The organism is Salipiger mucosus DSM 16094, assembly GCF_000442255.1.
GTDB lineage: Bacteria > Pseudomonadota > Alphaproteobacteria > Rhodobacterales > Rhodobacteraceae > Salipiger > Salipiger mucosus.
This window is the reverse complement of record NZ_KE557281.1, coordinates 55,808-111,124: the sequence shown is the minus strand read 5'-3', so window position 1 is coordinate 111,124 and position 55,317 is coordinate 55,808. Positions and strand designations below refer to the sequence as shown.

At 60.3% G+C, this 55,317-nt stretch carries 59 protein-coding genes and 1 pseudogene (1 of these 60 running past the window's edge); 32 read left to right on the top strand and 28 right to left on the bottom strand.

Going from position 1 to position 55,317, the window contains the following annotated elements; all coding sequences use genetic code 11:
* Window positions 1-50 precede the first annotated feature (50 nt).
* The 7 genes from SALMUC_RS20500 (at window position 51) to SALMUC_RS20470 (ending at window position 8,480) form a co-directional block, all read left to right on the top strand.
* Window positions 51-2,186: a hypothetical protein gene (locus tag SALMUC_RS20500; RefSeq protein ID WP_156883584.1), complete on the top strand. Its 2,136-nt coding sequence runs from the start codon at window positions 51-53 to the stop codon at window positions 2,184-2,186.
* 91 nt (window positions 2,187-2,277) lie between these two features.
* On the top strand, window positions 2,278-3,150 hold the full coding sequence (motA, locus tag SALMUC_RS20495) for a flagellar motor stator protein MotA (RefSeq protein WP_020040019.1): 873 nt from the start codon (window positions 2,278-2,280) through the stop codon (window positions 3,148-3,150).
* Between the two features lie 3 nt (window positions 3,151-3,153).
* Window positions 3,154-4,086, top strand: a complete 933-nt coding sequence (locus SALMUC_RS20490) for a flagellar motor protein MotB (protein ID WP_020040020.1) — start codon at window positions 3,154-3,156, stop codon at window positions 4,084-4,086.
* Between the two features lie 116 nt (window positions 4,087-4,202).
* Window positions 4,203-5,498, top strand: coding sequence for a flagellar hook protein FlgE (locus SALMUC_RS20485; RefSeq protein WP_020040021.1), 1,296 nt, complete (start codon window positions 4,203-4,205; stop codon window positions 5,496-5,498).
* A gap of 53 nt (window positions 5,499-5,551) precedes the next feature.
* Window positions 5,552-6,976 (top strand): flagellar hook-associated protein FlgK, encoded by a 1,425-nt coding sequence (flgK, locus tag SALMUC_RS20480; RefSeq protein ID WP_021120735.1) that lies wholly within the window; start codon window positions 5,552-5,554, stop codon window positions 6,974-6,976.
* A 12-nt stretch (window positions 6,977-6,988) separates the two neighbouring features.
* Window positions 6,989-8,074: a flagellin N-terminal helical domain-containing protein gene (locus SALMUC_RS20475; RefSeq protein ID WP_020040023.1), complete on the top strand. Its 1,086-nt coding sequence runs from the start codon at window positions 6,989-6,991 to the stop codon at window positions 8,072-8,074.
* A 10-nt stretch (window positions 8,075-8,084) separates the two neighbouring features.
* Window positions 8,085-8,480, top strand: a complete 396-nt coding sequence (locus SALMUC_RS20470) for a YunG family protein (protein WP_425414320.1) — start codon at window positions 8,085-8,087, stop codon at window positions 8,478-8,480.
* On the opposite strand, the gene SALMUC_RS20465 is transcribed toward SALMUC_RS20470, so the two are convergent.
* Window positions 8,462-9,064, bottom strand: coding sequence for an AbrB/MazE/SpoVT family DNA-binding domain-containing protein (locus SALMUC_RS20465; RefSeq protein WP_020040025.1), 603 nt, complete (start codon window positions 9,062-9,064; stop codon window positions 8,462-8,464). The two genes, SALMUC_RS20470 and SALMUC_RS20465, sit on opposite strands and share 19 nt — an antisense overlap.
* A 100-nt stretch (window positions 9,065-9,164) precedes the next feature.
* Window positions 9,165-9,944: a response regulator transcription factor gene (locus SALMUC_RS20460; protein WP_020040026.1), complete on the bottom strand. Its 780-nt coding sequence runs from the start codon at window positions 9,942-9,944 to the stop codon at window positions 9,165-9,167.
* 195 nt (window positions 9,945-10,139) lie between these two features.
* On the opposite strand from SALMUC_RS20460, the gene SALMUC_RS20455 reads away from it, so the two are divergent.
* The 8 genes from SALMUC_RS20455 to SALMUC_RS20420 all read left to right on the top strand — a co-directional run bounded on the left by SALMUC_RS20455 (window position 10,140) and on the right by SALMUC_RS20420 (window position 15,478).
* Window positions 10,140-11,276, top strand: coding sequence for a flagellar basal body P-ring protein FlgI (locus SALMUC_RS20455; RefSeq protein ID WP_020040027.1), 1,137 nt, complete (start codon window positions 10,140-10,142; stop codon window positions 11,274-11,276).
* Window positions 11,277-11,307: 31 nt separating this feature from the next.
* Window positions 11,308-11,610 carry a rod-binding protein gene (locus SALMUC_RS20450; protein ID WP_156883583.1) on the top strand — a complete coding sequence of 101 codons (303 nt, stop codon included), beginning with the start codon at window positions 11,308-11,310 and terminating at the stop codon, window positions 11,608-11,610.
* Window positions 11,610-12,104 carry a hypothetical protein gene (locus tag SALMUC_RS20445; protein WP_156883582.1) on the top strand — a complete coding sequence of 165 codons (495 nt, stop codon included), beginning with the start codon at window positions 11,610-11,612 and terminating at the stop codon, window positions 12,102-12,104. The genes SALMUC_RS20450 and SALMUC_RS20445 overlap by 1 nt, the downstream gene beginning before the upstream one ends.
* Before the next feature lie 178 nt (window positions 12,105-12,282).
* Window positions 12,283-13,107 carry a flagellin N-terminal helical domain-containing protein gene (locus tag SALMUC_RS20440; protein WP_020040030.1) on the top strand — a complete coding sequence of 275 codons (825 nt, stop codon included), beginning with the start codon at window positions 12,283-12,285 and terminating at the stop codon, window positions 13,105-13,107.
* A 161-nt stretch (window positions 13,108-13,268) separates the two neighbouring features.
* On the top strand, window positions 13,269-13,640 hold the full coding sequence (gene flaF, locus SALMUC_RS20435) for a flagellar biosynthesis regulator FlaF (protein ID WP_020040031.1): 372 nt from the start codon (window positions 13,269-13,271) through the stop codon (window positions 13,638-13,640).
* 10 nt (window positions 13,641-13,650) lie between these two features.
* On the top strand, window positions 13,651-14,031 hold the full coding sequence (locus SALMUC_RS20430; protein WP_020040032.1) for a flagellar biosynthesis repressor FlbT: 381 nt from the start codon (window positions 13,651-13,653) through the stop codon (window positions 14,029-14,031).
* Between the two features lie 2 nt (window positions 14,032-14,033).
* Window positions 14,034-14,591, top strand: coding sequence for an NUDIX hydrolase (locus SALMUC_RS20425; RefSeq protein WP_021120733.1), 558 nt, complete (start codon window positions 14,034-14,036; stop codon window positions 14,589-14,591).
* A 53-nt stretch (window positions 14,592-14,644) separates the two neighbouring features.
* A complete protein-coding gene (locus tag SALMUC_RS20420) occupies window positions 14,645-15,478 on the top strand; it encodes a DUF1217 domain-containing protein (protein WP_020040034.1) in 834 nt (277 codons plus the stop codon).
* A 2-nt stretch (window positions 15,479-15,480) separates the two neighbouring features.
* Here the strand turns inward: SALMUC_RS20420 and SALMUC_RS20415 are convergent, their stop codons facing one another.
* The 8 genes from SALMUC_RS20415 to fliF are packed head-to-tail and all read right to left on the bottom strand — an operon-like array spanning window position 15,481 to window position 21,617.
* Window positions 15,481-16,512, bottom strand: coding sequence for a hypothetical protein (locus SALMUC_RS20415; RefSeq protein ID WP_020040035.1), 1,032 nt, complete (start codon window positions 16,510-16,512; stop codon window positions 15,481-15,483).
* A complete protein-coding gene (locus SALMUC_RS20410; RefSeq protein ID WP_021120731.1) occupies window positions 16,509-17,537 on the bottom strand; it encodes a flagellar motor switch protein FliG in 1,029 nt (342 codons plus the stop codon). Before SALMUC_RS20410 ends, SALMUC_RS20415 begins: the two co-directional genes overlap by 4 nt.
* A gap of 42 nt (window positions 17,538-17,579) precedes the next feature.
* Window positions 17,580-17,879, bottom strand: coding sequence for a hypothetical protein (locus SALMUC_RS20405; protein ID WP_020040038.1), 300 nt, complete (start codon window positions 17,877-17,879; stop codon window positions 17,580-17,582).
* A gap of 3 nt (window positions 17,880-17,882) precedes the next feature.
* On the bottom strand, window positions 17,883-18,674 hold the full coding sequence (gene fliP, locus SALMUC_RS20400) for a flagellar type III secretion system pore protein FliP (protein WP_020040039.1): 792 nt from the start codon (window positions 18,672-18,674) through the stop codon (window positions 17,883-17,885).
* 1 nt (window position 18,675) lies between these two features.
* Window positions 18,676-18,900 carry a helix-turn-helix domain-containing protein gene (locus tag SALMUC_RS20395; RefSeq protein ID WP_020040040.1) on the bottom strand — a complete coding sequence of 75 codons (225 nt, stop codon included), beginning with the start codon at window positions 18,898-18,900 and terminating at the stop codon, window positions 18,676-18,678.
* Between the two features lie 7 nt (window positions 18,901-18,907).
* The gene (locus SALMUC_RS20390; protein WP_021120729.1) at window positions 18,908-19,267 is read right to left on the bottom strand and encodes a FliM/FliN family flagellar motor switch protein; all 360 of its coding nucleotides are present in this window, start codon (window positions 19,265-19,267) and stop codon (window positions 18,908-18,910) included.
* 5 nt (window positions 19,268-19,272) lie between these two features.
* Window positions 19,273-19,947 carry a FliH/SctL family protein gene (locus SALMUC_RS20385; protein ID WP_020040042.1) on the bottom strand — a complete coding sequence of 225 codons (675 nt, stop codon included), beginning with the start codon at window positions 19,945-19,947 and terminating at the stop codon, window positions 19,273-19,275.
* Between the two features lie 2 nt (window positions 19,948-19,949).
* Window positions 19,950-21,617 (bottom strand): flagellar basal-body MS-ring/collar protein FliF, encoded by a 1,668-nt coding sequence (gene fliF / locus SALMUC_RS20380; protein WP_037372472.1) that lies wholly within the window; start codon window positions 21,615-21,617, stop codon window positions 19,950-19,952.
* A gap of 139 nt (window positions 21,618-21,756) precedes the next feature.
* Between fliF and SALMUC_RS20375 the strand changes: the two genes are divergently transcribed.
* From SALMUC_RS20375 to SALMUC_RS20360, 4 genes are read left to right on the top strand one after another with little or no spacing between them, the layout of a single operon-like run.
* Window positions 21,757-22,326, top strand: a complete 570-nt coding sequence (locus SALMUC_RS20375; RefSeq protein ID WP_020040044.1) for a flagellar basal body-associated FliL family protein — start codon at window positions 21,757-21,759, stop codon at window positions 22,324-22,326.
* A gap of 8 nt (window positions 22,327-22,334) precedes the next feature.
* A complete protein-coding gene (locus tag SALMUC_RS20370; protein ID WP_156883581.1) occupies window positions 22,335-23,402 on the top strand; it encodes a FliM/FliN family flagellar motor switch protein in 1,068 nt (355 codons plus the stop codon).
* A complete protein-coding gene (locus SALMUC_RS20365; protein ID WP_020040046.1) occupies window positions 23,383-23,748 on the top strand; it encodes a hypothetical protein in 366 nt (121 codons plus the stop codon). The genes SALMUC_RS20370 and SALMUC_RS20365 overlap by 20 nt, the downstream gene beginning before the upstream one ends.
* Entirely contained in the window at window positions 23,745-24,398 is a 654-nt protein-coding gene (locus SALMUC_RS20360; protein ID WP_020040047.1) for a MotE family protein, read from the top strand. The genes SALMUC_RS20365 and SALMUC_RS20360 overlap by 4 nt, the downstream gene beginning before the upstream one ends.
* Before the next feature lie 111 nt (window positions 24,399-24,509).
* Here the strand turns inward: SALMUC_RS20360 and SALMUC_RS20355 are convergent, their stop codons facing one another.
* The 9 genes from SALMUC_RS20355 to SALMUC_RS20315 form a co-directional block, all read right to left on the bottom strand.
* Window positions 24,510-24,689, bottom strand: a complete 180-nt coding sequence (locus SALMUC_RS20355) for a hypothetical protein (protein WP_020040048.1) — start codon at window positions 24,687-24,689, stop codon at window positions 24,510-24,512.
* Window positions 24,690-24,697: 8 nt separating this feature from the next.
* Window positions 24,698-25,816, bottom strand: coding sequence for an EscU/YscU/HrcU family type III secretion system export apparatus switch protein (locus SALMUC_RS20350; RefSeq protein WP_020040049.1), 1,119 nt, complete (start codon window positions 25,814-25,816; stop codon window positions 24,698-24,700).
* A gap of 1 nt (window position 25,817) precedes the next feature.
* On the bottom strand, window positions 25,818-26,582 hold the full coding sequence (locus SALMUC_RS20345; RefSeq protein WP_020040050.1) for a flagellar biosynthetic protein FliR: 765 nt from the start codon (window positions 26,580-26,582) through the stop codon (window positions 25,818-25,820).
* Between the two features lie 3 nt (window positions 26,583-26,585).
* Window positions 26,586-28,685, bottom strand: a complete 2,100-nt coding sequence (gene flhA / locus SALMUC_RS20340) for a flagellar biosynthesis protein FlhA (protein ID WP_020040051.1) — start codon at window positions 28,683-28,685, stop codon at window positions 26,586-26,588.
* 16 nt (window positions 28,686-28,701) lie between these two features.
* Window positions 28,702-29,508: a lytic transglycosylase domain-containing protein gene (locus SALMUC_RS28410; protein ID WP_021120725.1), complete on the bottom strand. Its 807-nt coding sequence runs from the start codon at window positions 29,506-29,508 to the stop codon at window positions 28,702-28,704.
* Between the two features lie 2 nt (window positions 29,509-29,510).
* Window positions 29,511-29,783 (bottom strand): flagellar biosynthetic protein FliQ, encoded by a 273-nt coding sequence (locus tag SALMUC_RS20330; protein ID WP_020040053.1) that lies wholly within the window; start codon window positions 29,781-29,783, stop codon window positions 29,511-29,513.
* Between the two features lie 63 nt (window positions 29,784-29,846).
* Window positions 29,847-30,170 carry a flagellar hook-basal body complex protein FliE gene (fliE, locus tag SALMUC_RS20325; protein ID WP_020040054.1) on the bottom strand — a complete coding sequence of 108 codons (324 nt, stop codon included), beginning with the start codon at window positions 30,168-30,170 and terminating at the stop codon, window positions 29,847-29,849.
* An 11-nt stretch (window positions 30,171-30,181) separates the two neighbouring features.
* The gene (gene flgC, locus SALMUC_RS20320) at window positions 30,182-30,592 is read right to left on the bottom strand and encodes a flagellar basal body rod protein FlgC (RefSeq protein ID WP_020040055.1); all 411 of its coding nucleotides are present in this window, start codon (window positions 30,590-30,592) and stop codon (window positions 30,182-30,184) included.
* Between the two features lie 4 nt (window positions 30,593-30,596).
* Window positions 30,597-30,986, bottom strand: a complete 390-nt coding sequence (locus SALMUC_RS20315) for a flagellar basal body rod protein FlgB (protein WP_020040056.1) — start codon at window positions 30,984-30,986, stop codon at window positions 30,597-30,599.
* A gap of 71 nt (window positions 30,987-31,057) precedes the next feature.
* Here SALMUC_RS20315 and fliI point away from each other — a divergent pair, with 71 nt between their 5' ends.
* Window positions 31,058-32,425, top strand: coding sequence for a flagellar protein export ATPase FliI (gene fliI / locus SALMUC_RS20310; protein ID WP_020040057.1), 1,368 nt, complete (start codon window positions 31,058-31,060; stop codon window positions 32,423-32,425).
* On the opposite strand, the gene ruvA is transcribed toward fliI, so the two are convergent.
* The 5 genes from ruvA to SALMUC_RS20285 form a co-directional block, all read right to left on the bottom strand.
* Window positions 32,407-33,027 carry a Holliday junction branch migration protein RuvA gene (gene ruvA / locus SALMUC_RS20305; protein WP_020040058.1) on the bottom strand — a complete coding sequence of 207 codons (621 nt, stop codon included), beginning with the start codon at window positions 33,025-33,027 and terminating at the stop codon, window positions 32,407-32,409. The two genes, fliI and ruvA, sit on opposite strands and share 19 nt — an antisense overlap.
* A gap of 54 nt (window positions 33,028-33,081) precedes the next feature.
* Window positions 33,082-33,522, bottom strand: coding sequence for a hypothetical protein (locus SALMUC_RS20300; RefSeq protein WP_020040059.1), 441 nt, complete (start codon window positions 33,520-33,522; stop codon window positions 33,082-33,084).
* A gap of 61 nt (window positions 33,523-33,583) precedes the next feature.
* Window positions 33,584-34,444 (bottom strand): hypothetical protein, encoded by an 861-nt coding sequence (locus SALMUC_RS20295; RefSeq protein ID WP_020040060.1) that lies wholly within the window; start codon window positions 34,442-34,444, stop codon window positions 33,584-33,586.
* Window positions 34,445-34,566: 122 nt separating this feature from the next.
* The gene (locus SALMUC_RS20290; RefSeq protein ID WP_020040061.1) at window positions 34,567-36,381 is read right to left on the bottom strand and encodes a hypothetical protein; all 1,815 of its coding nucleotides are present in this window, start codon (window positions 36,379-36,381) and stop codon (window positions 34,567-34,569) included.
* 63 nt (window positions 36,382-36,444) lie between these two features.
* Entirely contained in the window at window positions 36,445-36,849 is a 405-nt protein-coding gene (locus tag SALMUC_RS20285; protein WP_020040062.1) for a hypothetical protein, read from the bottom strand.
* A gap of 64 nt (window positions 36,850-36,913) precedes the next feature.
* On the opposite strand from SALMUC_RS20285, the gene SALMUC_RS20280 reads away from it, so the two are divergent.
* The 12 genes and pseudogenes from SALMUC_RS20280 to SALMUC_RS28405 all read left to right on the top strand — a co-directional run bounded on the left by SALMUC_RS20280 (window position 36,914) and on the right by SALMUC_RS28405 (window position 51,043).
* Entirely contained in the window at window positions 36,914-37,852 is a 939-nt protein-coding gene (locus tag SALMUC_RS20280) for a KpsF/GutQ family sugar-phosphate isomerase (RefSeq protein ID WP_020040063.1), read from the top strand.
* Between the two features lie 304 nt (window positions 37,853-38,156).
* Entirely contained in the window at window positions 38,157-39,788 is a 1,632-nt protein-coding gene (locus tag SALMUC_RS20275) for a polysaccharide biosynthesis/export family protein (protein ID WP_198014638.1), read from the top strand.
* Between the two features lie 8 nt (window positions 39,789-39,796).
* On the top strand, window positions 39,797-40,585 hold the full coding sequence (locus SALMUC_RS20270) for an ABC transporter permease (RefSeq protein WP_021120717.1): 789 nt from the start codon (window positions 39,797-39,799) through the stop codon (window positions 40,583-40,585).
* A 1-nt stretch (window position 40,586) separates the two neighbouring features.
* Window positions 40,587-41,243, top strand: a complete 657-nt coding sequence (locus SALMUC_RS20265; protein WP_020040066.1) for an ABC transporter ATP-binding protein — start codon at window positions 40,587-40,589, stop codon at window positions 41,241-41,243.
* Window position 41,244: 1 nt separating this feature from the next.
* On the top strand, window positions 41,245-42,333 hold the full coding sequence (locus SALMUC_RS20260) for a KpsE/RkpR family capsule polysaccharide export protein (protein ID WP_020040067.1): 1,089 nt from the start codon (window positions 41,245-41,247) through the stop codon (window positions 42,331-42,333).
* A gap of 79 nt (window positions 42,334-42,412) precedes the next feature.
* Complete coding sequence (gene kdsA, locus SALMUC_RS20255; RefSeq protein WP_020040068.1) at window positions 42,413-43,252, top strand: 3-deoxy-8-phosphooctulonate synthase; 840 nt, start codon at window positions 42,413-42,415, stop codon at window positions 43,250-43,252.
* A gap of 18 nt (window positions 43,253-43,270) precedes the next feature.
* A complete protein-coding gene (locus SALMUC_RS20250; RefSeq protein WP_020040069.1) occupies window positions 43,271-46,672 on the top strand; it encodes an HAD family hydrolase in 3,402 nt (1,133 codons plus the stop codon).
* Between the two features lie 413 nt (window positions 46,673-47,085).
* A pseudogene (locus tag SALMUC_RS31890) lies at window positions 47,086-47,289 on the top strand (DapH/DapD/GlmU-related protein); the annotation flags it as partial.
* A 175-nt stretch (window positions 47,290-47,464) separates the two neighbouring features.
* Window positions 47,465-48,568 carry a capsular polysaccharide export protein, LipB/KpsS family gene (locus tag SALMUC_RS20240; RefSeq protein ID WP_020040071.1) on the top strand — a complete coding sequence of 368 codons (1,104 nt, stop codon included), beginning with the start codon at window positions 47,465-47,467 and terminating at the stop codon, window positions 48,566-48,568.
* Window positions 48,569-48,576: 8 nt separating this feature from the next.
* Complete coding sequence (locus SALMUC_RS20235; RefSeq protein ID WP_020040072.1) at window positions 48,577-49,899, top strand: capsular biosynthesis protein; 1,323 nt, start codon at window positions 48,577-48,579, stop codon at window positions 49,897-49,899.
* Window positions 49,900-49,954: 55 nt separating this feature from the next.
* Window positions 49,955-50,431, top strand: a complete 477-nt coding sequence (locus SALMUC_RS20230; RefSeq protein ID WP_020040073.1) for a helix-turn-helix domain-containing protein — start codon at window positions 49,955-49,957, stop codon at window positions 50,429-50,431.
* Window positions 50,432-50,509: 78 nt separating this feature from the next.
* Window positions 50,510-51,043: an OmpA family protein gene (locus tag SALMUC_RS28405; RefSeq protein WP_021120713.1), complete on the top strand. Its 534-nt coding sequence runs from the start codon at window positions 50,510-50,512 to the stop codon at window positions 51,041-51,043.
* A 2-nt stretch (window positions 51,044-51,045) separates the two neighbouring features.
* On the opposite strand, the gene SALMUC_RS20220 is transcribed toward SALMUC_RS28405, so the two are convergent.
* The 4 genes in view from SALMUC_RS20220 to SALMUC_RS20205 are tightly spaced (at most 54 nt apart) and all read right to left on the bottom strand, a layout consistent with a single transcriptional unit that may run on beyond the window.
* Complete coding sequence (locus tag SALMUC_RS20220) at window positions 51,046-51,519, bottom strand: chemotaxis protein CheW (RefSeq protein ID WP_020040075.1); 474 nt, start codon at window positions 51,517-51,519, stop codon at window positions 51,046-51,048.
* Window positions 51,516-54,107: a hybrid sensor histidine kinase/response regulator gene (locus tag SALMUC_RS20215; protein ID WP_020040076.1), complete on the bottom strand. Its 2,592-nt coding sequence runs from the start codon at window positions 54,105-54,107 to the stop codon at window positions 51,516-51,518. Before SALMUC_RS20215 ends, SALMUC_RS20220 begins: the two co-directional genes overlap by 4 nt.
* Window positions 54,104-54,943, bottom strand: coding sequence for a hypothetical protein (locus tag SALMUC_RS30045; protein WP_156883580.1), 840 nt, complete (start codon window positions 54,941-54,943; stop codon window positions 54,104-54,106). Before SALMUC_RS30045 ends, SALMUC_RS20215 begins: the two co-directional genes overlap by 4 nt.
* 54 nt (window positions 54,944-54,997) lie before the next feature.
* On the bottom strand, window positions 54,998-55,317 hold the 3' portion of the coding sequence (locus SALMUC_RS20205; RefSeq protein WP_020040078.1) for a YbjN domain-containing protein. It continues 208 nt past the right edge of the window; the window shows 320 of its 528 coding nt (coding positions 209-528); its start codon lies beyond the right edge, outside the window; the stop codon is at window positions 54,998-55,000.

Below are 55,317 nucleotides of genomic sequence, written 5' to 3'. Positions count from 1 at the left end.
ACGCCATGCAATTAATCCATATTGTTCCCGAACCAGATAATCTTGCAGACATGTCCACAGCAAAGCCTTTCTACACTGCGGCGCTCATCGCGCTGATGAGCTCATCCGCGCTCGCGGAACCCCCGCTTACGAGTCTTCGGCCTGTTCCACGTCCGGATGGGTTGTTCACCGCTCTGACCCCCAAGCCGATCCCCAAGCCGGACGTCCTATCAGAACAGGATATCCGCGAAAGGAAAGCGGAAAGCCTTTCCAATCCATCAAAGCAGCCAAATTCGCCTGCATCTATTCAGCGCGACCACGAGAGCCAGTCCTCGACAAGAACTGCGACCGACGGATCAGGGAACAATGCCCCGGATACCGCGTCTGCCGATGACACGGAAAACGGCAGCCGGGCAGGGGGCGCGGACCTCAAGGTTTCCGACTACTCCCTGGATGCGGTCTCTCCGGCGCAGACCGAGGTGCCCGCTGAGCCTGAGCCTGCTCCCCCGGTCATGCCGGAGCGGCTCGACCTGGATCAACATGCGCGCGCCGATTTTTCCGACGACCGGAGCCGGCTGATGTCCGAACTTGCGCGGCAATCCGACAATGTCATCGAACGGATGCGCGTTCGACTGGATCTCGGGACCTTCCTGCTCTCGCACCTGATGGTGCCGGAGGGCCTTTCGGCAATGGAAGAAATCCCGCGCGCCGCACTGCCCGAGACGGATGCCCTTCAACTCGACGCCGTCTCGGACGCCCTGACGGCGGCATCGGGCAGTCTGTCGAGCGAGTTCAGGATCCTCGACGATGAGGCATACGCGGACTGGCCGGGGTTCGACTATTGGAATGCCGTCCGACACCTGTCCCGGGATGACTACGCAGCCGCCGAGCCATTCCTGGAGGGGGCATTCCGGCATCTTCAACAGCAGCCCGACGTACACAAGGAAGCCTATCTGAAGCGCATCCTGGAGGGGGCTATCGAGACCGGGAACTGGTCGCTCGCCCGTACGGTCGCGGAGCATTTCGACGAACATCCGGACATGAAGGACACGCCAGCTTACCATTTCCTGATCGGGCGCGCGGCGAAGCGGATCGGACGGACACTCGATGCGTTCGACGCCTTCCGCCAGGCGTCGCTGGGGGAAGATGCCTATGCCCAGCGCGCGCGGCTTGCCATCGTCGATATCGGACTGGAAACAGGTGCAATGCCTCTGGAGGATGCCGAGAGGTTCCTGAGAGAAAGCATCCCCCTGTGGCAGGGCGACAAGTTGGAAATCCAGGCCCTTGAGCGGTTCTTCGAAGTTTCGAAAGATCTCGACCGTCCCGTCCAGGCCCTTCTCGCGATCTCGAAGATGTTCCGCGGCTTCCCGCACTCCGAGGAGAGCAACGCGTATCGGTCCCCCGCACGGGACCTGTTGATGGACCTTTACGAGAAGGGGCAGTCCGGCGAGATTTCCCTGTCCGAATTCGCCGCTGCGCACCGTCAGCTTGTCGGGCCCTATCGCTACTTTCCGGGCTTCGATGTCGCTCACGGCATGTACGCCGAAACCCTGAGGGGAAAAGGCGCCACCAGTGCGGCCGCGAACGAGTATCGGGATATCGCCGATCATCTCGACGTGGCCCGGGATCTCGATATCATCCCGGTCGACAAGCTGACGGTGAGCCGTGCCTACCTGAACCAGGCGGAAGCCCTCGTCGCGGGCAGCCAGTTTGAGCGGGCTCTCGGTATTCTGGAAGAACCGGTGGCCTCTGAGGTTCCCGATATCCGGGACAGGGCTCTCGAACTCAAGGCCGAAGCACATGCCAACCTGGGAGACGAAGACGAGGTTCTGGCCGTTCAGCCGGAAACGCGGACGCCACGTCTTCTGCGAATGAAGGCGGATGCCTACGCGTTCAAGACACAGTGGAGAGAAGCCGTGGCCATGCTTGAAGAGCTCCGGAGCACACATCCCGACGAGATGACACGGGCGGACGCGGTGCGTCTTCTTCTCGCATCGCACCGAGCGGACCAACCATCGACCGCCCAGTCTGTTCTCGAGGCGTATCCCGATCTCTTCGAAAGCGATGCCTTCCGCGACATTGCGTCCGGAATGATCTACGCATCAGCGCCTCTGAGCCCCCTGAAACGGGACAACGCCGATGCAAGGATCGACCGCGCCACGCAGGCCATCGAGGCTATCAACGCCTCGATGGAGCCGGGCGAGTAAGAGGCGAGAAGGCGGATTGGCGCCTGCATGCGCTAATCAGCCTTTAATTGAACGAGAGCAGGTGCCTCCTTAGACAACGAGGCAACCTTCCATGTTCGCACTTCTGGGTTTCATTCTGGTTTTCGGCAGCGTCCTTGGCGGCTTCGCCGCCATGGGTGGCAATCTCTGGGTTCTCTGGCAGCCCTGGGAGCTTGTCATCATCATCGGCGCCGCGCTCGGTGCCTTCGTGATTGCCAACCCGAAGTCCGTCCTGAGGGATACCTTCAAGGCCTGCCGCAGTGTGCTGCGCGGCAAGCCGTACAACAAGGCCGAGTACCTCGAGATGTTCTCGCTGCTCTACATGCTGTTCAAGGTCAGCAAGGATGACCTCCGAAAAATCGAAAAGGACCTCGACAGCCCGAACAGGAGCTCGTTTTTCAAGAAGTTTCCTCTTGTCAGCCAGAACCCCAGGAACGTGCGCTTCATCGCCGACTACTTCCGCCTGTTCCTCCTGGGGTCCTCCAAGAGCCACGAAATGGAAGCTCTTCTGGACACGGAGCTCGATTCCATCGAACGGGAACTCAACCGTGTGCCGAATGCCCTGTATACGGTGGCCGACAGCCTGCCGGCGCTTGGTATCGTCGCCGCGGTCCTGGGCGTCATCAAGGCCATGGGATCGATCAATCAGCCACCCGAGGTTCTGGGCATGCTCATCGGGGGCGCGCTTGTGGGAACCTTCCTGGGCGTGCTCTTGAGCTACGGCGTGGTCGGCCCCCTGGCCAACGCCATTCGAGCCCGCGGGGAACAGGAACTGGCCTACTACATCGCGATCAAGACCTCGATCATCGCCTTCCTCAATGACTACCCGCCTCAGATCTGCGCGGAATACGGACGCAAGACTATCTCTGCCGATGTGCGCCCGGCGTTCGAGGAAGTGGAAAAAGCGACCTACGAGGCTGCCAAGAAGACCGGGATCAACGTCTGACCGATGGCACTGCGTGACCCCAAACAGCCGACCATCATTCGCAAGCCGCGGCGGCGTGGATCGCATGAGCGATCCCAGCATGGCAGCTGGAAGGTTGCCTACGCGGACTTCGTTACGGCCATGATGGCTTTCTTCCTGCTGATGTGGCTGGTCAACACCACGGAACAGGAAGATCGGAACCGGATCTCCGAATACTTCAACCCGTACCAGGACGAAGACGCTTCCCAGGCGGTCGAAGTCGACACCGGGATCATTTCCATTGCCGACGGCGGGAAGGCCGGCGGCGAAGATATCACGGCCCGCGAAGACGAGGAAAATCAGGATCCGCCGGTCGACGTGCCGGAAGACGACGACAGCTTTGCCCACTGGGACATGGTCGAGCTAACCAGGGAAGAATACGACGATCTCCTGGCCCGTGCCGAGCAATCCCAGGAGGCAGAGAACGTGACGGAGCAGGGCACCGCGGTCGACGCGGACTCTGATTTTCGCGCCCTCGCGGACCAGCTCGAGATCCTGAAAAACAACGCTCCGATTTTCAGGGAGTATGCCGAACAGATCATCGTGGACGAGGTGACCGAAGGGCTCAGGATCCAGTTCGTGGACCAGGAACAGTACTCCATGTTCCCACAGGGCTCGACCGATCTGACGCCCGAGGCGGTTTCGATGATCGATCTATTCGGTGACGTCGTGAAGAACATTCCCAATCGTATCGCCATCACCGGGCACACCGACAGCACCCGGTTCGGCGGAAACGACTACGGAAACTGGGAGCTCTCGGCGGATCGTGCCAACGCGGCCCGGCGTGCCCTCATCGAAGCAGGGCTGGAGCCAGATCAGATCGAAAGCGTCGAGGGGAAGGCCGCCACCGATTTGCTGCTTCCAGACCGTCCCGATGACGCCCGAAACCGTCGGATTACCTTCATTGTCACCCGATAGATTTGCAAGAACAGGTGCTCGCGACTACTTCGCAAAGCTCACGGCTTAACTAAAGAATAAATACCGTCATGTAGGTTTGACGGGAACACGTGAATTCGCAAGGAGTATGTGAGCACATGACAATCAACACGGCAATGCAGGTCGGTATCAGCGGCCTTTCGGCCAATGGCACGAAGGTCGGCGCCATTTCCAGCAACATCTCGAATGCCAACACGGTCGGCTACAAGCGCGGCTTCGCCGAGATGGTGACGACAACCGCTTCTGCAGGGGCACCGTCCGGCGTGCGCGCCGCCGAGGGCAACGACATCGCCTCGCAGGGCGGCTTCCGGTCGACCTCCAGCGGCACCGACCTGTACATCGCCGGCGAAGGCATGTTCGTCGTGGCGCCCAACCCGAACGAGACCAACGAAGCCAACTTCAAGCTGACCCGGGCCGGCTCCTTCACTCCCGACGAGAATGGCAACCTGGTGAACGCCGCCGGATACTATCTGCAAGGATACGAGTATGGCGACAACGGCGAGATCGGCCTTGTGGATCGGAATTCCTTCGCCGACATGGCACCGGTGAACGTCATGGACGTCGAAATGCAGGCCGCCGCGACCACGAGCGTGGAGATCTCCGGCAACATGCCGGCGCAAGCTACCGGCGTCGCATCCCCCGGATCACCGTTCCTGCACTCCACCGATATCTATTCGCCCCTCGGTGAAAAGGGGAAGATGACCTTCTCCTGGCAGCCGACGACCACCGACAACACCTGGACGCTCCAGATGGATGATGAAAACGGGAACCCGTACGGGTCTGTCGACGTCACCTTCGATGACAGCGGACCGAACTCAGGCGGCGTCGCGAGCTATTCCAACGTGACCGACATGTCGATGGCCTCGGAGACCTTCAACTTCGACACGACCACAGGCCAGGCATCGATCTCCATCAACAACGGTGCCACGAACTCGGTGGTGACCGTGGATGTCGGCGAGCCGGGAACGACCGACGGCATGACCCAGTTCGCGGGTGACTACACGCCGCCACAGACCACCGCTGACGGCTCGACCGCCGGCTCGCTCGTGCGGACCGAGATTTCCGAAGCCGGCCGAGTGACCGGGATCTTCGACAACGGGACCCGGAAGGACCTGTTCCAGATCCCACTGGCCGACGTGCCCAACGAGAACGGCCTGACGCCGGTGGATGGCAATGCCTTCGAGATCTCGCAGACCTCCGGGGACATGTCGCTGACGACGGCCAACTCCGGAACCTCGGGCTCCATCGTGTCGAATTCGCTCGAGCGGTCGAACGTGGACATCGCCGAGGAGCTGACTGACCTCATCCAGACGCAGCGCGCCTACTCGTCGAACGCCAAGATCATCACGACGGCCGACGAGATGCTGCAGGAAACCACCAACATCAAGCGGTAATGACCGCTCCCCGGAGGCGCTGAGGCGCCTCCGGCAACCGGGAGATTTCATAAATGAGCCTTACTGCAGCACTATTTTCAGGATCGAGCGGACTTCGTGCCAACCAGAAATGGTCGGAAACCACCGCCCGCAACATCTCGAATGCGAACACCGAAGGATACGTTCGGAAGGACATCCAGTTCTCGACGCGCTCCCCTTATGGCGGTGGCGTGCACGTCAGCGAGATCTCCCGCGAAGTGAACGAGTCCATCAACCGCATGTACCGTTTGGAATCCGCCAAGATGGAGCGGGAGAAGACAATCTACGAAGGGATCGACGAGTACACGGCCTTCCTCGGCCAGCCCAATGACGAGCAGAGCCCGGCGAGCCGGCTCGGCGATTTCGAGGAAGACCTGGTCACGCTGGCCAACAACCCCGGCGACACCAGCGTTCTCGGCGCGACCCTGAATTCGGCCAAGGACATGGCCTACAGCATCCGTTCGGCCTCCGAGACCCTGGGCCAGGTGCGCAACGGCATCGACCAGGAGATCAAGTACGAGGTCAGTGACCTCAACGAGACGCTGCACAAGATGACCGAGATGAACCAGCGGATCCTGCGCCAGGAGCCCGAGACGCTGGACTGGACCGAAACGCTGGACGAGATGGATCGCCTGATCGACAGCACCGCGGAGACGCTGGATATCCGAGCCCAGCGCGGGCCGGACGGGCGTGTCAGCATCTATACCGCAGGCGGCGCGCCCCTCGTCGAGAAGGACGAGGTCAGCCGGGTCACGTTCAACCAGGGCAACGGTGTGCTGATGGCCGGAAACCAGGAAATCACACCGGGTGCTCCGGGCATCCGCGGCTTCGAGAACGGTCGGCTTGGTGGCCTCATGACCCTGAAGCAGGACGTCATGCCGAAATTCCAGCGGCAGCTGGACGAGATGGCGGCCGGCATCATCCAGAGCTTCGAGGACAACGATCCCAGCCGAGCCGCCGGCGACGCGGGGCTGTTCACCGACGATGGATCCGCCGCGGCGTACAACTCCGCGAACATCGACGGCCTGGCGTCCCGCATCAGCGTGAATGCCGCCGTCGACCCAGACCAGGGCGGATCCCTCTACCGCCTGCGCGATGGCGTCGGGGCAACCTCTCCGGGGCCGTCCGGTGACTCCTCGACCATCGAAGGCTTCATCGATGGCCTGAACGATCCGCGCAGCTTCTCGTCCGCGACCGAGCTTCCGACGGACATCAGCATCAAGTCCTACGCGAACAATCTGGTTGCCGCGCAGCAGACCGAGCGGACCGGCGCGGAGAAGTCCTACTCGGTCGCGCGAACGGCGGCCGAGTCCATCGAGACATCGAGGCTGAGCAAGCAGGGCGTGAACGTCGATGACGAACTCCAGAAGCTCATCCTGATCGAGCAGAGCTATGCCGCGAACTCGAAAATCATGACGAGCGTGTCCGATATGATGGACAGGCTCATCAACATTGTCTGAAGGATAATCGCCATGACGAACATGATCCCAAACCTGTCCACGCTGCACTCAAACTTGACCGCCCGCCGTTTCGTCGAACGCAGCCGGGCCGAACTCGAGCAGGTCGGCCAGGAACTGTCCACCGGGTACAAGGCAGACATCGCCAAGGACCTTGGTATGCAGTCCTCGCAGGCCATCGCGTTCCGAAACGCGATGGACAAGACGGAAGGCTACATCACCGGCAACAAGGTTCTGGAGAGCAAGCTATCGCTGCTTTCCGGGACCATGGACAACTTCAGGAACGAGGCCCAGTCCATGATGGACCTGGCGGTGACCAACGCATCGAGCCCGGCGCCAACGGTGGACGCCCTGCAGGCTGAGGCGAAAGCCACGTTGGACGCCCTGACATCGCACCTGAACGTCAACTACAACGGCGAATATCTTTTCGCGGGGATCGATGCGAACAGCACGCCGGTGCAGTCCTACTCGGAAACCAACAACGAGACCGGCTACTCGCCGCAAGGGGTCGTCGAGGGGATCGTGGGGACCAACATTGCCTCCCCAGCAGATGCTGCGACCAAGATTGCCGAACTCGATGCGATCTTCGACAGCTCGAACACGGTGAACCCAGACCGCAACTTTGAGGGAACCTTCTTCAAGGGCATGCCCCTTGAGGATGCCGGCGGAAACCCGAACAAGCGCATCAATGCCATCGTCGCCGATGATCAGAAAATCGAATACGGAAAGCAGGCCAACGATCCGGCCTTCACCGAGATCCTGAAAGGGGTGTCGATGATCGCAGGGCTGGACCCGGCAGAGATCGACAATGCTGCCGGTTACGATGCCTGGATGAACGAGGCCATCAACTCGATGGCCAGCGGCATCAAGAAACTCGGCGTCGAGCAGGCCGATATCGGCAAGAAGCGGGAGTCCCTCGACGAGATCATCACCCAGCAAGAGGACAAGAAGGGGATCTACAACAACCGGATTGTCGCTCTCGAAGGTGTGGACCATTACGAGGCCGCTTCCCGCATGTCTGCGCTCGAGACCCAACTGGAGGCGACCTACAGCGTCACGGCGAAGATCTCCCAGCTCTCCTTCCTGAATTTCATGGGCTGAGGCTGACCGATTGACCGGGATCGAGAAACGCATCCGACGCTCCTGGAGCCGGGATACGGCTATGGACCCGGACACCTGGACTCCCGACATGCCGTGCACCGGACAATGTGCGGTCACGGCATGTCTTGTCCACGACGAGATCGGTCTCCCGATGGTCCGCGCCCTGGCCTTGCTCCCGGACGGGTCGGCCGCGAGTTACTATTTCAACGAGGGTCTCGATCTGTGCCTGGGTCAGTTTCCTGAAGGAACCGTGGTCGAACGTCGTCCGGGACCGCAAGGGGATGAGGCCTTTGCCTACGTCATGACAAATCCTGACGTGGTCGAAAGGCTTGCCATCCTGAGGAGCAACTTCGGGGCGACGGCCCCTGAAGCACCGGATCCGAGCCTCTATTCGTCTTCTGCCTGAAGCGGCTGCTCGAGATCGACCTCGACACCTTTCACCAGCTCTGCGGCCTTCCGGACAATCTCTCCGCCGAACGGCTTCGGTTCTGAAAGTCTGCGGGCCTTGTCTTCCAGAAGGTCTTCCGCGGCCGTCCTGGCATCTTCGAAAGACGCGCTGGGCAGGACCTCGAGCAGATCGTATGTCTCGGCGAACTCGATCCCCTGGATGCCGTAGATGTCGTTCTCACCGGCCATCACGAGAACGCCGCGCGCAATGCGCATCTCCTCACCCCAAGGCGCCTGAAACCGGACATGCTCATCGATCTTCAGGACCCGGACGGGAGATGCCCTGGGAGTGAAAACGCTCCCGCGTTGTTGGTAGCGTTTCGAGAAGGTCTCGGCATCGACGATGTACTCTTCGCCACGCGGGTTCGTGACGATCATCGCGCCATCGGGGGCAAGGCCCTGGGTCTCGATGTGCCCGTCCGTCATCCGCGTGATGACCGGCTCGCCTGCCTCTGCCGGTCTGGCGGTCACCATGGCGGTCTTCTGGGCCCAGACCGCCTTGTGCCAATCGTGATCCGCTGGATCGATACTCTTGAAGCCCACTTCTGATCCTTTCTGGAGGTCTACCATTCTGAAAAGAAAGGGCCCGCAGCGCAAGTCTGCGGGCCCTGATCGAGAGGAGGAGCGGCGCCCCTTTGGACGGTTACCGTCCGACGAAACTTGCGGCCTGCTGGCCCTGTTCGATGTTGGCGGCGACGTCGGAGACGCTGGGCGCTTCCTCGCCGGTATCGGGCGCCTGGAACATGTAGCCACGGCCGTAGACGGTCTCGATGTAGGTGTTCCCGGTCCGCTCGCGGATCTTCTTGCGCAGCTTGCAGATGTAGACGTCGATCACCTTGTCGTAGGGCGGGGTGTCTTTCATGCCGTAGACGGACTCGTAGAGCGCGTCCTTGGTGATCACGCGGCCGGCGTTCAGGGCCAGGTAGTTGAAGATCGAATGCTCCCGGCCGGTGAGTTCCATGCGTTCGCCATGCACCTCGGGGTCACGGCCGTCGAGGTAGGCGACGATGTCCCCCACGGTGACGCTGGGGCTGACGTGGCCATGCGTGCGACGGTTCACGCTGTTGATCCTGGCGGCGACCTCGACACCCTTGAACGGCCGGGAGAAGACGTCGTCTGCGCCGGCATTCAGGATATCCGCGGTGCTGTTCGAGGACTTGAAGTCGCGGACGATGAAGAGCGGGTTGGCGTTGCGCTTCTTGCCGGCACGGACCGACTTGATGAACCGGAATGTCCTCTCGCTGTTCTTGTCGTCGTGCGAAATCAGGACCGCCCTGGTTTCGTGACCGTCCTGGCCCAGCATGGCGAGGTCCATGTCGAAGAAGTCTTCCTCGACGCGAATGGCCTCGATGCCGACTTCCGCCATCTCGCGGCTGGTCGCAACATAGATGTCGTCATTGGGCTCGAAGTAGTAAACCTGCATGTGTTCTCCTGAAAAAGGTTATTTCAAAGCGTTATAAAAACGAGTGATGCCACATCTAAAAGAAAAGATAAGGTTAGTCAACGGGAAATATCCTTTAACTCCGAGCGAACAGCAAGAACAGACCCGATCCATCAACGTTCACGGAGGATTAATTAATCCTCTGTACGGTCACATGCAAGTACAGAAGAGGCATCCATGCACCTGCAAACTTTCTCCACGCCGGTGAGAACCGTGCTCGTCGCCCTTGTCGCGATGGCAGCACTTCTCATCACGACAATGTCAACCCAGGCAGAGGTCCGCATTAAGGATATCGCGTCGTTCGAGGGGGTTCGAGAGAACCAGCTCGTCGGCTACGGCCTCGTCGTGGGCCTCAACGGAACCGGTGACAGCGCCGGCAGCAGCCCGTTCACGCAACAGTCCGTCCAGGGCATGCTTCAGAAACTCGGCGCCGGAAACGTCTCCCAGGAAGACATCGAAACGGACAACGTCGCGGCCGTCATGGTGACCGCTTCCCTGCCGCCATTCGCGAGGCGAGGATCCACCATTGATACGGTCGTGTCCTCCCTGGGAGATGCCTCGTCGCTGCGAGGCGGGACCCTGATCGTCACCCCGCTGTCTGGTGCGGACGGGAACGTCTACGCCGTGGGGCAGGGGCCGGTCACTGTCGCCGGCTTCGCCGCACAGGGGGATGCGGCCAGCGTTGTAGAGGGGGTCCCCACCGTTGCCCGCATCGAGAACGGCGCAACGGTGGAACGGGAGATCGACTTCGACCTGAACTCCCTGAATGCCGTGCGCATTGCCCTGCAGAATCCTGATTTTACCACGGCCAGGCGAGTGGCCGACACGATTAATGCCCACATGGGCGACGACAAGGCCCGTATGCTGGATCCGACCACCGTGGAGGTGTCCCGGGCCGGCCGCGAAGACATCCCGCTGATGATTGCCGAGCTTGAGAACCTCCGGATTACGCCGGACTCCAAGGCGAAGGTGGTCATCGATGCAAAATCCGGGACCATCGTCATCGGTGCAGATGTGCGCATCGACAGGGTCGCCGTGAGCCAGGGTGGCCTGACCGTGACCATCGAGGAAACACCGCAGGTGGAACAGCCCGAACCGATCACAATCGGTGGCACCACGGTCGTGGTCCCCGAGACCAATATCGAGGTGGAAGAGACGGATGCTGATTTTGTCGTCCTGGAAGGCGGGGACGTCAGCCTGCAGGATCTCGTCGACGGCCTGAACGCCATCGGCGTCGGTGCGGAAGAGACCATTTCCATTCTCCAGGCCATCAAGGCCGCGGGCGCGCTGCACGCGGACCTGGAAATCATTTGAGCATACTCGAAACACACCGGAAGGACAGACGTTGACAGATTTCAGTATCAAACCCGCTGAAGTACCGCAGATCCCAATTCGCGGAACAGCCGGGGCAGGGAGCCCGGCCGAAAAGGCCCGGGAGTTCGAAGCCATGTTCCTCTCCCAGTCGTTCGATCAGATGTTCAAGACCGTGCAGTCCGGGCCCTTCGGCGGAGGACACGGCGAGAAGATGTGGCGCTCCGTGCTCAGCCAGGAATACGCGAAGGCCGTGGCAGAGTCCGGCGACACAGGGATCGCCCAGAGCATCTCGGGCATGATGCGCGCATACGACAACACTTCAGGGGCCGACTGATGGGAGCCAAGGAATCGCGCTTCAGGCAACGCCTGATGAAACAACTGCACCAGGAGAACAACATGGCAGCTGACCTAGACGAGCGGGACCAAAGTGCAATGACCAAGTTCGAGACCGCGGTCGACGAACTGACGGCGCTATTGGAAGAGGAAAACGCGGCCCTGGAGGCGGGCGAGATCGACAAGCTCGAACCTTTGTTCGACCGCAAGAGCGAAATATACAATCGTCTGGAGATTTATGAACCTGTCGTGGAACCGATCCTGGAAAGCCACATCGATGACTTCCCGCAGATGCGGACGAAACTCCCCGAGCTCAGGGAGCTGGTCGATGCCAACGGAATCCTGATCGAACGGATCACGGCAGCCACGTCGGCGGTTGCCCGTGAGGTAAAGCGCATTCGGAACCGGCATTCCCTGGACGGGATGTATGAGAAAACCGGGCGGAAGCTCGGGGATCCGACCTCCGGACGGCGGAGTTTCGACGAGAAGCTCTGAAAACACGTGTCGGCGGACCCGGGCTCCGCCGACACCCTGGTAGGCATCCCGACATTTCTTCCGGATCGACGGAATCCTTAAACCCCACGTTAACCGAGCTTCCAAATATGCAGCTCGTAGGCACAAGCCAAAGCGCCAGAACGGCGGCAGCCAAGAACGAAACGGAGAGAAAATCCCAATGGCATCACTTCTGACCAACACTTCCGCGATGAACGCCCTGTCGACCATGCGCGGCGTGAACAACTCCATGCAGGAGACCCAGGACCGCATCAGCACCGGCCTCAAGGTGCGTTCGGGCAAGGACAACGCAGCGTACTTCTCGATCTCGAAGACCATGGGCGGCGACAGCGGCATGTTCAAGTCCATCGACGAGGGCCTGACCCTGACCAAGAACTCGGTCGCCACCGCACGCGTCGGCGCCGAAAACGTCGAGGACCTGACGCGCCAGTTCTCCGAGCGCGTGGCCTTCGCCCAGTCCGACGCCGTCGACCGCGGTGAAGTCCAGAAGGAACTGGACGAGCTGTCCGCCCGTGTGCAGACGACCATCGACCAGTCGACCTTCAACGGCAACGACCTCGTGTCCGGCCCCGCCTCGACGCAGACCGTCGTGACCGGTGTCAGCCGCGCCGGCGGCTCCTTCGGCACCACGTCGATCACCTTCGACTCGGTGAACCTGTCGGCCATCCAGTCGACGCTGTCGAACATCAACGTGAACACCGCCGGTTCGCTCGATGCCGCTCTGACCAGCGCCGAGGGTGCCCTGGACAGCGCCATCGACGCGGCGACCTCGCTCGGCGTGGCCGAGAAGTCGGTCGACACCCAGAAGGACTTCCTGAAGTCCCTGACGGACACCCTCGACACCGGCATCGGCGCCATGGTCGACGCGGACATGGAAGAGGAAGCGGCCCGCTCGCAGTCCCTCCAGGTCCAGCAGCAGCTGGCAACCCAGTCGCTGTCCATGGCGAACCAGCAGCCGCAGTCGCTGATGAGCCTCTTCCGCTGATCCGATCAGCGGAACGCGACGAACTGGGCCCGCTTCGGCGGGCCTTTTTCTTTTCCGGACCGAAACTCAGGAACTTCGGAGCCTCCCTTCCGTCTGCATCCCATTTTAACCGGCCACCTGTATAGTTTTCAGGAACTTACTGAAGGGGCGAATGCCAAAAAATGAGTGTTTCTGCATACAAGAAGACCATCAAGAACACGGAGACACCGCGGGATATCGAGCGCAGGATCATCTCCCAGGTCACCACGAGACTGACGCAGGTCCAGGAAGACTTCGATGCTGCCGAGCAGCGCAGATTTGCGATCACGAACGAAATTCGGGAAGCCGTCTACGACAACCAGAGGCTATGGATCACGCTCAAGGCGGATCTCATGGCGGAGGAGAACAAACTGTCTCCGGAACTTCGTGCGGACCTGATCTCTCTCTCGATGTGGGTCGACAAGCAATGCACCTCGGTTCTCAACGGGGAGGGCACCATCGCGCCGCTCATCGAGGTCAACCAGAACATCATCAACGGACTCTCGGCAAAATAAGGATCGGTACATGCCCTTGAAGCTGACCCTGAACCAGGGAGAGCGCCTCGTCGTAAACGGGTGCGTGATGATGAACCACGGGAAACGGGCGTCCATCACCATCGAGAACCAGGCAGATGTTCTGCGTGGCAACGAGCTGATGGAGCCGGCCGATGCGACCACGCCCCTCCGGAAGATCTGCTACGACGTTCAGACCGCACTCATTGATGCCCGACAACGCGAAGCCCTCGTGCCCGACATCGTCAAACGCCTCGGGAAACAGGCGGCCATTCTCGGAGGATCTGCTCAAGCGGAGATTTTCGAGGCGGCCAACAACATCAGCATCGGAAACTTCTACCGAGCCCTGAAAGCCGTCGACAAGGCGCGCAGGATCGAAGAGGATCACCGCTGAACATGACCCTGTCGCCCACTCTTCACGTTCAGATTCCGCACGTCGGACCATATCGGGCCCAGCACAAACGCGATGCTTCGGCCGCGCTTCGAACGGCGCTCTTTCTGACGTCCGAGGGAGTGGGCGGCTTTTCCCGCACGATGCGGCGCGGCCATGTCACCGCATCCGGTTTCGTTGTCTCCCCGGATCGAAAACAGGTTCTCCTTCTGCATCACCGGAAACTCGGGCGCTGGCTGCAACCCGGCGGTCATTGCGACGGAAACACCGATGTCATCGCGGTCGCGCGCCGCGAAATCCGGGAAGAGACGGGGATGGGGGACATCAGGCTCGTTTCGAACAGCATCTTCGACATCGACGCACACGAGATCCCGGCCCGCCGGAACGAGCCCGCTCACATTCACTACGACATCCGCTTCCTGTTCGAAGCCATGCCTTCCGATGGTCTTGTCCGGAACAACGAGTCCACGGCCATTGAATGGGTCGAAACGAGCGAGATGGAACGGCTCACCGGGGATCCCGCCGTCCTGGTCGCGCGCCGCGCCCTTACCTGGGCGGATTGACAACGGGTCGGTCGCCGACAATCTATACTTCATTGAAGAAAGGAATATGAGCCATGATCAACATTGGCGGCCTGTCGACCCCGATGGCAATGAAAGTCATCGACGACACCAAGGACAAGCAGCTCGAGGGCATTCGCAACGAGGTCGTGCACAAGCGCGCCATCGAGGATTTCCGTAAAAACGCACCCGACATCGAGTCCATCGATGACTTCGTCGAGAACTACGAGACCTTCAGCTTCATGATGAAGGCCCACGGCCTGGAGGACAAGATCTACGCCAAGGGGATGATGAAGAAGATCTTCGAAAGTGACATCAACGACGAGAACTCCCTCGTTCGCAGGCTCAACGACCCGAAGATCACCGAGCTGTACAAGACGATGGACTTCCAGGCCGGCGGAGAAACAAACTACAACACCCTGTCCAGCCAGTGGCGCCAGGAACAGGTCGACAAGTATGTCGAGCGTGAATTCATCGATGACTCGGCGGATCAGAACTCGACGCTCGGCGTGGTGCTCGAGTTCGAAAAGAAGGCGCCCGAGATCGACAGCTGGTACAAGATCCTGGCCGACGAGGACTTTGGCGATTTCATGCGGACCGTCCTGAATATCCCCGACAACGTCGTCCGACTGGATGTCGACAAGCAGAAGGAGATGTTCGAGGACGCCTACGACATCGAGAAGCTTCAGGAGCCCGGGGAAATCGACCGCCTGACCGAGAAGTACGCGCTCATCAAGGACATCGAGAACCCGCCACAAAGCGCCGCGGGCAACAGCCCGATCCTGCAGCTCATGAACCCGAGTGTCGGCTTCGGCGGCGGCGGATTTACCGCGATGACCTACGACATCGGGGCGATTTCAGGATTTTCAGGAAGCAGCATCTATCGATGATCTCAGGGCGCAGGCGGCCGGACAAGGCCGTACGCGTCTTCTCCCCACCGGAACACCAGGGACATCCTGAAATCGAACGTCGCACCGAAGACGTTCACCATGCGCTCGAGGTCAGCCATAAGGGCATCGGACGCACGGTTCTCGGACGCGCATTCGACCGTGATCAGGTCCGCATCCATCAGGACATCCACGCAGACGTTCCCGAGCTGCTCGAACTGCCCCCGGAGAACGGTGCGGACCATCTCGTTGTCCGGCGCCTCGATTGATTTTTCGCGGCCCTGTGTCAACGCGATGTCCCGGGTCCCCCCTTCGTGGAAAAAGGGCATGTTCCAGCTCATGTAGCCGAAATCCTCATCCGGCGGCGTAACCGGCCGGGCCGAGATCTTTCGCGCGAGCGCCATCAGCCGCGTGTCCGCGTTGTAGGCACCGGTCCTGCGGTTCACGATGCCCGACAGGGTGCCACCGCGGACCACAATCGGGAACAAGGCTGCCGCGAGAGCAAAGGAATTCGCGTTGCTGTGGGGAAAGACCGCACTCAGCGTACGCATCGTGGCATCCGTGGACTGCGGCGCTCCGACAACCTTCTCCATCGTCCCGGTGGTCAGGAGGCTCTGGTTCAGGGACGTGGGCGTGAAGGAAGACAGAGCCGGCTTTGACGTCTGCTGGCCAGCCGCCTGTCCCTGCACTGTGCTCGCGGCCTGGGCGCCGGCCGCGGAAGCTGCAGGCATCGGTGTACGAAAATTCACGCGACCGGTCTCGGCATCATACGACAGCATGATGCGGGCCCCGACTTCGAGACCTAGGTTTCGCACCTGGAGGGCCATCATCCCCAGACGGGTCTGGACCTGGACCGTTCCCCTCTCCGAAAGGGCGCTCACGGTCCCCTCGGTCCAGCCCGCACGCGCGAGTGCACGAAGATCGGCCGGCGAGGTATTGGTGGCCGCCTCTCCGCTGACCGGCGGCTTGACCGCGATCTCGCCGCCGGCGGAGAAGGGCATCGACCCCGCAACATGCCTGATGCCGCCTGAACTCATTCGATGATCTCGTCCTCGTCGTCATTCATCGGGAGCTGGATGGCGCCGTCCTCGGCCAGTTCCTTGGCCACGTCGACCAGGGCCGCCTGGGCGGTTTGAACGTCTCGCATGCGAACCGGACCGAGGGAATCCATCTCTTCCTTGAGAAGGTTGCGCGACCGCTCCGGAAGGCACTGCAGGAAGTAATCCCGGACATCCGACTTCGCGCCTTTCAGCGCAGTCGGAACACGTGCACCATCGGTACCGGAGCGAATGACGCGACCCAGGTTCTGAGTGTCCATGCGAGCCAGGTCATCGAAGGTGAACATCTTCTGTTTGATGCGAGCCAGCTCATCGGGCATCGACCCGTCAAGCTTACCCGAGATCCCCTCGAAGGTTTCCGGGGGAAACTTGTTGAAGATGTTTGCCATGCGCTCGTGGGAGTCGACGCCGCTGACATTCGCGGCGGAATCCAGGAACTCGGTCTCCAGGGCCGTCTCGATGCCTTCCAGCATGTCCTGCGGAACGGCTTCCATCCGGATCATCCGTTCGATCACGTCCTGCATCATGTCTTCAGGCAGAAGCGGCAGAACCTTCGCGGAAATGTCTGCCTTCACCTGTGACAGGATCGCCGCAACGGTCTGGGGATTTTCCAGGCGGAGGTAGTTGGCGATCACGTTCTCGTTCAGCGAGCTGAAACGGGCCCACATGTTCTTGCCCTTCACAGGGCCACGGATTTCTCCCATCATCCGGTCCGCCTGATCTTCCGGCAAGAAGGACTTGAGCCATTCCTCGGCCTCGTTGAAGTTGCCATGGACGCCACCGCCGGCGGTCATGCCTTCGACGAATTCAGTGATCACGTCCTCGACGACATCAGTTGTGACCTGTCCGAGTCCAGCTATGGCCCGGCTGACCGGCATGACCTGGGTTTCACCGAGCTGCTTCATCAGTTCGGACCCCCTTTCCTGGCCAAGACACAGGAAGAGGATGGCGGCCTTCTCGGATCCTGAAATCTTCTTGATGTCGGTTCTGACTGTCGTGCTCATCTCGAATTCCTTGCTCAACAAATTGCTGCGAAATCCCGGCCGTCAATGGCCGGAGACATCTGTTTCCGTGTCTTCTTGCATGGAGGCGATTTCCTCGTGGTGAAGAATGCGCTCCACGAACATGCCCAGAAGAAAGACCAGGCGCGGGTCGGTTTCCTCTTCCGAGGACAGCCCGTCCAGGACCTGGCGGATCGCCCCGAGATCGTTGAGCTCGATCCCCTTTGCCCGGGCGATCTCGTGGATCCTTCCGGCAAGGGGATGGCTTGAAATCTCGTCGGCCAACCCTTCGAGCGGGAAATCGTCGACCTTGTCGCTCTGGCGGGAAGAGTCGTCCTTTTCCATAGCCTATCCTCCGGACATGGGGACGTACCCCTGGATGAGAGAACCCGCGAGCATGTACCAGCCATCCACGAGCACGAAGAACATCACCTTGAAGGGCAGGGAGATCATCACCGGTGGAAGCATCATCATGCCGGCGCTCATGAGCACCGAGGCCACGATCAGGTCGATCACGATGAAGGGCAGGTACATCAAGAACCCGATGCTGAAGGCCCGGCGAAGCTCCGAAATCACGAAGGCGGGGATCAGCTCGCGCCACCCCACGCTTTCAAGCGTGGTGTCCGTCTCAGGCGGCAGCTCGGCCATGTCCTCAAAGAGTTGGAGATCCTTCTCACGGGTATTGGCAAACATGAATGCCTTGAAGGGCTCGGACACCCGGGTGAGAGCTTGTTCCTCGGTGATGCTGTCTTCCAGGAGGGGTTGAAGGCCACCCTCCCAGGCATCGGTCATCACCGGCTGCATGACGAAGAGCGTCATGAAGAGGGCAAGAGAGCTCAGCACCATGTTGGGTGGGGTCTGGTTCAGGCCCAGCGCGGATCTCAGCATCGAGAAGACGATGACAAAACGGGTGAAGCTCGTCATCAGCACCAGAAGCCCCGGCGCGATGCTGAGCACCGTCATCAGGGCGATCATCTGCAGGATGCGACCACTGAGCTCCGTGGTCCCCTCGCCGCCGTCGGTGAGTTGCTCTGCGGCCGAGCGCAGCAGACCGGAAGCTTCCTGGGCCTGGGCGGCGCCGGTCAGCAACAGCATGCCGGCGCCGAAAATGACCGCCGGAAGGATCCTGAAAATACTCATGTCAGGTCAGTCTTTCTTCCTGAAATTTGCGAAGCTTGTTGCGGAGAGTCTTGGGGTGAATACCGAGACTCTCCGCGGCCTGTCGTTCCGTTCGTGCCGAGGCCACGGTCGCGATGATGACCGCGCGCTCGACCTCGGCCAGCGAGCGGCCGACAAGGCGCACCGCCAGGGCCTCGAGCGAGGCAGCCCGCCGAGAGGGCGCATCCTTTTTGCCGGTCGCTGCCATCGTAGGGTCAGCCCGCGGGCACGAAGTTTTTCACGATCTCGGTCAGGGTCACGCCGACATTGTTGTCGCCGACCTTCACGAGATCTCCGCGTGCCACGACGCGGTCATTGATCATGACGTCCACGGGGGAGCCGATCTTCTTCTCGAGCTCGATGACCGATCCGCGGCTGAGCTTCAGAAGCTCGGATACTTTCATCTGGGTTTCACCGAGCACGATCTGGACATCCATATCGACACCCATCATGGCCTCGACGTTGCGACCCTCGCCGCCGGCCGTCTCGGCGGTTGCTTGCTCTTCCTGGACACCGTCACCGGCATTTGCCTCGGCGGTCTCGTCGATTTCCTTGTAGTCCATTTGATCAGCCATGCTCTTTACTCCTCGGGCTTTTCTGGTTCGTGTTGGGGGGACGTCTCATCGGCATCATCGGTCGGAGGCCGCATCATCTCGGCGATATCCGAGACAAGGTCACTGACCCGATGCTCCATGAAACCGTTGCGCCACGCGATCCGGACATCTGCTGCTTCCAGATCGGGGTCCTCGATAATTTGGATGCGTCCGGTTTCCTCGCTCAGTTCGGTGATGCGGGGCTCGACAAGCGGCCGCACGTCCGGGGCGACCCGGATCTCGAGGGCTTCGTCCGTACAGACCCGCTGCATTTTTTCGGCCACCGTCCGGACAATCAGTTCGGGTCCAAGCGCATCCACGAAGACGGGCGCGATCTTCGTGACGATATTATAGGCCAGATCGGTCATCTGACGTTCCAGCTCGGCCTTGTGGGCGGGCAGATCGGACAGGATCCCTTCCAGGCTCGGGGCGATTTCCTTGAGCGCCTCCGCCGCGGTCTGGCCGATTTCCGACTGCTTCTTTGCCGTGCCGTCAGAGACCCCCTGATCGTAGGCTTCCTGGCGGGCGGCCGCGACAGCCGCCTCGAGCAGTTCATTGTGCTCGGCGAGGTCGAAGACGCGGTCCTCGCCGGTCTCCGCCCTCTGACGTGCGATTTCGGCTTCCTCGTCGAAATCCCTGGAGAACAGATCAATCGCTTCCATGGTCAGCCGTCCTGCGCGATCCAGCCACGGAGGATTTTCAGGGCCTCGTCGGGATCTTCGCTCACCATGTTCTGGAGGCTGGAGATCCGCTTTCGACGCACGCCGCCCTGAACGGATACGACGTCGATGACTTCGTCTCCCTGGTCGGCCTGGGCCTCACGGGTCGCCTGACGGTCGCTTCCTTCCGAAGAAGTCTGGCTTCCCGGTGCGGGCGCGCCACCAGTCTCCGATCCGTCTGCGTTGGGAGCTTCGATCCCGTCCTCATCCGAGGTCTGATCCGAAGTGGCAAAGATCCTGTTGATCAGCGGCTTTACGCCCAGTGCCAGAACCAGCCCGACCACGAGGAGAACAAACAGCCACTTCAGGATGGTCATGACGTTTTCCTTGAGGATGTCGAGGAGCGAGGTTCCCACCGGGTCGCCGATTTCCATGGAGCGATCCATGAACCGAAGGCTATCGACCGACACACTGTCCCCGCGACCTTCTTCGAACCCGATGGCGGTCCTGACCAGTTCTTCCAGTCGCGCGAGTTCTTCCGGCGGACGTTCCGTGTATTCGACCTCGCCATTGTCCTGACGGTCGTAAATGCCGTTGACGAGAACCGCGACGGAGACCTTCCGGATATCTCCGGGCTCGTAGACCGTCTCGGTCTTGGTGTTGCCGATCTCGTAGTTCACGATCTCCGAGCTTTCCTGTGCGGACGACTGTGATCCGGCGGCCTGTCCACCGCCACCACCCAGGTTCTCGGGAATATTGTTCTCGACGCTGACGTTGTTCCCCTCGTTCGAGGTGCTCTCTTCGGTGCTGCTTTGCGTTTCCGTGGATCGAACAACCTGCTGCTCGGGATCGAAGCTTTCCTCGACCACGACACGACGCTGAGTTGTCACGTCGACGGCGACGTTCACTCGCACGTTTCCGGCCCCGACGCGCGCGGACAGGATTTTTTCGATGTCACGCTCGAACCGATCTTCATGCATCGTCCGAGCGGACTGGATCGTCGCCTCCGCTGATGCTTCTTCACCGTTTTCCGCCAGGATGATTTCACCATCGGTGGACATGACCGTGACGCGCTCGGGCGCGAGATCCGGGACGCCGGAAGACACCAGAAAACGAATGGCATTCGCCTGTTCCTCGTCCATGGAGTAGGCGGCCGAAGTACGCACCACGACGGAGGCTTTCGGCGTCGCCCGGTCCCGGCTGAATGCCTCTCGCTCGGGCAGAACGAGGTGAACGCGCGCAGACTCGACGCCGGACACCGTCTGGATGCTGCGCGCGAGTTCGCCTTCCATCGCTCTGAGCCTGTTCACGCGCTGAAGGAAGGTATTCATCCCCATGTTGCCGCTCTGGTCGAAAATCTCCCAACCCGGGGCTCCCTCGGATGGCAGGCCGGCTTCCGCGAGCATCATCCGCGCGGTTGCAAAGTCGCTCTTTGGGATGGACACGACTGAACTGTCGGAGGAAACATCCACCTGAATGCCGGCCCCCTCCAGGGTTCCGACGATCTCGGATGCTTCCGACGGGCTCAGCCCGCTGTACAGGGTATTGTAGACGGGCTTGGTCACCTGCTGCACCCCGAAGAAGAGCGCAAGCATGAGGGCCAGCCCGACACCTCCCAGCACGGCGAGACGCGCCGGGCCCAGGGAGCGAAGATTGGAAAGAATAGAGTTCAAGGCAGCACCAAATTCAAAGGATTTATTTCAACGGCACATGAATAGACCGTTTTCATTTGCCTGTAAACCTTACTCGGGTATATTTTCGCCAAGGTTTATTGTTGGAAATATTTTCCGCCACGAAGGAGGCCCTGCAGACATGAGCGAAGACGACACGACAGATACCCCGGAAGTCGACGGTGAAGACGCGCCGGACGTGAACAAGGGGCGCATGAAAGGCAAGCTTTTGAAGTTCGCGCTCCTGATCCTGATCGGTGGGGCCTCTTTGACCGGTGGTCTCGTCGCGGCAGTGGGCATTGACGGTGTGAAGAACGCGGTGTCCGGAACCTCGGAGGAAGCTCACTCAGCGGAGCAGACACACGAGACCGAAACCGAGGACACGGTCGACTACGCGTATCTGAACTTCGACGAGATGATCGTGAACATCACGGGTTACACGGCCTCCGGCCGGAAGACGTCACGTTTCATGAAGATCAAGCTGACGATGGTCTACGAAGACCAGGGCCCGGACGAGGCGACGGAGTTGGAGAACAAGAAGATCTTCATGCGAGACTCCTTCCAGGATTACCTGCGCCAGCTCGACGAGCGCGATCTGCAGGGCAGCTACGGTCTCGTGCGCCTGCGCAGCGAGCTTTTAAAGCGAGCGAAAGCTGTCACCGGTAACCAGGCCCCACAAGAGATCCTCATCGGGGATCTCATCATCCAGTGAAGAAAACCATGGCAGAACAGCAGGACGCAGAAAACACACCCGAGCAGACCGACCCGAACCAGGATGCGGAAGACACCGTATCCGAAGATGGGGCAGAAGAACTGCAACAGTCGGACATCGACGACATGATGGGTACGAACCCGCAGGCGAAGGAACAGACGTTCTCGACCTTCGAAGAGCAGATCATCCACATGTCCATGCTCAACTTCGAGAAGTTGCCGATGCTCGACGTCATCTTCGAGCGCATGGTCGTAGAACTGAACAGCTCCCTGAAAGCCTACACGGCTGCGAATGTGGACGTGTCGATCAGCAGCATCCGCTACATGTCATGCGGAGAGGCAATCTCGAGTATTCCCGTGCCCGGGCTACTTCCGGTCGTGCGCGCCAACCCCTGGGACGGCAACCTTCTGATGGGAGTCGACGCACGGCTTCTCTATGCCGCGTTGGAGATCAAGCTGGGTGGTCGGCACTCCGATCCGGCTCCGACGGAAGGCCGCAACTTCACCTTCATCGAGCAAACGCTCGGGAAATCGCTGTCCCGTGTATTCCTCAATGACCTGAAGAACGCATTTTCCCAGCTGGTCTCGGTCGAGTTCGATATCGAACGGACGGAAACCAATCCTCAGTTCGCCAACATCGGCCAACCAAATGCGCCAGCCATCCATGTCCAGCTCGATGTCGAACTCGACAAGCGGAAAGGCAAGGTGGACTTCGTCATCCCCTACCTGACCATCGAGCCGGTTCGCAAACTGCTGACGACTGTGTTCTACGGCGAGAACATCGCCGGCGATCCGGCGTGGCGGGAGCATATCCGCGCGGAGATCGAACACTCGCATGTCGATGTCCGCGCGATCCTGCACCAGATGAAGATGCCGATGGAAGACGTCCTGGGAATGAAGACGGGATCGACCATCGAACTCAACGTCGAACCCGACCAGCCGGCAACGGTTCTCTGCGCGGGAAACCCGCTCGCGATGGGAGATCTCGGTCGGCGCCGCAACGGAATGATGGCCCTGCAGGTCACAGAAACACTCTATTCAAAGGAGAAACTCGCTGATGCTCTCGACCGTGATTGACATCGTACTCATCGTGGCGGTGTCCGCCTCAATCATTTTCAGTGTCGTGTGCTATCGTCGCATGCGGGACTTCAAGGAAACGGTCGAGGCGTTGGGCCCCACGCTGCAGGAATTGAACAAGGCCATTGATACATCGAAGACGGCCGTCAGCGAGATGCGGGAAGGCGCCGAGCGTGTCACGCAGGACGTGGAGCTCCGCGTCTGGCGGCAGGAGCACCGCGAACGGGCCATCGATGGTATTCCCCGCAGTCGAACCCGGGTGGCGGACCCATCCGCAGTGCGCCCGCCGACAGGGCGCAAGGAAGCGGTCATCCAGAACTTCTACAACGCGGGGGCAACAGAATGAAGTGGCCATCGATCACGCTTCCCCGACTTCTACTCACGGTCACCGCCGTCGGCATCAGTGCCAAGGCGGCGGTGACCCTGCCTGAAGTCACCTCGGAAAGCTTCGTCGCCGAAATCGGCGTGACCGGAAACGCCTACGCAATGGCAACGGAAGAGGACCCCTCACCTGACGGAGCCGCGGAAGACGGGGTAGACGAGAGTGAGCAGGAGACGCAGTGCGAGGTCCCGGAGGACTTGCTCCTCGCCATCGAGGAAGAGCGCGCCATCGTCGAAAATCAGCGCAAGGCCGCCGAGGAAAAGATGGCCGAGGCCGAGCTCGCCATGGACAAGGTCGAAATCGAGACGGCAAAGCTCGAAGAGCTCAAGTCCGAGATCACTGGGCTTCTCGACAAGATCGAAGCGGCCAAGACGCGCGACCTGGAGCGGCTGGTGTCGGTCTACACCGGCATGAAGCCCGGCGAAGCCGCGGCCATCATGAATGACCTCGACCTCGAGGTGACCGTGATGGTTCTCGGGCAGATGTCGGAGCGGTCGGCCGCCCCCATCATTGCCCGAATGACCCCGGTCCGGGCGCAGGCGATCTCCAAAATCATCTACGAGCGGTCGCAGCTTCCAGGCGACCAGGATCTGAACGGGATCCGGCTGGAGTGAACGAGCCTCCTATTGCGAGGGCAGGGACATCCTGAAAGTCAACACCGCCGCGGTTCTCATTTCGACCGCGGCGGTGTTCATTTCTCGGCCTTCCTCGAAAAGCAGCTCGTTTCAGAGGACGAAGTTTTCTAGCGTCAGTTCATGACTTCCGAGCAGTTGGATTTCGAAGTCGGTGACGCCATCGCCATCCCGGTCGGCCTGAACGAGTGTATCGCCGCCCACATCTTCGTGCCGCAGGTTACAGGCCTGGCCTGAGAAGGCCGACGTCCCGACGAAATTGAAGTCCTCCATGTTCCCGTTCACCCATCGCACAGTTCCGACCCCTCGGGCGGCCGGCGGCGAATATTCTTTTTCAGATCCATGACGTAGGCAACGATCTCGGCCACGGCTTGCCAATGGTCCGCTGGCACCTCGCCATCAATGTCGACCGAAGCATAGAGCGACCGTGCGAGCGGCCGGTTCTCCACGATGGGGATCTCGTGTTCCCTGGCGAGTTCACGGATCTTTCCTGCCATGATGTCAGTGCCCTTGAACACGCAGGTGGGGACCGGATCCGTCGCCATGTCGTATTTCAGAGCCACAGCGTAGTGTGTCGGGTTGGTCAGCACCACGGTGGCTGTCGGAACAGCTTCCTTCATCCGCTTCTTGGACATCTCCCGGCGTTTCTCGTCCCGCTTGCTCTTCATGTGCGGGTCGCCCTCCATGTCCTTGTGCTCGTCGCGGATCTCTTTCATCGACATCTTGTTCTTCTTGATCCACTGCTGGCGCTTCCAGATGATGTCGGCCACCGCCACCGGTGCGAGCAGCGCGGACACGATGACAAGCATCAAGGCGATGCGGTCGCCGGCAAAGGCCAGGACGACTTCCGGAACGAAACCACGTGTCTGAGCGATGCTCATGATCGCATCGGAGATGATGAGGTAGGCGATGGTCGCGATGGTTCCGACCTTGAGCAGGCTCTTCAGAAATTCCACGAAGTTGTCCGCACCGAAGATCTTCTTGAGACCGGATGCCGGAGAGATATTGGAGGCCTTGGGCTTGAGACGCTCGACGGCGACCACGGTTTCGCCCTGAACGATGGTGCCGAAGATTGCGGCGAAGGCCATCAGAACGAAGATTGGCCCGATGATCGCGATGACCTTGTCCATTAGCGACCCGAAGACCTTTCCAATGTCGGCCACGCCTTGTTGCCGTGTCCCGATCTCGGCGGTCCCGGCGATATCGAAGACCCCTGCCAGTGCATCCCGGAGAGGACCGATCCCCGCGGGGATCGAATAGACGACGATGATCATGAGGATGAAGATCGACATGGCATTGCCGGTCTCCTTGGAGGAAGGGACGTTACCCTTCTTCCTCTGGTCGTTGAGCTTCTTCGGTGTCGGCTCTTCTGTCTTCTGGGACTTGTCCTCGTCAGACATTTCACTCCCCCACGAATGACAAGGTGGTGGTCCAGGACACGAACTGCTCGAAGAACCCCTTCAGCATGAAGGGAGAAGCGATGCCGAACAGGAAAAGCCCCGTGGTGATCAGGATCGAAGAGGCCACGAAGAAGACGGGCAGGGTGGGCATCATCTTGTTGGCCAGGCCAAGAGCCACGTTGTTCATGAGCCCGAGAATGTAGAAAGGGGCTGCGAGCGAGAACCCGATGTACATGCTTCGCGTCGTGATATAGGCGGCCTGGTCCGCCATGTCGCCCAGCATGACCCCTCCGAGCGGAAAGACCTCGTACGAGAAGATCATCGACTGGATCATCAGGTGGTGCGTGTTCGTGATGAACAACAGGGCGACGCCGGCGACCGTCAGGAAGGTTGCGATCATCGTCGATCCGGCAAAGGGTCCGCTGTTCGTCGCAAAAGCATTGGCCAGTGCCGAGACCTGACCGACCTGGAAGCCCGCGAACTGCAGCGCCGACATGACCGTGCGGGACATCACGCCAATCCAGATGCCGATGGTGACCTCTGCAGCCAGGAGGGTGACAAGGAGGATATAGTCATCTGACTCGGTCGGCCCGACCGGGGTCGCAGGCATCAAGGCGAGGCTCAGCGCCGAAGCGAACATGATTTTCGCGCGCGACGGGATGTAACTCTCCCCGAAACCGGGCATGAACATGATGATGCACCCGATCCTGGCCAGGACCAGAAAGTACCCGGTGAGATAGCCGCTGATGTAGCCGGCAAGATCCATGCCTCACTCCGAGCTGATCGTCGCGACCGTCTTGATGGGCGTCTTCCGGTGGACCTCGTTGTGACTGATAACCGCCGTCTGCGGACTCACGCGCTCCAGCATGGAGCGCACGAACACGCGCACCTGTGGCGTGACCATCACCGCCGGCCATTCGTCGCGCTGGGCGAAGACCTCGAGAACCTTCTTGGCATCGAGCACGAATTCCTGAACCCGCGCGGGGGCCATGACGAAATCGGTATCGTCTCCGTTTTGACGCACGGACTGCACGAATTCGTTTTCCCAGGCGTCCGACATCACCACTACGGGCAGGAAGCCGCTGGAGTCCACGAGGCTCTGGCAGATCTGGTTGGAAAGCTTCTGCCGCACGTGCTCGGTGATCGAGGCCAGGTTCGAGCTCTGGGAAGCCGCCTCTGTCAGAGACTCCACGATCAGCGGCAGGTTCCGCACCGAGACCCGCTCGGCGAGAAGGTTCTGCAGAACCCGCTGCAGCATCACCGTCGGAGCCTGCTGGTTCATTTCCGAGAGCAACTTCTGGTACTCGCGGTCGAGGTTCTCCACGAGCTCTCTCGCCGCACCATAGGTCATCAGGGAAGGCATGTGCTCCTTGATCGTTTCCGTAAGGTGGGTGGTGATCACGCTCTCCGGATCGACCACAGTATACCCCTGCTGCTCGGCCTCTTCTGCAAGGTTCGGGTCGATCCACATCGCATTGAGGTTGAACGTTGGCTCGCGCGTCTTTTCCCCCTTCAGATTGATCTTTCCGTTGGCCGGGTCGATCACCATCATCGCGTTGGGGCGGATGTCCCCCTCGGCCACCTTCGAACCCTGAAGGCTGATCGTGTAGGAGTTCCCCTCCATTTCCGCGTTGTCGACGATCCGGATTGGCGGCAGGATGAAGCCGAACTCCTCCGCGAAGAGGTTCCTGAGCGAGCGGACGTTGCCGGGAAGCGCGGCGTCCATGCTCGAGATCATTGGAACCAGGCCGCCGCCAAGTTCCAGTCTCATGTCATCGAGGCGCAGGATTTGCTCCGGAGCTTCCTCCGAATAGGACACGTTCGGATCCTTTTCCTCGGCCTCCTGAGCGGCTTTTTCGCGTGCCTTTCGTTGGGTCTCTTTCTGAACGAAGACGCCGAGCGCAATGAGGGCCCCCGACAGCACCAGGAACAACACGAACGGGAACCCGGGCAAGAGACCAAGGAGCAGGATAAGTCCGGAGGCCATGAACATCGCGCGGGGATATTTCCCCAGCTGATCGAAAATGGCCTCGTTCGCCGCCCCCTCACGGCCCCCCTTCGTGACGATCAGACCTGCGGCGAGCGAGACGACCAGCGCCGGGATCTGGGAGACGAGACCATCACCGATGGTCAGCACGGTGTAGTTGTTCGCCGCCGAGGCAACCGTCATGTCGTGCTGCATTACCCCGATAATGATGCCGCCCACCACGTTGATCAGGGTGATGATGATGCCGGCAATGGCATCACCGCGAACGAACTTGGAGGCACCGTCCATAGCCCCCATGAAGCTGGATTCCTCGTTGAGTTCATCCCGCCGCCGGCGGGCTTCCGCGTCGTCGATGGCGCCGGACCCGAGGTCCGCGTCGATGGCCATCTGCTTGCCGGGAATGGCGTCCAGGGTGAAGCGAGCCGAAACCTCTGCGATACGCGTCGCGCCCTTGGTGATGACCATGAAGTTGATCACGACCAGGATCGTGAAAATCACGACACCGATGACGTAGTCGCCGCCCACGATGACCTGGCTGAACCCTTCGATGATATCGCCGGCCGCAGAAGTCCCCGTGTTGCCTTCCGACAGGATCAGGCGCGTGGAGGCGACATTCAGTGACAGCCGCAACATGGTGACCACCAGGAGCAGCGTCGGGAAGGCATCGAACTCGAGAGGCTTCCGGATCCACAGAGCCACCATCAACACGAGGATGCTGACCGTCAGGGAGATGGCGAGACCGAAATCGAGCAGCATTTTCGGCAACGGGATGAACAGGACGGCCAGCACGAGGACGATGCCAAGGGCAAAGCCAATGTCCTTGTTGGACGTCCCGAGGGCCGCCAGCTTACCTTTCTGTCCGATGTCTGGTCCAGTCGTCATGAAAATGTGGTCCTTCTCAATTCACGAAGAGCGGCGAAATCGCACCGCTCGAGTATAGTGACCCGTCTCCATCCTCCCGGGCTGAGCCGCCGTCACTCAGGGCGGCGTTCCAAAGAGGACCGGACGCGTTCTGTTGCACAGTGGCTTGGTCGACCTGTCTGCCGGGATCGGGCCGGGATGTCGCCTGCGCGATACGGTCGTAATGTGTGGCATTGCGCTCGATGTATCGAAACTTGTTCCGAAGGGATCCGAGGTAGCGTTGACGGTATTTTGGCGTGAAACTGTGGTAGGAGCCCGCGGCAAGCTCCCAGCTTCCCACCTGCTTCCTCAGGCGCACCAGCAACCGCGCGGCATAGTCGACGTTGCTTGCCGGATCGAAGGCATCTTCGAGACTGTTGAAGGCCTCCGGATGCCAGCGCAAATTGATCTGCATGCACCCGACATCGACGGAATCCGTGCCGCTGTCTAATTGATGCCGGACCCATTCGAGACTGTCATCCTTGTTGTCAAACCAGCGCCCCCTGCCGGCGGCATTCGCGGACCAGGGCCAGGGCGCGAGTTTCCCATGATCGGCCTTTTGTCCGGTTTCCTGCAGGCCTATTCCGAGCAGGATATCATTGGGGATCCCGTAGCGGTTCTGGGCACTCTTGATATGCGCGGCACAGACGTCTTCATCCGCCTGACCGACGGCCTTCGGGCGCATCTGGCCGTTCGTGGTCTCGTTACCTTCATTGCTCAGCCAGCTCCAACCGCCCGGGGCCGAAACCGCCGGGACAGCGAGCGCCGAAACACTCAAGGAGAGAGCGAGAAGGGCAGAACGCATGGTCAGGACACACCTGCCATGACGATCATGTCGAAGATGCGCTGGGCGAGGTCATCCACCCGCTGGAAGATCCAGGGCAGGCTGATCATGAGAACCACGAGGATCCCGACAATCTTGGGAATGAAGGTCAGCGTCATTTCCTGGATCTGGGTTAGAGCCTGGAAGAACGCGATGAACAGCCCGATTGAGAGCGCGGACGCCAGAATCGGACTTGCCGCCTTCAGAATGGTAAAGACGGACTCGGAAAGAATATCGAGTGCTTGGGCTTCAGTCATGTTATCCTTCGCTCCGGATCCCTTACTAGAAGGAAACCGGAGGAAAGGCAAGAACAGATGCGATCAGATCGGCATGCGTAGAACTTGCTGGTACGCTTCGACCAGCTTGTCACGCGTTGCCGTGATCGTGGTGATCGTGGCCTCCGCGGACATGGTGGCCTCGACGACTTTCTGGGTGCCGATCTCCCCGCGCAGGCCGGCCTGCATCGCTGTGTCGGCCTCACGTACGGTCTCGACGGCATCCGCTGCAGCATCCTTCACCATCGCGGGGAAGCTGCTCTTGGGAGTCTCGACCTGATTGTCCTCGGCCGACACGCGCGGGAGCCTGTTGGAAACGTTGTAGGCGCCGCGGATGGAGCCGTTGAGAAGCGGAGTTTCAAGTGCCATTATCAGGATCCTTATTTCATCATCTGAATCATCTGGCTGCGCATACGGCGGCCATTGGTGAGCATGTTCATGTTGGCCTCGTAGGCCCGCGACGCCTCACGCATGTCGGTCATCTCGATCAGCGTGCTGACGTTGGGCATCTTCACATATCCGGACTGGTCGGCAGCGGGGTGATTGGGGCGGTATTCCTTCGGGAAATCGGACATGTCACGACCGACATCCCTGACCTCCACCATGGGCGCCCCTGATGCCTTGTGTACCATGCCCCCGAAGGTCACGGTCTTCCTGCGATAGGGGTCGGCGCCAGGGGTGTCACCGGTGGACTGGGCGTTGGCCACGTTCTCCGAGGTCACCTCCAGGCGCTTGGTCTGGGCCCGCATCGCACTGCCAGCCGTTTTCATGATCGTCGAAATCGCGTCCATGTCGTTATCCTCTCATCGTCGTTGCGGCCTTCAGGAGCCCGTAGGCCTTGGTGTAGAGGCGCGTGGCAAACTGGTAGTTGTCGGCCGTGTCGGCCGCCTTGATGGTTTCCTCCTCCAGGATGACATTGTTGCCGTTCGGGCTCTCGCCCCATGAGGTCGGCTTGACCACTTGAACATCGCCACCCCGGATCGATCCGATATGTCGCGCATGCGTGCTCGAGAGACCGGTCGACCGGGCCCCGGAAACGTAGTCCGAGAAGGCTTCGACATCCTTCGTGCGGTACCCCGGCGTATCCGAGTTGGCGATATTCTCCGACAGGACTTGCTGGCGGGTGGACAGATGGTGCATCCGTTGGGATGCCGTCCGGAAGACGTCCAGGGATCCAAGATCCATTTGTTCTTCTCCTGTAAGCTTTTGTCTGGTATATTCTGACCTATCCAATTTAATCCTTGGTTTATTTGATTATGCAGACACACATCTCTTCCCTGAACTCCCGGCTGCGCGATGTCCCGGGGTCCACGAGCTACGGCAAGGTCGCGCACATCACCGGCATGAGCCTGGTTGCTTCCGGGCTCGAGACCTCGGTCGGCATTGGTGAACGATGCTTTGTCCGGGGCAAGCGAGGCGATGTTCTTTCCGAGGTTGTCGGAACCTCGGAACACGGCATTGTCCTGCTGCCATTCGGGGCATGGGACGGCATCGGCATCGGTGACCAAGTCCGGACCGCAACGGACGGAGACGTGATCTACCCCTGCGAGGGATGGATCGGACGCGTGGTGAATGCGCTCGGGGTCCCGGTCGACGGGGGCGGGTCCTTGCAGCAAGGCCGACATTCGCGGTTTTTCAAAGGGGAGCCGCTCAACGCATTCGCGAGAAAACGGGTCGGCCCGAAGATGGACACGGCGATCAAGTCTATGGACGTGTTCACACCCGTCTGCCGCGGTCAGCGCCTGGGTATCTTCGCCGGGTCGGGTGTCGGGAAATCATCGATGATGTCGATGCTGACCCGCAATGCGACCGCCGATGTCATCGTGATCGGACTCGTCGGCGAACGGGGCAGGGAGGTGCAAGACTTCATTCAGGATGACCTCGGCGAGGAAGGCATGGCGAAATCGGTTCTCGTCGTCTCGACCGGGGATGAGCCGCCCCTGATGCGGCGGCAAGCCGCCTGGACCGCCACCACAGTCGCGGAGTACTTCAGGGACCAGGGGAAGCATGTCCTGCTCCTGCTCGATAGCGTCACGCGCTTCGCCATGGCGCAGCGGGAGATCGGACTGTCCGCTGGCGAGCCGCCCACGACGAAGGGTTATCCGCCCACGGTCTTTTCGGAACTCCCCAAGCTACTCGAGCGCGCCGGTCCCGGTCCGGCGGACGATGGAGACATCACCGGCATCTTCACGGTCCTCGTTGATGGTGACGATCACAACGAACCGATTTCGGACACCGTTCGCGGGATCACCGACGGGCACATCGTCCTGGACCGGCGCATTGCCGAAGGAGGGCGCTACCCCGCGATCAATCTCCTGAAAAGCGTGTCCAGGATGCTGCCTGACTGCCACAACGACATCGAGTTGCGGATCATGAACGAAGCCCGGGCGCTCATCTCGCGCTACGAGGACATGGAAGAGATCATCCGTGTCGGCGCCTACAAACAGGGAACCGACCCCGTGGTCGATGCGGCCATCCTGTTCAGCGACAAGATCAAGGCGTTCCTGTCGCAACGCAAGCACGAGGCCATGGCCTCCGATGAGGCCTTCGCTCACATCTACCAGATGCTGGGAGAGGTCGGTGTCGAAATCCCGGTCGAAGCCTATCAGGACGCGGAGGGCTGACCACCGAGTTCACGCAGGCAGCTCTTGACCATCGATCCTGCCACGAGGTCATCCTGGGCCATGTGGTTCTCGACGACGGCACCGAAAGCCGTTTCCGAATCCTTCTTGTTGAATCCCATCTGCGTGAGCGCGGCCACCACGGCCTTTTCCACGCCGCGCACCCGGGCCGCATCGACGCCATTCGGCAGGGCCGGCTGGGCGTGCTCTTCGGCAAAGGACTTGAGGTCCGCAATGATCCGGGCCGCGGTTTTCTTGCCCACGCCCTCGGCCTGGCAGACGAGACCTTCGTCGTTGTCCACGACCGCGTTGCAGAAGCCCACGAAACCGAGCGCGCTCAGAACCGAGAGCGCCGACTTGCCACCGACGGCCTGCACCTTGTTCAGCTGGACAAAAAGTTCCTGATCCTGCTCGGTTTCGAAGCCATAGAGGATCGAGGAATTCTCCGTGGTCTTCATCTCGACATGGAAGGCAGCGTCGTCCCCGACCTCGAACCGGCGCGCCAGATCAGCCGGGCAATTGAGGACATACCCGACACCGTTCACGTTCAGAACGATTACTCCGGGCTTCTTTTTCTGCACCTTTCCTTCAGCGTACCCAATCATGGTTTTCTCCTGCTCTTTTGGCCATCATATAGAATAGATCGGGCGTGTCAACATTTATCCAATAACATTGATCGGCTTGCCAGAATGCACGCGACTGTTCTTGATTGCGCGGAAGATGACGCCGGCATGACGCTCCGCTTCAAGCACGTCCAGTTGCGACATCTTGCGCCTCAATGCGCAAAGATCGCCTGCCGCCGTCAGATCGGGATGCCCTAGGCAGGTCCGGCGCTGCATCCAGGCCAGCGTCGCGTCGAAATCGGTCGGATTGACGGAACAGGAGACGCCTCCGCCATGGTCCAGGAACAGCATCCTGAGAATTGCGAACTGGCGCTCGGGATCGAGAAGAACGTTGATGCGGACATCACCGTGCCCGCCGGCAGTCCGGCTTTTCCCGATCAAATGAGACCTCAGTGCCTCGCCGTAGGTGACCGCCGCCATGCTGCACAGCGTGAGGTCTGATGGTACGCTATCGTCATCTGGATTCTGATCGCTCATCGTCAATTCCCTGTTCTTGTAGGGAACTGAGATGCGACGCGTTACAGGAGGTTAAGGATTTTCAGTGGACCCGGTGGACGGCCGGCTGCTGGAAAAGATCGTCGGGGTAGTCGCCATCGAATGTGATATACCATTCCTGCGCGACATCACATTCGTACGTCGACTCGAAGCTAAACTTGAGAACCCGCGCCGTGTTCTTGGTGATCAGTTGGATCGCAATCGAACAGGGGTCCATCGGACCATATTCTTCATGGGCGAGCCGATAATGATGGACGACCTGCTCGTAGCTGATCTTTTCGTCGATGCCCTTGACCTCAATCAGGGCCACGACCGGCTTGCGCCCCCGCGGGGTTTCTTCCGCCATGACGCCATCGATCTCGATGGATCCCAATGACGCGTTGCGTTTCCGATGGTTGTCAACCTTGAGAAGCGGAACGCCAACGAGATCATCCAGAACACCGCTCTGCTCTACCCTGGACAGGAATGTCTGCTCGGTGGAATGATTGAACAGGCACGGATGTATCTTCCGAAGAGGATCGACGTAAGGGACAGGCGCGGGCAGGTCTTCGATCCGAAAATCATTGAAATCACGATATCGAACCTCTTTGAAGAGATACACGCCCTTCTCCTGGGTGAAGATGTACCAGTTGTTGCCCGGTGTCGCTGTTTCGATGATGTGGGCAGGAAGGTTGATGCGGTTGAGGAATGCCCAGATCATATCAGCATTGTTGACCTTCTTCACGGACTTGTTCAAACGGTCGACCGTTTCACTGATGTCGTCAGTCGTGGACGTAAACTCGCCGGGGCCGCCTTTGGACGCCAAGACGTCTTCACCTTGCTTTTTGAAAATATCCGAAATGCCCCTGTTGTAGAGCTTGCGCTCCTTGACAGAGAGACCGCGACCGTTTCTCTTTGCTGGCATCGAAAGACCTATTCTTCAATGCCGCCACACTATCCCTGCTTATCTTTCGGAATGTTTAACGCGACCAAGCCCGGGAGGATCGCCCCCGAGCCCGCTCGCCTTCAGTTTCGGTAGAGGCCTGATCAGGTCGGCCGCGGTGCGGCGAGCCGAACGGAATCCAAGATGGCCGTCTCGATGTCCTCGGGTGACATGCCTTCGCTGATCCGGCCGCATTCCTCACTGGGTTCGGTGAGAGCGGTTCGGTGCTCAACCTGGAACTCCCTGGCCAGTGGCAGAGGTGCATCTTCGGAGGGCAGAACCACGAGATAGCCGCCTTCATCCAGTGACTTCACGGCCGCCTTGGTCGACTGGCCACCGACGCCCTTCGCCACGTCCGCAATCTGGAAACCCAGGGTGTTTCTCAAGACGGCCAGGGCCTTCACCGGCTTGGTCGCGGGTTTCGCCTGGCGAGGTCGGGCCCGTGTGACGCTTCGTCTGGTCTCACCCTCTGGGCTGTCGGCCTGCGACGGCTCCTCGGTTTCCTGGGGCACGTTTTCAGGTGCAGTGTCCTGGGCTTCGGGTGGGTGTTCCGGTTGCGCCTCGATCTGCGCTGTAGCCGTCGACGTCGTCTCGCGTTCGGGTGGCAGGGCAGCGCGCGTCATTCCCGCCTTCCGCGGGAGACCAGCGGCATCCATCGTGAATTCGATGCTCTCTCGGGCCATCATCATTTCGACGAGCTCGGCCAGCTTTTCAGGATGCTGTTCATAGTAGCGACGACCACCGGGCCAGGCGTAGATGTACTTGCCGTCTACTGGCGCGCGACCACCCTTGCCGGCATCCATCACGCCGACGGCGCTCAGGCGGTCGCTGATCGTCTCCTTCAGGGCCTGGTCGAAGGCATCGTTCGGAGCTTGCAGAACACCGGTCAATCGATCCCCGCCGGAAAGGGGCCGTTCCCCGGTGTACATGACCGAGAGTTCCGCATCCCCGGTACTCACCACCGAAAGGTCGCTGTCCTCGTCGAAGGTCACAAAGCCATGGGACTGCCGGATGACCTCTTCCAGACCGGTCATGTCGAGGACGGTGAGCGTATCCCCGTTGTTGACGGTCTTGCGATCCTTGACCGTCACGTCGATCCGGCCGGACGTTCTGTTGAAGGCATAGTCCGCGACACCGACGTTCTCCTCGACAAGAAGGAATGTTTCGTCCTCGCTGACCGCGAACATGATCTTGGGCGCGTAGTCGGGCAGGACATCCCGAAAGCGAATGGAACTCGAACTCAGGACAAGCGCGTTCTCGCGGATCCAGCGCCCGACCCGCTCGAGCTCATCATCGGCATTGAAGCGCATCTGGTGCTGAATGACCGGCAGCGCGCCCCGGGCCCGGCTCATGTTCGGGTCTCCCACCTGCGGCTGGATGCGCAGGACCGTCTTGAGATGGTTCGCGGCCTGATTACCTTCTCGCTGCGCGATCTCCCCGAAGCAGGGGAAGGCTCCGAAAAGACCCGATGCCGCGTTCTGCATGTAATTCCGATGCGTGCGGGACATGGCGAGGTTTGTGAACCGGTGCCACGTCCGGTCGGTGCGCGGCTCCGCGACGGCGCCACCGGTCTCCTCCCTTCGAACGATGGCCGAGGCGGCGACCGCCAGGGACATGTCTTCGGCGTTCGGCTCGTACTCATCGTCGGCCGCGGTGTCGATATCGTCTGCCGCCTCCGCATCTTCATCGAACTCCTGCCGAGCATCCTGGTTCGCGAAGTACCGCTCACGAATCCGCTCCGCGGCGCCCATGACTTCCGGGCCAACCTGGCTGGCGACTGCCTCGATGAAATCGCGGCTGTTTCCTGCCGGTTGAACACCACCAATGTCCTCACTCGACGAGGCGATGCGGCCTCCGGACAGGATGCGTTGAGCCACGGTCGCGGCGCGTTGCGCACTCGTGAGCGGATTCTTCGGCATGGTCATTCTCCCTGAATTGCGTGCGAAATGGACCTGTGGACGCAAACTTCCTGAAAATGGATCTCAGATCGGAAAGCCCAGCGCCCGGAGAAGCTCGAGAGTCCGTTCACCGACATCGGAGATGTAGGGCATCACCTCGTCTTTGGTCAGCATTCCCGTCGCCCACATACCGACCACACCAAAGACGCTCAGCAGGATGCCGCAGAGCGCCAACTCCATAACGAATTTCAGGGCGGTCACCGGGAAGAGCAAAAACCGTCCCCAGAAGTAGAGCATCCGCGGAAGCTTCATCCAGAACGGCTCGGCCGTCGAAGCATATCCGCGCGCGACGGCCGAAATGTCGTCGGGGTTGGTAAGCCGGACATCGACAACGGCAGGCGGGGATTGGGGAGCTTTCCGTTTCGTCTTCGGCGGGCTCGGTTGCTTGCGGTCCTGCGGCTTCGGGCGCGTATTTTCCTTCGTCGACATGATGAATTAATCCTCATTTTAACCTTCGACACTAGAAGACAGCATCGATTTCTTGAGGGATAGCATGGAAAAGGTTCAGAAAAGTTGTAAGGATCAGGCGATCTCCGGCCTGCTACATGCAGAAACGGACATTCTACGCAGGATCACCGAACAGTTCGACGGCGGATGGCCGGAGTTCGACAAGGCTCTGGAGGTCCTTTCCCGTGCCAAGTGCAGGATCATCCTGAGCGGCATGGGCAAGTCCGGCCATGTGGCCAGAAAGATCGCGGCGACCATGGCCTCGCTCGGCAAACCCGCCCATTTCGTCCACCCTGCCGAGGCATCCCACGGCGACATGGGAATGCTCACGAAGGACGACGTCCTGCTTGCGCTTTCCAACTCCGGCAACACGAGCGAACTGCTTCCAATCGTGCGGTACGCGGTCAGCAACGATATTCCGGTCGTCGGCATGACCATGGGCGCCGAAAGCCAGCTGGCCCGCGCATCCACTGCCCCCCTGGTGCTGCCCAAGGCGGGAGAAGGATGCAGCCTTGGTCTCGCACCCACCAGTTCGACAACCGCGCAGATCGCGCTGGGCGATGCCCTGGCAGTCGGCCTGTGCGTACAGAATGATTTCACCCGCGACGCGTTCAATGAACTCCATCCAGGCGGCTCACTCGGGGCCAGCACGAAACGTGTCGAGGACGCCATGCTGACGGGCGACAACATTCCACTCGTCTCTATCGACCAACGCTCCACGCTGATCATGTGGACCATGGCCCGCAAGGATTTCGACATCGCCGGCGTCGTCGATGACGATGGCAACCTGATCGGCCTGATCCAGGCAGACGACGTGAAGCCGGAATACACGACCACGGCCAAGAGCGTGATCCGGCAAGCAGAACCTGTGGTTTCCCCGCAGGAGACCGTGGCAACCGCGGTGGCGCGCATGCAGAACAAGGCAACAAAGGCGTGCCTCGTGGTCGACGGCCGGAAACCGGTCGGGATCGTGAGGGTCCAATGATGCGGTCATTCGCCCTGTTGATCGCGGTCGCTGGCGCGCTGTCGGCCTGCTCATCCGCAGCGCCCACCACGTACCCCGAAGCGCAAGAACCAGTGGTTCGGGATTTCCGGGTTCCGGAGGACCGCGAAACTATCCGTCCGACGACCCCGAAGCTCGCACCGGGAGAGTTCATTTCCGGAAACGGTGAGCGCTGCCGCATGCAGACAGGTGGATCTCCGGCTGCACGGTGCCAGACCGCCGGCCGGGAGGTCGTCGTCAGCGACATCATCTCGGGCTCGCATTGAGAAAAGGACCCCCAATGACAATGCCATCAATGCTCTTGGCTGCACTTGCCGGCCTGGCCGTGACCCTCATGGCCAGCACTTCTGTCGCTCAACAGGATGCGGCAGGGCGGGGCGGGGAGCAACCGGCGTCCGCACCCAGCGAAGAAACCGGGCCCGAGCAGAATACGCGCATCGAGCCCTTCGGCGCTTCCCTGTTTCGGGCGACGCCGCCGGGGCCTGGATCGGCGATCACCGACCCGAACCGCCTGGTAAGCTTCGGCGACCGCATCCTCTTGCGGATCTGGGGAGCACAGCAGTTCGAGAACCTGATCATGGTCGATGCCGAAGGCAATGTCTTCATTCCCGAGGTCGGCCCTGTCGATGTCGCCGGCAAGCGCATGTCCGAGGCCCAGGCCTCGATCAAGGCGGCCGTCCGGGACGTCTACCGGGACAACGTTTCGGTCTATGCGACACTTGCGGACGTGAATCCGATCTCGGTCTACGTGACCGGCAACGTTGCCCATCCCGGCCGCTTCGAGGGGACCCAAAGCGACACGGTTCTCGATTACATCATCAAGGCCGGTGGCATTCACCCGGCCTCGGGAAGCTATCGCGACGTCAAGATCAAGCGCGACACCTTCGTGAAGGCCAGCTACGACTTCTACGAATTCATGAAGAACGGCGAAATGGCCGAGTTCGATTTCAGAACCGGTGACACGATCATTGTGGATGATCGTATGCCCTCGGTCACGGTCGCCAGGGGTGCCCGGAACACCAATATCTTCGAGTTTCCGGGAAAACGCCTGTCTGGCAGTGCTCTCATCGAAACCGCGGACCCACAGCCCGGGACCACCCACGCACTGGTTCGCCGGCCAGGCCAGGATGGCAGCGAGGACATCTACCTTCGGAAGGCGGATTTCGCATCATTTGACCTCCAGGACGGAGACGAGGTGTTCTTCACCCGTGACGCACGTTCGGACACCGTCTCCGTGGCCCTGAAAGGCGCCGTGGAGGGGCAGAAGAACTATGCCCTCAAGAAAGGAGCCTCCCTGAAGCAGTTGCTCTCCTTCGTTTCCATCGACCCTTCCGTGGCGTTGCCCAAGGCAGTTCACATCGAGAGAGCCTCTGTTGCCGCAAAGCAGAAGAGGGCCCTCGATCAGAGCCTCCGGCAGCTCCAGAAATCCGCGACCACGCGATCCAGGACCGGGGCGACCGCAACAATCCGTGCCAACGAAGCCCGGATGGTCCAGGGCTTCGTGGAAACAGCTTCCCAGGTGACGTTCCCGGGAAAGATCGTTCTCTCCCGTGGAGGCGAGGTATCCGACATCATCCTGAAAGACGGTGATCGGATCGTCATCCCGGAGAAGTCGGATGTCGTGACGGTGTCGGGTGAAGTCATGATCTCGAATGCCTTCGTCTTCGAGCCCGGCCTGCGCGTGAAGGATTACGTCGCGATGGCAGGTGGCCTCACGGCCAACGGTGACGACGAGCGTTTCATCGTGAACCATCCGAACGGAAGTTCCGAGATCCTCTCCCCGGATGACCGTATCCGCAACGGCGACGAGATCATCTCGCTGCCCGGGATGGACGGGAAGGGCTTCGCCTTGGCCAAGGAAATGCTCGGGATCGCCTACCAGGTCGCCATGACCGCAAACACCATCGTTTCCCCGTAGGAGGCATGATGTCGCTCCAAGAGACCTACCAGACACGCCTGCGAGTGATCGACGCTCTGCTCCTGCGGGAGGCCAAAAAACGGTTCGGCGGCAACCTCGTCGGTCTCGCCAGCGCGTTCTTCGAGCCCATGGTCCAGGTCGCTTTCTTCGCGGTGATTTTCATGGCCACGGACAGGGGAGCCCCTCACGGCGCCGAGGTTCTAGTGTTCATGATCGCCGGCGTCGTACCGTTCCACCTGTTTTCCAAGGCCATGACACGCGGGATGTCGGCTATCGATGCCAACAGCACACTGCTGTCCTATCCAATTCTGAAACCCATCGACACGCTTGTCGCCCGATGCCTGCTGGAAATCATGATCTACGTGATGACCTTCGTCATCTGCATGATCCTGGCGTTCTACTTCGAGCTCGTCGACGAGATCGCACGCCTGCCGTTCGTCTTCTTCGGTCTGGTCTTCGCGGCAGCGCTGGGCTTCGCGGCCGGAGTCCTTGCCGCGGCGATCCTGTCGCTGACACCGGTGGTCAAACGCGTGATCCCGATCCTCAATCGCGCGATGTTTCTGACGTCCGGCGTGTTCTTCTCGGCGTCGATGATCCCCCAGTTCGCGCGCGACATCTTCCTGTGGAACCCCATGCTCAACATCACCGAATTGGTCCGCCACGGAATCTTTCAGAACTATCCGTCCACCTTCTTTAACGTCGGATATATTCTGGTGGTGATACTGGTCGTCCTCGCGGCGGGCTTTGCAGCACTCATCTTCGCAGAGCGTAGCCCGAAGGCCGCGATCAGGGGATAGGATGCTCGAGTTTCAGAATGTCACCAAGTTCTTCCGGACGCCCGAGGGCCGGAAATACATCCTGGACGATGTCTCGCTCGACATCGAAGCCGACAAGGGACTTTGCATCCTCGGGATGAACGGTGCCGGCAAGTCGACCCTGGTGAAGATGATCTCGGGCACGGAGCTTCCGAATGCTGGCCGGATCATCCCGGAAGGGAAGGTCTCCTGGCCGATGGGCCTGAGTGGATCCTTTCAGCCCAGCATGACCGGGCGTGAGAACGTCGAGTTCGTCGCCCGGATCTACGGACAGGACGTCGGCAAGATCATGGGAGAGGTAGAAGAGTTTTCCGAACTCGGCGGATACATGGACATGCCCGTGCAGACCTATTCCAGTGGCATGAAATCACGCTTGGCCTTCGGCCTCAGCCTCGCGGTGTCATTTGACATATACCTGATCGACGAGATCATTTCGGTTGGCGACCGACTGTTCAAAGAGAAGAGCAGGAAAGCCTTGCTGGAAAAGGTCCAGTCGTCCCGGGTTGTCCTGATCTCGCACCACGAAAGCACGGTCCGCGAGTTCTGTGACCGCTGTGCGCTCCTGCGACACGGCCGCCTCGAGCTTTTCGACACCGTCGACAGCGCCTTCAAAGAATTCAACAGCATCGAAGATCGATAACATGGACCTTTCCAGAACGCTCTCCAAAATCAGGATGCAACACGCCATCCTGCTCGTGCCGGCCCTTATCGCCGCAGTCTACCTGTTCATCCTGGCGGGAGATCGGTTCGTGTCGGAAAGCCGGTTCACCATCAAGTCTCAGGGCGAGGCCTCCGCTGCCACGAACCTCGACCTCGGGATCCTCGGCGGCACCAGTGCGGCCAAGCAGGATCAGCTGATCGTGCGAGACTACATGATGTCCCGTGACATGATGGAGAAGACGTTCAATGAGTTCGGGACTGACGCGCTGAGCGGCCCGTTCCAGGACATTCTGTGGTACATCACGGACGACAGCCCCGTGAAGGCCAAGCTCTCACACTACCGCTCAATGGTCGAATTCACATTCGACGAAGAGGCCGCGGTCTCCACCGTGGAGACCAACGCCTTCTCCCCGGAGACTGCCCGCAAGCTCAACCGTTTCCTGCTGACCGAGGCGGAGAACTACATCAACGCCTTCACGGAACGCTCATCCGAGACAATGATCGACTACTCGAGACGTGATCTGGAAGCTGCCCAGGATCGCGTGATGCGGATCACGGACGAGATCCGGAACGCGCAGAGGACCGCGAAGACGGTTGACCCGGAAACGGACCTGGGAGTGGTGGCCACTACGCTAACCGAGCTCGAGACCAAGTTGGCAGCAGCCAAGTCGGAGCTCGACAGCCTGCAGAGCTACCTGCAGGACGACACCCACCAGGTGATCGCCCAGCGCCGGAAAATCAGCAATCTCGAGAGCCAGATCTCGAACCTACGGGATCGCATGGCGGGTGCGGACGACGACAGCCTGGCAGATACCAGCGTGCAGTTCAGTACATTGAAGAGCCGCCTCCAGTTTGCGAACGAGAACTATGTCTCCGCCCGGAAGACGCTGGAGATGGCAAAGGTGCAGGCCATGCAGTCCCGCAAGCACCTCGTGATCATCGACCACCCGGACCTCGCGGATTTCTCGACATACCCCAGGCGCCTCATCAGTTTCCTCTTCGCACTCTGCGTGATCGGTGCCGTCGGCGCGCTCACAAGGATGACCCTTGTCTTGATAAAAGATTACTAAGGTTAGGCTGGAAGAATATCCTTGAAATAATGCCGACTGTCTTTTACCAAGCAGGCGACATTTCTAATTCGAGGATTGAATGCAGGACATTGCCCTTTCACCGAAGCGCGTCGTTGTCGGTGACCACACCATTTCCAACGACACCCCTTTCACCCTGATCGCCGGACCGTGCCAGATCCAGTCTCTGGACCATGCCCTCGAGACTGCGGAGCGGATCTCCGGTATCTGTGAAGGGCTCGGACTCGAGCTGATCTACAAGTCCTCCTTCGACAAGGCGAACAGGAGTTCCATCGACACGCCGCGGGGCGTCGGCATGGACGAAGGCCTCGCGATCCTCGACGAAGTCAGGAAACGGTACAATACCCCGGTCCTGACTGACGTCCACGAAGCGGGACAGTGCGCTCATGTGGCGGAAGTCTGCGAGGTCCTGCAGATTCCGGCATTCCTGTCCCGGCAGACGGACCTTCTGTTGGCTGCCGCCGAGACGGGCGCAGCGATCAACGTAAAGAAGGGCCAGTTCATGGCGCCCTGGGACATGAAAAACGTGGCGGACAAGATCGCCTCCACGGGAAACGAGCGCATCATGCTCTGCGACCGCGGCACCTCCTTCGGCTACAACACTCTGGTCACCGATTTCCGCGGACTGCCGATCATGGGCGAAACCGGCTACCCGGTGATCTTCGACGCCACGCACTCGGTACAACAGCCTGGCGGGAACGGCACGACCTCGGGTGGACAACGACAGTTCGTGAAGACCCTGGCTTCAGCGGCGACGGCCATCGGCGTCGCCGGCCTCTTCATCGAGACCCACGAAGATCCGGATACCGCGCCTTCGGACGGACCGAACATGATCCCGTTGGACCAACTCGAGGCCCTTCTCGAAGGTCTTGTCGCCTTCGACGGACTTGCCAAGATTTAAACGCGGAGCGCGAACAGGATGTCATCCCTTAACCGCATCATTGTCTCGAGCGATTTCCTGGTATCATCAGCTTTCGAGCAGGCATCCAACCTGCGCTGGCTCAACGATATTCTCAACCGACCTCTCCGGGAAGCAGCCTCCAGGGTGTCTTCCTCGCCGGTGCAAGTCTGCTGCTGGACCGACTCGGATTTCGAGAGCTTCGACCGGGAGAAGTTCTTCCGCGAAAGCGGGATCGAACTCGATCCTGAAGTTGCCCAGTTCAGTTTCTCCGGGACAGACATCAGTTCCGCGTCCCGCGAGACCCTGAGTCGCGTCATCGGACCGGGCGATCTTGTTATCGGGTACGAGCTCTCGCCGCAGACCCGGGCGCTCATCGAAGCCGTCGGCGCGGATTTCATCGACATCTGGCTGCATCCGGTCCGGTTCATGGATGACATCCTGTTCGCGCTCCGGGCCAGCCGTGCCGGCATGCAGACCTTGATCGAGGACTGGGCTGTCCCTCGCTCCAAAATGGAAATGTACGCGGATCGTCTGCGCGTGCAGGCGTTCAAGGGATGGGAGCGCAAGGAGCTTCCGATCAAGGAGAATTCGGCCGCGTTCATCGGGCAGATGAACAACGACAAGAGCGTCTTCAGGGACGGGCGCTTTCTCGATGCACTCGACTTCCGCCAGGAAATCGAAACCCTCGCGCGTGACCACGACGAAGTCCTTTACCTTCGTCATCCATACCTCAAGCAAGGCGACGAAGCCGTTCTCGCCTATCTGGACACGATCCCGAACGTCACGGTCTCGGACCTGCCGACGTACAAGGTGATCGCACATCCGAACGTGCGCACCGTCATGTCGATCTCGTCATCCGTACTCGAAGAAGCGAAGCTTTTCGGTAAGTCGACGCGATGCCTCTTCCAACCGGTGATCCCGCTCTTCGACGGTCCTGCAGAGACCCATTACGCGTCGATCATGCATGCCTTCCTCAGCCCGCGTTTCTGGACCGAAATCCTGCTGGCCGAATACGGAGACCGCCACACACCTCTCGGCGCCGTTCCCCATACGGAATTCGACAGCCCGAAAGACAAGATGCGGGACATGCTCGGCTTCTACTGGAGCTACGCACAAATCGACAAGTTGGAACAGTTGCGGAAGTTCGGGGCGACTGCATCCAAGCCGCAGGTCCAGAAGATCACATCACGGCCGGACACCTCACAGACAGTTTCCGAGGCGGTTTCCAAGTCATTGCCCACCGCGCCCGCAAAATCCGCTCAGTCTGAGATTAAGCTGAACACCATCAAGGACCAAATCCAGACGGCGGACATCATCTCCTTCGATATCTTCGACACCATCTTAGAAAGCGAAGTGGGAGAACCATCCGATCTGTTCACTCTGATCGCTCCCGACATCAAAGAGAGGATCGCTGCAGCTGGTCATGACCCCGTCGATTTCGTGGCGCTCCGGAAATCGTCCCGCCATCTCGCACGGCATCTCGCAAACGGCGAGGAAGTCTGCCTCGCGGAACGGTACGAGGCGATGGCCGGCCATCAGGGATGGCCCGGGGTCCTCAAGGACGAACTTCTGCAGGTCGAACGGGATGCCGAGGCAGCCGTTCTGCGCCCGCGGTGGGCCGGACGTGAACTTTACGATTTCGCGCGCGCCATCGGGAAGCGGGTGATCTTCACATCCGACACCTACTTCTCGGCCGAGACGATTGACCGGTTCCTGTCAAACGCCGGATACCAACCGGACGCGATCTACCTGTCCTCGGACCACGGACGGCTCAAGGCAACCGGCAATCTGTTCAAGGTGGTCCTCGACGCCGAGAACACGCCCGCGGGGTCGATCCTTCACATCGGCGACAACGACAAGGCGGACATCGAAAAGGGCAGGGCGGCTGGCCTCAGTGTCGCTCACCTGCCGTCCAAGACGGCTGTTCACAGAGATGCGCCGTATTATCGAGAAGCCCATGCCCGGATCTCCGACGCCTGCGTTCGTTCGGCGGTCGAAGGCATGACAAGCACGATGCTGACGGCGCAGCCCTACACGCCGGGAAAGGGGATGACCAATGGGCACCTCAACGTCCTTGGGTACTCGATCCTCGGGCCCGTGTTCCTCGGTTTCGCAAACTGGATCTTGAAGGCGGCCCGAGACGCAGGGATCAAGGATATCTATTTCCTGGCCAGGGATGGCGACATCCCGATGCGGTGCTGCGAACATCTGCGAATGGGAAGCGACCCGGAACTGCACTACATTCCGGCTTCTCGGCGCTCGACGCGCATGGCCGGACTGCATACCGAAGCCGACGTCGCGGACGTCCTGAAGACGCCGTTCGACAACTGCACCCTGAGAGAGCTCCTCTCGTCCCGGTTCGGCGTGAAGGTTTTCACTCCCGAGATTGTGCAGGAGATCGAAGATTCCGAACTGGGGCACCTCGACCGGGTCGTCAGCTATACGCAAGACCGGGATCTTGTCGCCAAGCTCCTGTTCGACGGGCACCACGTTCGCAACCGTATCCTCGAGGAAGCGTCTCGTGAGCGTCAGGATCTCACGCGGGTTTACGAAGACTTCGGCCTGCATTCCGAGCGGGACGGGGCTGAAATCGCGTTCGTCGATATCGGGCATGGTGGAACTATCCAGCGCGGGATTACCGATATTCTCGGCCTGGAAAACACGCTCGGCCTGTACTTCAGCACTTACGACAACGTGGAAAAAACCCTTCGTAAGGGCGGCCATGTCGCGCTGTCGTATTTCGGGGACAGACTCGCAACCCGGAACTCGATACACCCCTACAAGCGGTATCTTTCCATGTTCGAAGCCATTTTCCTGAATTCGGATGACAGCTTCCTGTACTACGACGGGGCCAGGAAGGTCACTGAAGCCGGCAACACCGCCGGGGAAGTGCGCCGCAAGACCCTGGCCGAGGAGCTTCACCACTGGATCGAGGAATTCACGAGAACGTGGACCTCTATCTTCGGCCTGCCCGACTTCGACCTGCCAGGTCATGAAGCGGTTCAGCCGTTCCTCGCCTTCCTCAAGAGCCCAAGCCGCGAAGACGCCCGGATCTTCGAAGGGATCCCCTTCGACGACAGCTACAACGCACGCGGCCCACTCTGGCTCATTCCGCCTCAGGGACAGACGGTCGAGGAGGCCCGCACAATCTGGAAGGAAGGCGCCCGCGCCCTCGCGGACAAGCCATTGACCGAGAAGTCCGCCTCCAAAAAGAAACAGGCTGCCAAGCTCGCAACCCCGGAGTGGCGGCGTGGAGCCAAGGCGATCCTGCGGCGGCTCATCGCCGCGAACATCGCGCTTTTCTCGGATGAGCGCCGGGAATCGAAGTTCCGCCGCAAGCCGTACGTGTTCTTCCGGGACAGCCGGAACCCCTTCGTCCGGGCCCTCGGTGCCGCCGTCTACGGTGGCAAGGGCAAATGATCCAGGCCCAGAGATCCTTCCTGGAGGAGCGGCGGGTGACCTTCGCCGCCCGCAACGACGAGATCCATTTCGGCGTGGGCAGGAATACCCGCGTCGAAATGGAGACCCCCTGCGAACTTCGACCGGGGCGCTTCGATATCGGGCGGATCGGCGCCTTCACCTACCTCGGAGGGGGCCGGTCGGTCATCCGGGAGGTCGAAGCGGTGGGCCGGTTCACGGCCATCGCCCCCGATCTGCAGTGTGGTTCCCCCGAGCATCGGGTGGGATCGATATGCTCGCACCCGATCTTCGAAGGGACCTGGGGCCAAAAATGGGATGAGGTCGCAGACTTCTACGCCGAGAACCCGGAACATATCCTCGAGGCCCAAAAAGAGTACCGAAGGGATGAAGGGAGCCCCGACAAGAAGATCCTGATCGGAAATTCCGTCTGGATCGGCGGCCGGGTTACGATCCGGCGCGGTATCTCCATCGGAAACGGTGCCATCATTGCGGCGGGATCCGTCGTCACCAAGGATGTCCCCGCCTACACCGTGGTCGGCGGTGTCCCGGCACGCTCGATCAGACCCCTGTTCACCCCCGAGATCATCCAGGAGCTCGAAAGGCTTCGGTGGTGGGACTACGGCCTCGCTGCGCTGCGCGGCGTCCAGTTGACGAAGCTCGATGTAAATTCCGCCGAAACTGCCCTGCGCGATATTCGCAAAAATATCCGGGAGCAGCGTCTTCGGCCAATTCGACCCAAGGTCATCGCGGTTCTTCCGGACAACACCTGTGAAGAGCTCGACTGACCTATCCATGACACTTGTTTGCGCCCATGAACTGAAATCGAAATTCAACATCTGCCTCGGCATCACGCCCTGGAAACGGGAGAACTTCCTGAATTTCGTGGGAGGCCGGCAGAACGCGAAATTCATGTCCTTGCGGAACTACACCGAGGCTGTCCAACTGGCCGCCGACCTGGATGGGCGCGTGATATGCTGGGCCTCTTCTGTGTCGGAAGGCCTTCAGGCGGCAGCGGATCATCTCTACGTCGATCTCATTCGCGTGGAAGACGGATTCATCAGATCCTCCGGCCTCGGGATCAAGCTCAACATGCCGGCGAGCCTGTGCTTCTCGGACCGCGGAATTCATTACGACGCGCGGACCGTGTCCACTCTGGAAGCCTTTCTGGAAACCCACGAATTCACAGATGCCGAGCGCGCACGGGGGCACGGGCTTATCCGGCTGATGCGTGAACGCAAGATCACCAAGTACAATCTGAAATCAACCAAGGCCGAAATGCCCGAGTGGCCGACCGACGATCTCGCCTGTTCAAGGATCCTCGTGATTGGCCAGGTGGGAGACGACGCCTCCCTGCGCTACGGTGCGCCGGGGATCGACAGCAACGAGGATCTCCTGCGCCGGGTGCGCGATCTGAACCCCTACGGTGCAATCATCTACCGCCCGCATCCCGACGTCACATGCGGCCTCAGGAAGGGCACGGTTCCAACCGATGTCCTGAACGAACTCGGTATCACCCAGTCTACCAAGGGAGATCTCTTCGCGCTCATGCAGGAAGCGGACGAGGTCCACGTCGCATCGTCCCAGACCGGCCTCGAGGCGCTCATTCACGGCGCCCACGTGGTCTGCCACGGGCTGCCGTTCTACGCCGGCTGGGGCCTCACGACGGACACCTCGAAAACACGCGGTTATCGCGCACTGTCGCTCGAAGAACTGGTCTACGGGGCCTTCTGCGCCTACCCGGTCTACGTCGACCCCTTCACCGGTGAGGAGATCACGGCCGAGGAAACAATCAATCTCATCCTCAGCGGCCGGGCATGGCCCCGGGCGCCCCGCTCCTACATGATCGCGGTCTGGTGGAACCGTCGTCTCCGCAAATTCAGGAAGGCGGTGACGTGATGCCTCCAATGCGCAGCTTCCTTTTCCTCCAGGGGCCGATTGGTCCATTCTTCAAGCAACTCTCCGACGCTCTGAAGGCCCGCGGACATCACGTTCACAAGGTGAACTTCTGGGGTGGCGACGAAGCCTTCTTCCCGGACGGCGAGAGCTTCACGGATCCGGCCGCCAATTGGCCAACGCATCTGTTGTCCCTTTGCAGAAAACACATGGTGACCGATATCGTGCTGTTCGGAGACCGCAGATCCTACCATGAAGATGCTATCGAAAGCATCGCCGAGGCGAACCCTGACACGCGCGTCTGGGTCTTCGAGGAGGGCTATTTCCGGCCGAACTGGATTACCCTCGACCACTACGGGGTCAATGCCCGCAGCAGCCTTCCGTCGTCCCGGGAAGAGCTGATCGCCGCGGCCGAGGGTATCGAGACCCTTCCGACCCCGTCGCAGCATTCCGTGACCCCATGGGTGCGGGAATTCCTGCCAAGCCTGGGAAAGTACCATGCGGTCGCGAAAGCGCTCGCGGGAAAGTACCCGCACTTCCAGTATCACCGGATGAAACCGCCTCTCACCGAGCTGTCGGGATGGATGAAGACCCTGGCCGGCCGGGCAATCGGACACTCCGAGGAAGGCGACATCGACGATTTCAGGGCCCTGGAGACGACCGACCACTTCCTCGCGCCTCTGCAACTCGAGGGTGATTTCCAGATCCGGAAGTACAGCCCCTTCAAGGGAAACGCGGAGTTCATCAATTTCCTGATCGCATCCTTCGCCAAGCATGCCGATGGATCCCGGGCCCTGGTCATCAAGAGTCATCCGTACGATTGCCGCTGGGCTCACTGGCGCAGCCATACCTACCGGATCGCGAAGCAGTTCGGCGTCGCCGACCGCGTCGTCTTCGTGCACAAGTGCCCTGTCAGCGAGATCGTCGAGAACTGCCGCGGCTGCGTAACGATCAACAGCTCGTTCGGCCTCGACGCTCTGACGAGAGGCATTCCAGTCAAGGCACTTGGCCAGGCATTCTGGAACTTTGCGCCGATAACCAATGAAGGCACCCTTGATCGGTTCTGGTCCGCTCCCGAAAAGCCCGCCCCGGAGGCCGTGAACCTGATGAAGGAGGTCGTCATGCGCCGGACACAGTTCAATGGCGGGTTCTATTCGGAACAGGGCAGGGCACTCTGCATTCAGGATGTCGCGAACACCCTCTCAAGTCGTGAACAATCCACATCTGTTCTCAGCGAGGCGCCCACGATGCGCCTCCAGGAAAAGCGCGCCAGGCGCGTTCATGAATTGGGCTCGACACAGGCCAGAAAGAAAAAACTCGATCTATTCATATAATTTGTTGACAAAACTTCACGCCTCAGGCATAAAGTAGATAAAAGGAGATCGAGTAATGCTGAAGACCATCGCACAGAAGCCCAAGACGACCGGCAACGCATCCAAGACCGTTGCGCTTTCCCAGCGCCAGCGGGAGGTGGTCAATCACATCCGCACGTCGGGCGGGGCCCTGGAGGGCGAAGACGGGAAATCGGTCGGCGACCAACGCACGCTGAAAGCCCTCGAGAACAAAGGCGTGATCCGCCGCGATGGTCCGGCCAACTATTCCCTGGTCGAAGTCTTCGTCGAGCCGGAAGAGGACGAGAACAAGACGATCTTCATGACCGGTTCCGAGTTCGCGGAAGCGCTCCAGGAGCTCTACGGCTATGGCGGTCAATCGAAGTTCGCCCGTCTGATCGGCGCGAACAAGGCCACGGTCGGCAAGTGGGCCCAGGGCAAGCTGGACGTGCCTCAGTACGCCGTCGCCCTCCTGGCGACCCTGCAGCACCTCCGCGAGGTCAAGGCGCCGATGCCCAGCTTTACCGGCCTGTGAGACCCCAAGGTGCGGGAAACCCAAGCTTAAGGGATACCCCGCACCTTGCCTCTGAACCCAACCTTCAGAGGCCTCATCGTGACCTTTTCAAAGAAACTCCTGGTGGTCGGCATCCTTGCCACGGCAATGTCCGGCTGCATGCGCGAATACCCGAAACAGACCACCGAAATCGACAACATCTCCGCCGCCGAAATCACCCGCCTGGATGCCAGCATGCATGTGGACGAAGCGGACGGGACGTCACTGGTGCACTACAATCCGCTTCTTCGCGGCGAGCGGACCGTGATCGAATTCGAGAGTGCCGTGCACGAACTGAGCTACGACCACCGAAAGCAACTCGACGCCTTCCTCTCGGAAGCGGAGCAGTACACCGACTATGCCGTGGTGGTACGCGGCCACACCAACGAGGTGGGCAAGATCGAGGACAACACGCCTCTCGCCGAAAAGCGGACGAAGGCCGTCGCGACCTACCTGATCTCGCAACATGTCCAACCGGCACGCATCACGTCCGAGTCCTACTCGGAACGCGAGCCGGCGGTGTTCGGGGACACGGAGTATGGCCTCGAGCGCAATCGCCGGGTCGAGGTGCAGCTGACGAACGTCGTGCAGTGACCTCAACTCACCTGGATGATGCCGTCATCCAGGAACGAGAACATCTGGTCGAGATCGAGGATCGGAAGCAACCGGTCCTCGATCTTGTAGATACCCGACAGCATGCGCCGCCAGTGTGGGTCCATGGTCCGCGGCGTTTCTTCGCGTTCTATATCGGGCAGGTCGACGGTTTCGATCACCTTGTCGACGATGACGGCGTAGTCTTCGCCATGATATTCCACCACGATGGCCGTGAAATCGTCACCGGGGTCCCGAGGGGCCATTTTCAGGATCGCACGACTACTGATGGCCGTGACGATGCGGCCGCGCAGGTTGAGAACTCCGTAGACCTCCTTGCTGGCCAGCGGAACCTTCGTCACCCGAGCCTCGAAGAGAACATCCTTCACGTGGTTGATCGACACCGCGACGACGTTGTCGGCAACCTCGAACATCAGGTGGGGGCGGGTGTCGTGCATTCTGGCGCTGTCGGTGGTCATGCGTCTTCTCTGATTCTTTTCTCATCCGATCCGAGCAGGAACTCGAAAATGCTGGCCCTGTCCGTCTTGGACAGGTAGGCGTCGAACCCCGCCTCGAGACCGGCGGCACGGTCTTCGTCCAGGCCATGAGACGAGATCGCAACCGCCCGGATATTGCTTTGGGGACCCTCGTTGCGAATGCGGCGTATAAGGTCGAGACCGGTCATTCTCGGCATCTCGATGTCACTCACGAGAACATCGAACTCATTGCGCGACATCATGTCGAGCGCTTCTTCCGGTCCGCAAGCAACCTTCACCTCGTATCCCCTCGAGGCCAGCATCGAGAACAGGATGTTTCGGAAGAACTGGCTGTCGTCCACGATCAGCACGCGGACTTCTTCACGCACCCGGTACCGCTGCTCCCCATTGAACCAGTTGTGGACGGCCTCGTCGAGATAGTGGCTCACGTCGACGATCTCGGTCGCGGTCGAATTGATGACCGCGGTTCCGATGATCCCGTTGGTATCGGAAGAAATGTCGATCACCACGTCTGTTTCCACCACGTCCAGGATCTCGTCGACGAGCATCCCCATGGAGGAATCCTCGTCTTCGAAGATGATCACCTTCTGCTCGCACCGTTCCCAGTCAGGCGAATAGCCTACAGGGCACACCAGGGGCAGGACGGAGTCTCCGTTCTGAACCATCAAACGGCCATCAGACACCCGGTGGATGTTGGCGGTCTCGATCTGGCTGATGCGAGCCACGACTGACAGGTGAACGGCCCTGGGCATGTGCCCGCCGGCACGAAACAGCACGACCTGGAGAATGTCGTTCTCGACCTCGACCGGCTCGTCACCTTCCTCATCGGACACCTTGGCCGGAATGTCGAACGTGGAAAACAAACCGTTGGGATCGATGATCATGATCACACGTCCATCGCCAAGGATCGTGTTTCCGGAATAGACCTTCACGTCTTTCAAAGCCTTGCTGAGAGGCTTCACAACGATTTCCTCTGTGTCGAGCACCCGGTCCACCAGGATACCGAAGATCTCGGACCCGACCTGGCAGACGAGCACGGTTGTTGCCCCATTCCCTTCGATCCCGAAAGCCGACGCCATGTCGATCAGCGGATAGACCGATCCTCGCAATCTCAGGAACTTCTCCCCGTTGATGGTCTCCAGTGCATAGCTCGGGCTGGCATGCGAGTGATCCATGATTTCGACAATGTTGAGCTGCGGGATCGCGAAGACCTCGTCGCCGACCGACACCGAGAACGCGGAAATGATTGCGAGCGTCAGCGGGATCTTGATGGAAAAGACGGTCCCGACACCTTCCTCGCTGTCGACAGTGATGGTGCCGCCCAGTTTCTCGATGTTTGTCTTCACCACGTCCATGCCGACGCCGCGCCCCGAAACCGCCGATACGGCCTCTGACGTCGAAAACCCAGGCTCGAAAATCAGCGAGCGAAGCCGGTTATCCGACATTGCGGAGATCTGGTCTTTCGTGACGATCCCGCGTTCGAGTGCCTTCTTGCGGACCTGATCGACGTTGATGCCGCGACCGTCATCCTCGATCCGGATGATGATGAAACCTCCCTCGTGGCATGCCTCGAGGCGGATGGTGCCCCGCTTCGGTTTGCCGGCCTCCAGGCGCTCTTCGGTGTTTTCGAGTGCATGATCAGCGCAGTTGCGCACCATGTGCGTCAGCGGGTCCCGGATCAGTTCCAGCACCTGCCTGTCGATTTCGGTTTCCTCGCCGACCAGTTCGAGATTGATCTGCTTGTCGAGCTCCTTGGAAAGATCCCGCACAGTCCGATGGTAGGCCTTGAAGGCATTTCCCACCGGCTGCATCCGCGTCTGCATGACGCTGTCCTGGAGCTCGGAGGCGATCTGGGAAAGGTTCTGGACCGGCGTGTTGAGAGCCCGATCACTCACGGAGCGGGCAATCTGCTGGATGTGGTTGCGTACCAGAACCAGTTCTCCGACGAGATCCATCAGGTTATCGAGGCGCTCTACCCCGATACGAACGGACTTCGGTCCCTGCGGCTCAGGCGCACGGGCAAGGGCAGGGCTGGCACCCTCTCCCGCCGGCGAGGCGGCCTGGGTACTCTCGGAAACGGTGGCCGGCGCATCCTCCTCTTCGGCCGTCTCCGAAGATTGCTCTTCGACCGCATCGTCTTCGCAGGGAAGTTCGATTGCACTCTGGTCACCCTCCCGGGGCGCCTCCTTCGCGGCCTCGGCAACATCCCGGATAAGATCGAGCAGGATCTTCTGATCCTCGTCCGGCTCCCGCCCGGTTTCAGGGTCGATCTCGTTGATCGTGTCCTTGATCGCGTCGAGTGCGGCCAGGATCACCGTGATGCCATCCGCATCCACGGGAGCACCGTCTCGGTAGCAATCGAGCAGACCTTCGGCCGCGTGGGCGATCCTGCCAAGCGTCTTGAGGTTCAGGAATCCCGCGGTTCCCTTGATCGTGTGCAGGACCCGGAAAATCTTGTCGAGCAGATCGGGATTGTTCGGATCGCTCTCCAGGTCGATCAGGTGCACGTCGAGTTCCGACAGGCTCTCGAGCGTCTCGTTGATGAAATCCTGGAGCAGCTCGTCGCTCACTTCACGTCTCCTCGCATCGGCGTCAGACGCGTCGCCGGGCCCAGCGCAACGCCATCGAGACGGGCGAGCGCGTCCGCGGAGACGAACGATTTCCCAGATCCCGCATCGGGCTCCATGCACACCATCCAGGCCCTCGGGCCGTTGCCGACGCCGTCCTCATTCTGCACTGTCGGGTCTTCCATTCGCTTCTGAATGTCCAACAGGGCATCATGTTCCGCTGGCTTCAGATCGGGGCTCCACAGGAAGGATCCGTCCGGGGTGTTCGCGTAAACGACGGCCTGGCAATAACCGGCGAAATCATTCGCACGATACTCGTTTCCGAGAAGCGGCCAGGACGCAACGCCGGGATCGGGAGTTTCCACGTCGGACCCCATGGACACTCTGAATCCGGACGCCATGTCGATCATCGCCGGATAACCAGCACCCGCGATGACCTCGGTCGGCTGCGGGCCCGGATCGAATACGTCTCCCTGCGTGGAGACGTCCGATGGGAAATCCTTCTCAACGTCCGGAACTGCGTTCACCTTCGAAACCAGGCCTGAGACCGCAACCAGGTCATCCCGGTCTCGAGGCTCGGCGACAACGAGCTCGGGCGATTTGCGGGATACCGTGATCTCTGCCGCCGTCTCCTGCGGGATATCCGGATGCGGCGACTTTGACGAAAGGGGCACATCGACCCCGGTATCCACCTCGATATCTGCCAAACTGGTGACCTGGACGGGCACCGGACCAAGTTCGGGAGCCGACGCAGGATCCTCACCGGACAGCACGACTGCAGACACGCCGACAAGAGCAGCATTTCCGACCGTCAGAAATAGAACCTTTGCGGGTTTCATATCTTCACCACCTTGAGATTGCGCGAAGCTACCACGGCCTCGGTTTTCCAAGGATTAAGATCGATCAGGCAGCCCGCATTCCTCGAACACGAACCTGATGAAATCAGAGATGATCTCGAACCATTCCTGCAGCTGGGCCACGAACTGGGTCGAAACGATGCCTTGCCCGAGGATGGTGTAGTCCAGGCAGAGGCGCCCTTCCTGGACACAGGCCGTCGAATTGAAGACCGACGCATTCCACTTGTTTGCGAGATCCAGAAGATCGATGGACGGCCGCGTTTCGTCCTGGATGTCGAAGTTGGCGCCCATCGTGACGAGGCGCCCGGGGTCATCGATCTTCTCTACGAATTCGTCGTCCGCATCGATGACGTTCA

What these genes read in the sequence shown, in the direction of transcription:
- SALMUC_RS20500 (WP_156883584.1), top strand. Translation starts at nt 51, where the DNA reads ATGTCCACAGCAAAGCCTTTCTACACTGCGGCGCTCATCGCGCTGATG.
- motA (WP_020040019.1), top strand. Translation starts at nt 2,278, where the DNA reads ATGTTCGCACTTCTGGGTTTCATTCTGGTTTTCGGCAGCGTCCTTGGC.
- SALMUC_RS20490 (WP_020040020.1), top strand. Translation starts at nt 3,154, where the DNA reads ATGGCACTGCGTGACCCCAAACAGCCGACCATCATTCGCAAGCCGCGG.
- SALMUC_RS20485 (WP_020040021.1), top strand. Translation starts at nt 4,203, where the DNA reads ATGACAATCAACACGGCAATGCAGGTCGGTATCAGCGGCCTTTCGGCC.
- flgK (WP_021120735.1), top strand. Translation starts at nt 5,552, where the DNA reads ATGAGCCTTACTGCAGCACTATTTTCAGGATCGAGCGGACTTCGTGCC.
- SALMUC_RS20475 (WP_020040023.1), top strand. Translation starts at nt 6,989, where the DNA reads ATGACGAACATGATCCCAAACCTGTCCACGCTGCACTCAAACTTGACC.
- SALMUC_RS20460 (WP_020040026.1), bottom strand. Translation starts at nt 9,944, where the DNA reads ATGCAGGTTTACTACTTCGAGCCCAATGACGACATCTATGTTGCGACC.
- SALMUC_RS20455 (WP_020040027.1), top strand. Translation starts at nt 10,140, where the DNA reads ATGCACCTGCAAACTTTCTCCACGCCGGTGAGAACCGTGCTCGTCGCC.
- SALMUC_RS20445 (WP_156883582.1), top strand. Translation starts at nt 11,610, where the DNA reads ATGGGAGCCAAGGAATCGCGCTTCAGGCAACGCCTGATGAAACAACTG.
- SALMUC_RS20440 (WP_020040030.1), top strand. Translation starts at nt 12,283, where the DNA reads ATGGCATCACTTCTGACCAACACTTCCGCGATGAACGCCCTGTCGACC.
- flaF (WP_020040031.1), top strand. Translation starts at nt 13,269, where the DNA reads ATGAGTGTTTCTGCATACAAGAAGACCATCAAGAACACGGAGACACCG.
- SALMUC_RS20430 (WP_020040032.1), top strand. Translation starts at nt 13,651, where the DNA reads ATGCCCTTGAAGCTGACCCTGAACCAGGGAGAGCGCCTCGTCGTAAAC.
- SALMUC_RS20425 (WP_021120733.1), top strand. Translation starts at nt 14,034, where the DNA reads ATGACCCTGTCGCCCACTCTTCACGTTCAGATTCCGCACGTCGGACCA.
- SALMUC_RS20420 (WP_020040034.1), top strand. Translation starts at nt 14,645, where the DNA reads ATGATCAACATTGGCGGCCTGTCGACCCCGATGGCAATGAAAGTCATC.
- SALMUC_RS20415 (WP_020040035.1), bottom strand. Translation starts at nt 16,512, where the DNA reads ATGAGTTCAGGCGGCATCAGGCATGTTGCGGGGTCGATGCCCTTCTCC.
- SALMUC_RS20410 (WP_021120731.1), bottom strand. Translation starts at nt 17,537, where the DNA reads ATGAGCACGACAGTCAGAACCGACATCAAGAAGATTTCAGGATCCGAG.
- SALMUC_RS20405 (WP_020040038.1), bottom strand. Translation starts at nt 17,879, where the DNA reads ATGGAAAAGGACGACTCTTCCCGCCAGAGCGACAAGGTCGACGATTTC.
- fliP (WP_020040039.1), bottom strand. Translation starts at nt 18,674, where the DNA reads ATGAGTATTTTCAGGATCCTTCCGGCGGTCATTTTCGGCGCCGGCATG.
- SALMUC_RS20395 (WP_020040040.1), bottom strand. Translation starts at nt 18,900, where the DNA reads ATGGCAGCGACCGGCAAAAAGGATGCGCCCTCTCGGCGGGCTGCCTCG.
- SALMUC_RS20390 (WP_021120729.1), bottom strand. Translation starts at nt 19,267, where the DNA reads ATGGCTGATCAAATGGACTACAAGGAAATCGACGAGACCGCCGAGGCA.
- SALMUC_RS20385 (WP_020040042.1), bottom strand. Translation starts at nt 19,947, where the DNA reads ATGGAAGCGATTGATCTGTTCTCCAGGGATTTCGACGAGGAAGCCGAA.
- SALMUC_RS20375 (WP_020040044.1), top strand. Translation starts at nt 21,757, where the DNA reads ATGAGCGAAGACGACACGACAGATACCCCGGAAGTCGACGGTGAAGAC.
- SALMUC_RS20370 (WP_156883581.1), top strand. Translation starts at nt 22,335, where the DNA reads ATGGCAGAACAGCAGGACGCAGAAAACACACCCGAGCAGACCGACCCG.
- SALMUC_RS20365 (WP_020040046.1), top strand. Translation starts at nt 23,383, where the DNA reads ATGCTCTCGACCGTGATTGACATCGTACTCATCGTGGCGGTGTCCGCC.
- SALMUC_RS20360 (WP_020040047.1), top strand. Translation starts at nt 23,745, where the DNA reads ATGAAGTGGCCATCGATCACGCTTCCCCGACTTCTACTCACGGTCACC.
- SALMUC_RS20355 (WP_020040048.1), bottom strand. Translation starts at nt 24,689, where the DNA reads ATGGAGGACTTCAATTTCGTCGGGACGTCGGCCTTCTCAGGCCAGGCC.
- SALMUC_RS20350 (WP_020040049.1), bottom strand. Translation starts at nt 25,816, where the DNA reads ATGTCTGACGAGGACAAGTCCCAGAAGACAGAAGAGCCGACACCGAAG.
- SALMUC_RS20345 (WP_020040050.1), bottom strand. Translation starts at nt 26,582, where the DNA reads ATGGATCTTGCCGGCTACATCAGCGGCTATCTCACCGGGTACTTTCTG.
- flhA (WP_020040051.1), bottom strand. Translation starts at nt 28,685, where the DNA reads ATGACGACTGGACCAGACATCGGACAGAAAGGTAAGCTGGCGGCCCTC.
- SALMUC_RS28410 (WP_021120725.1), bottom strand. Translation starts at nt 29,508, where the DNA reads ATGCGTTCTGCCCTTCTCGCTCTCTCCTTGAGTGTTTCGGCGCTCGCT.
- SALMUC_RS20330 (WP_020040053.1), bottom strand. Translation starts at nt 29,783, where the DNA reads ATGACTGAAGCCCAAGCACTCGATATTCTTTCCGAGTCCGTCTTTACC.
- fliE (WP_020040054.1), bottom strand. Translation starts at nt 30,170, where the DNA reads ATGGCACTTGAAACTCCGCTTCTCAACGGCTCCATCCGCGGCGCCTAC.
- flgC (WP_020040055.1), bottom strand. Translation starts at nt 30,592, where the DNA reads ATGGACGCGATTTCGACGATCATGAAAACGGCTGGCAGTGCGATGCGG.
- SALMUC_RS20315 (WP_020040056.1), bottom strand. Translation starts at nt 30,986, where the DNA reads ATGGATCTTGGATCCCTGGACGTCTTCCGGACGGCATCCCAACGGATG.
- fliI (WP_020040057.1), top strand. Translation starts at nt 31,058, where the DNA reads ATGCAGACACACATCTCTTCCCTGAACTCCCGGCTGCGCGATGTCCCG.
- ruvA (WP_020040058.1), bottom strand. Translation starts at nt 33,027, where the DNA reads ATGATTGGGTACGCTGAAGGAAAGGTGCAGAAAAAGAAGCCCGGAGTA.
- SALMUC_RS20300 (WP_020040059.1), bottom strand. Translation starts at nt 33,522, where the DNA reads ATGAGCGATCAGAATCCAGATGACGATAGCGTACCATCAGACCTCACG.
- SALMUC_RS20295 (WP_020040060.1), bottom strand. Translation starts at nt 34,444, where the DNA reads ATGCCAGCAAAGAGAAACGGTCGCGGTCTCTCTGTCAAGGAGCGCAAG.
- SALMUC_RS20290 (WP_020040061.1), bottom strand. Translation starts at nt 36,381, where the DNA reads ATGCCGAAGAATCCGCTCACGAGTGCGCAACGCGCCGCGACCGTGGCT.
- SALMUC_RS20285 (WP_020040062.1), bottom strand. Translation starts at nt 36,849, where the DNA reads ATGTCGACGAAGGAAAATACGCGCCCGAAGCCGCAGGACCGCAAGCAA.
- SALMUC_RS20280 (WP_020040063.1), top strand. Translation starts at nt 36,914, where the DNA reads ATGGAAAAGGTTCAGAAAAGTTGTAAGGATCAGGCGATCTCCGGCCTG.
- SALMUC_RS20275 (WP_198014638.1), top strand. Translation starts at nt 38,157, where the DNA reads ATGCCATCAATGCTCTTGGCTGCACTTGCCGGCCTGGCCGTGACCCTC.
- SALMUC_RS20270 (WP_021120717.1), top strand. Translation starts at nt 39,797, where the DNA reads ATGTCGCTCCAAGAGACCTACCAGACACGCCTGCGAGTGATCGACGCT.
- SALMUC_RS20265 (WP_020040066.1), top strand. Translation starts at nt 40,587, where the DNA reads ATGCTCGAGTTTCAGAATGTCACCAAGTTCTTCCGGACGCCCGAGGGC.
- SALMUC_RS20260 (WP_020040067.1), top strand. Translation starts at nt 41,245, where the DNA reads ATGGACCTTTCCAGAACGCTCTCCAAAATCAGGATGCAACACGCCATC.
- kdsA (WP_020040068.1), top strand. Translation starts at nt 42,413, where the DNA reads ATGCAGGACATTGCCCTTTCACCGAAGCGCGTCGTTGTCGGTGACCAC.
- SALMUC_RS20250 (WP_020040069.1), top strand. Translation starts at nt 43,271, where the DNA reads ATGTCATCCCTTAACCGCATCATTGTCTCGAGCGATTTCCTGGTATCA.
- SALMUC_RS20240 (WP_020040071.1), top strand. Translation starts at nt 47,465, where the DNA reads ATGACACTTGTTTGCGCCCATGAACTGAAATCGAAATTCAACATCTGC.
- SALMUC_RS20235 (WP_020040072.1), top strand. Translation starts at nt 48,577, where the DNA reads ATGCGCAGCTTCCTTTTCCTCCAGGGGCCGATTGGTCCATTCTTCAAG.
- SALMUC_RS20230 (WP_020040073.1), top strand. Translation starts at nt 49,955, where the DNA reads ATGCTGAAGACCATCGCACAGAAGCCCAAGACGACCGGCAACGCATCC.
- SALMUC_RS20220 (WP_020040075.1), bottom strand. Translation starts at nt 51,519, where the DNA reads ATGACCACCGACAGCGCCAGAATGCACGACACCCGCCCCCACCTGATG.
- SALMUC_RS30045 (WP_156883580.1), bottom strand. Translation starts at nt 54,943, where the DNA reads ATGAAACCCGCAAAGGTTCTATTTCTGACGGTCGGAAATGCTGCTCTT.